Source organism: Flavobacteriaceae bacterium (assembly GCA_003443635.1).
Classification (GTDB): domain Bacteria; phylum Bacteroidota; class Bacteroidia; order Flavobacteriales; family Flavobacteriaceae; genus AU392.
On the sequence record CP031964.1, the window covers coordinates 1268772 to 1326442 of the forward strand.

Annotated in this window: 49 protein-coding genes and 5 tRNA genes (2 of these 54 cut by a window edge); 39 read left to right on the top strand and 15 right to left on the bottom strand. The window is 31.0% G+C overall.

Going from position 1 to position 57671, the window contains the following annotated elements:
• Both D1817_05745 and D1817_05750 read left to right on the top strand, forming a co-directional pair.
• A protein-coding gene (locus tag D1817_05745; GenBank protein ID AXT19390.1) for a YHS domain-containing protein crosses the window boundary here: on the top strand, window positions 1-106 show its end. It extends 344 nt beyond the left edge of the window; 106 of the gene's 450 nt are visible here — the last part of the coding sequence; its start codon lies off the left edge, out of view; its stop codon occupies window positions 104-106.
• A 125-nt stretch (window positions 107-231) separates the two neighbouring features.
• Window positions 232-1845 (top strand): amidohydrolase, encoded by a 1614-nt coding sequence (locus D1817_05750; protein ID AXT19391.1) that lies wholly within the window; start codon window positions 232-234, stop codon window positions 1843-1845.
• Between the two features lie 272 nt (window positions 1846-2117).
• Here the strand turns inward: D1817_05750 and D1817_05755 are convergent, their stop codons facing one another.
• A complete protein-coding gene (locus tag D1817_05755; protein AXT19392.1) occupies window positions 2118-4028 on the bottom strand; it encodes a hypothetical protein in 1911 nt (636 codons plus the stop codon).
• An 83-nt stretch (window positions 4029-4111) separates the two neighbouring features.
• Window positions 4112-4807, bottom strand: a complete 696-nt coding sequence (locus tag D1817_05760; GenBank protein AXT19393.1) for a class I SAM-dependent methyltransferase — start codon at window positions 4805-4807, stop codon at window positions 4112-4114.
• A gap of 56 nt (window positions 4808-4863) precedes the next feature.
• Between D1817_05760 and D1817_05765 the strand changes: the two genes are divergently transcribed.
• From D1817_05765 to D1817_05775, 3 genes are all read left to right on the top strand, one after another.
• A complete protein-coding gene (locus tag D1817_05765) occupies window positions 4864-5358 on the top strand; it encodes a YkgJ family cysteine cluster protein (protein ID AXT19394.1) in 495 nt (164 codons plus the stop codon).
• A gap of 36 nt (window positions 5359-5394) precedes the next feature.
• Entirely contained in the window at window positions 5395-6228 is an 834-nt protein-coding gene (locus D1817_05770; GenBank protein ID AXT21237.1) for a sterol desaturase family protein, read from the top strand.
• Window positions 6229-6483: 255 nt separating this feature from the next.
• A complete protein-coding gene (locus D1817_05775; GenBank protein AXT19395.1) occupies window positions 6484-6870 on the top strand; it encodes a hypothetical protein in 387 nt (128 codons plus the stop codon).
• Here D1817_05775 and D1817_05780 read toward each other — a convergent pair whose 3' ends face one another.
• The gene (locus D1817_05780; GenBank protein ID AXT19396.1) at window positions 6871-8106 is read right to left on the bottom strand and encodes a DUF1343 domain-containing protein; all 1236 of its coding nucleotides are present in this window, start codon (window positions 8104-8106) and stop codon (window positions 6871-6873) included.
• Window positions 8107-8115: 9 nt separating this feature from the next.
• Between D1817_05780 and D1817_05785 the strand changes: the two genes are divergently transcribed.
• From D1817_05785 to D1817_05910, 26 genes are all read left to right on the top strand, one after another.
• Window positions 8116-9351: an ABC transporter permease gene (locus tag D1817_05785; GenBank protein ID AXT19397.1), complete on the top strand. Its 1236-nt coding sequence runs from the start codon at window positions 8116-8118 to the stop codon at window positions 9349-9351.
• Between the two features lie 243 nt (window positions 9352-9594).
• Window positions 9595-10953: a pyridoxal-phosphate dependent enzyme gene (locus tag D1817_05790; protein AXT19398.1), complete on the top strand. Its 1359-nt coding sequence runs from the start codon at window positions 9595-9597 to the stop codon at window positions 10951-10953.
• 61 nt (window positions 10954-11014) lie between these two features.
• A complete protein-coding gene (locus D1817_05795; GenBank protein AXT19399.1) occupies window positions 11015-12289 on the top strand; it encodes a DUF2851 family protein in 1275 nt (424 codons plus the stop codon).
• A 12-nt stretch (window positions 12290-12301) separates the two neighbouring features.
• Window positions 12302-12529, top strand: a complete 228-nt coding sequence (locus tag D1817_05800; GenBank protein ID AXT19400.1) for a PspC domain-containing protein — start codon at window positions 12302-12304, stop codon at window positions 12527-12529.
• A gap of 3 nt (window positions 12530-12532) precedes the next feature.
• Window positions 12533-13549, top strand: coding sequence for a potassium channel protein (locus D1817_05805; protein AXT19401.1), 1017 nt, complete (start codon window positions 12533-12535; stop codon window positions 13547-13549).
• Between the two features lie 101 nt (window positions 13550-13650).
• Entirely contained in the window at window positions 13651-15273 is a 1623-nt protein-coding gene (locus D1817_05810; GenBank protein ID AXT19402.1) for an alanine:cation symporter family protein, read from the top strand.
• Between the two features lie 36 nt (window positions 15274-15309).
• The gene (locus D1817_05815; GenBank protein ID AXT19403.1) at window positions 15310-16182 is read left to right on the top strand and encodes a helix-hairpin-helix domain-containing protein; all 873 of its coding nucleotides are present in this window, start codon (window positions 15310-15312) and stop codon (window positions 16180-16182) included.
• Window positions 16183-16201: 19 nt separating this feature from the next.
• Window positions 16202-17368: an acyl-CoA dehydrogenase gene (locus tag D1817_05820; protein AXT19404.1), complete on the top strand. Its 1167-nt coding sequence runs from the start codon at window positions 16202-16204 to the stop codon at window positions 17366-17368.
• Between the two features lie 168 nt (window positions 17369-17536).
• The gene (locus D1817_05825) at window positions 17537-17731 is read left to right on the top strand and encodes a 30S ribosomal protein S21 (protein ID AXT19405.1); all 195 of its coding nucleotides are present in this window, start codon (window positions 17537-17539) and stop codon (window positions 17729-17731) included.
• A gap of 109 nt (window positions 17732-17840) precedes the next feature.
• Window positions 17841-18731 (top strand): integrase, encoded by an 891-nt coding sequence (locus D1817_05830; protein ID AXT19406.1) that lies wholly within the window; start codon window positions 17841-17843, stop codon window positions 18729-18731.
• A gap of 36 nt (window positions 18732-18767) precedes the next feature.
• A complete protein-coding gene (gene raiA / locus D1817_05835) occupies window positions 18768-19070 on the top strand; it encodes a ribosome-associated translation inhibitor RaiA (GenBank protein ID AXT19407.1) in 303 nt (100 codons plus the stop codon).
• Between the two features lie 114 nt (window positions 19071-19184).
• Window positions 19185-19258 (top strand) — tRNA-Thr (locus D1817_05840).
• Between the two features lie 142 nt (window positions 19259-19400).
• Window positions 19401-19485, top strand: a tRNA-Tyr gene (locus tag D1817_05845).
• Window positions 19486-19516: 31 nt separating this feature from the next.
• Window positions 19517-19592 (top strand) — tRNA-Gly (locus D1817_05850).
• A 7-nt stretch (window positions 19593-19599) separates the two neighbouring features.
• Window positions 19600-19671, top strand: a tRNA-Thr gene (locus D1817_05855).
• Between the two features lie 62 nt (window positions 19672-19733).
• Entirely contained in the window at window positions 19734-20921 is a 1188-nt protein-coding gene (tuf, locus tag D1817_05860) for an elongation factor Tu (protein AXT19408.1), read from the top strand.
• Between the two features lie 63 nt (window positions 20922-20984).
• Window positions 20985-21057: transfer RNA gene (locus tag D1817_05865), tRNA-Trp, on the top strand.
• Window positions 21058-21176: 119 nt separating this feature from the next.
• On the top strand, window positions 21177-21371 hold the full coding sequence (secE, locus tag D1817_05870; GenBank protein ID AXT19409.1) for a preprotein translocase subunit SecE: 195 nt from the start codon (window positions 21177-21179) through the stop codon (window positions 21369-21371).
• Between the two features lie 11 nt (window positions 21372-21382).
• Complete coding sequence (gene nusG, locus D1817_05875; protein AXT19410.1) at window positions 21383-21940, top strand: transcription termination/antitermination factor NusG; 558 nt, start codon at window positions 21383-21385, stop codon at window positions 21938-21940.
• A 77-nt stretch (window positions 21941-22017) separates the two neighbouring features.
• Window positions 22018-22458 (top strand): 50S ribosomal protein L11, encoded by a 441-nt coding sequence (rplK, locus tag D1817_05880; GenBank protein ID AXT19411.1) that lies wholly within the window; start codon window positions 22018-22020, stop codon window positions 22456-22458.
• 17 nt (window positions 22459-22475) lie between these two features.
• The gene (locus tag D1817_05885; protein ID AXT19412.1) at window positions 22476-23165 is read left to right on the top strand and encodes a 50S ribosomal protein L1; all 690 of its coding nucleotides are present in this window, start codon (window positions 22476-22478) and stop codon (window positions 23163-23165) included.
• Between the two features lie 22 nt (window positions 23166-23187).
• Window positions 23188-23709, top strand: coding sequence for a 50S ribosomal protein L10 (locus D1817_05890; GenBank protein ID AXT19413.1), 522 nt, complete (start codon window positions 23188-23190; stop codon window positions 23707-23709).
• 64 nt (window positions 23710-23773) lie between these two features.
• Window positions 23774-24151: a 50S ribosomal protein L7/L12 gene (locus D1817_05895; protein AXT19414.1), complete on the top strand. Its 378-nt coding sequence runs from the start codon at window positions 23774-23776 to the stop codon at window positions 24149-24151.
• A 123-nt stretch (window positions 24152-24274) separates the two neighbouring features.
• Window positions 24275-28087, top strand: a complete 3813-nt coding sequence (rpoB, locus tag D1817_05900) for a DNA-directed RNA polymerase subunit beta (GenBank protein AXT19415.1) — start codon at window positions 24275-24277, stop codon at window positions 28085-28087.
• A 94-nt stretch (window positions 28088-28181) separates the two neighbouring features.
• Complete coding sequence (rpoC, locus tag D1817_05905) at window positions 28182-32486, top strand: DNA-directed RNA polymerase subunit beta' (protein ID AXT19416.1); 4305 nt, start codon at window positions 28182-28184, stop codon at window positions 32484-32486.
• 177 nt (window positions 32487-32663) lie between these two features.
• On the top strand, window positions 32664-32981 hold the full coding sequence (locus D1817_05910; protein AXT19417.1) for a DUF3467 domain-containing protein: 318 nt from the start codon (window positions 32664-32666) through the stop codon (window positions 32979-32981).
• Between the two features lie 22 nt (window positions 32982-33003).
• Here the strand turns inward: D1817_05910 and D1817_05915 are convergent, their stop codons facing one another.
• Window positions 33004-33234: a (4Fe-4S)-binding protein gene (locus D1817_05915; GenBank protein AXT19418.1), complete on the bottom strand. Its 231-nt coding sequence runs from the start codon at window positions 33232-33234 to the stop codon at window positions 33004-33006.
• Between the two features lie 177 nt (window positions 33235-33411).
• Complete coding sequence (locus D1817_05920) at window positions 33412-35001, bottom strand: peptide chain release factor 3 (protein AXT19419.1); 1590 nt, start codon at window positions 34999-35001, stop codon at window positions 33412-33414.
• A 366-nt stretch (window positions 35002-35367) separates the two neighbouring features.
• On the opposite strand from D1817_05920, the gene D1817_05925 reads away from it, so the two are divergent.
• The 7 genes from D1817_05925 (at window position 35368) to D1817_05955 (ending at window position 46274) form a co-directional block, all read left to right on the top strand.
• On the top strand, window positions 35368-40977 hold the full coding sequence (locus D1817_05925; GenBank protein ID AXT19420.1) for a DUF11 domain-containing protein: 5610 nt from the start codon (window positions 35368-35370) through the stop codon (window positions 40975-40977).
• Window positions 40978-41034: 57 nt separating this feature from the next.
• A complete protein-coding gene (locus tag D1817_05930; protein AXT19421.1) occupies window positions 41035-41970 on the top strand; it encodes a type IX secretion system membrane protein PorP/SprF in 936 nt (311 codons plus the stop codon).
• Between the two features lie 27 nt (window positions 41971-41997).
• The gene (locus D1817_05935; GenBank protein AXT19422.1) at window positions 41998-43962 is read left to right on the top strand and encodes a flagellar motor protein MotB; all 1965 of its coding nucleotides are present in this window, start codon (window positions 41998-42000) and stop codon (window positions 43960-43962) included.
• Window positions 43963-44069: 107 nt separating this feature from the next.
• Complete coding sequence (locus D1817_05940) at window positions 44070-44588, top strand: isopentenyl-diphosphate Delta-isomerase (GenBank protein AXT19423.1); 519 nt, start codon at window positions 44070-44072, stop codon at window positions 44586-44588.
• On the top strand, window positions 44589-44999 hold the full coding sequence (locus D1817_05945; protein AXT19424.1) for a 6-carboxytetrahydropterin synthase: 411 nt from the start codon (window positions 44589-44591) through the stop codon (window positions 44997-44999).
• Complete coding sequence (locus D1817_05950) at window positions 44999-45970, top strand: mannose-6-phosphate isomerase (protein ID AXT19425.1); 972 nt, start codon at window positions 44999-45001, stop codon at window positions 45968-45970. Before D1817_05945 ends, D1817_05950 begins: the two co-directional genes overlap by 1 nt.
• 37 nt (window positions 45971-46007) lie before the next feature.
• Window positions 46008-46274: a hypothetical protein gene (locus D1817_05955; protein AXT19426.1), complete on the top strand. Its 267-nt coding sequence runs from the start codon at window positions 46008-46010 to the stop codon at window positions 46272-46274.
• 59 nt (window positions 46275-46333) lie between these two features.
• Here the strand turns inward: D1817_05955 and D1817_05960 are convergent, their stop codons facing one another.
• The 9 genes from D1817_05960 to D1817_06000 all read right to left on the bottom strand — a co-directional run bounded on the left by D1817_05960 (window position 46334) and on the right by D1817_06000 (window position 55945).
• Window positions 46334-47044, bottom strand: a complete 711-nt coding sequence (locus D1817_05960) for a DUF4369 domain-containing protein (GenBank protein ID AXT19427.1) — start codon at window positions 47042-47044, stop codon at window positions 46334-46336.
• 48 nt (window positions 47045-47092) lie between these two features.
• Complete coding sequence (locus D1817_05965; protein AXT19428.1) at window positions 47093-48355, bottom strand: DUF819 family protein; 1263 nt, start codon at window positions 48353-48355, stop codon at window positions 47093-47095.
• A 7-nt stretch (window positions 48356-48362) separates the two neighbouring features.
• Window positions 48363-50582, bottom strand: coding sequence for a hydrolase (locus D1817_05970; GenBank protein AXT19429.1), 2220 nt, complete (start codon window positions 50580-50582; stop codon window positions 48363-48365).
• A gap of 39 nt (window positions 50583-50621) precedes the next feature.
• Window positions 50622-50798, bottom strand: a complete 177-nt coding sequence (locus tag D1817_05975) for an Arc family DNA-binding protein (GenBank protein AXT19430.1) — start codon at window positions 50796-50798, stop codon at window positions 50622-50624.
• 1 nt (window position 50799) lies between these two features.
• The gene (locus D1817_05980) at window positions 50800-51735 is read right to left on the bottom strand and encodes an alpha/beta hydrolase (GenBank protein ID AXT19431.1); all 936 of its coding nucleotides are present in this window, start codon (window positions 51733-51735) and stop codon (window positions 50800-50802) included.
• Window positions 51732-52238, bottom strand: coding sequence for a DUF1648 domain-containing protein (locus D1817_05985; protein ID AXT19432.1), 507 nt, complete (start codon window positions 52236-52238; stop codon window positions 51732-51734). The genes D1817_05980 and D1817_05985 overlap by 4 nt, the downstream gene beginning before the upstream one ends.
• A 351-nt stretch (window positions 52239-52589) precedes the next feature.
• Window positions 52590-53450, bottom strand: a complete 861-nt coding sequence (locus D1817_05990; protein AXT19433.1) for an SPFH domain-containing protein — start codon at window positions 53448-53450, stop codon at window positions 52590-52592.
• A gap of 262 nt (window positions 53451-53712) precedes the next feature.
• Window positions 53713-54639 carry an alpha/beta hydrolase gene (locus D1817_05995; GenBank protein AXT19434.1) on the bottom strand — a complete coding sequence of 309 codons (927 nt, stop codon included), beginning with the start codon at window positions 54637-54639 and terminating at the stop codon, window positions 53713-53715.
• A 703-nt stretch (window positions 54640-55342) separates the two neighbouring features.
• The gene (locus D1817_06000) at window positions 55343-55945 is read right to left on the bottom strand and encodes an alpha-ketoglutarate-dependent dioxygenase AlkB (protein AXT19435.1); all 603 of its coding nucleotides are present in this window, start codon (window positions 55943-55945) and stop codon (window positions 55343-55345) included.
• Window positions 55946-55989: 44 nt separating this feature from the next.
• Between D1817_06000 and D1817_06005 the strand changes: the two genes are divergently transcribed.
• Entirely contained in the window at window positions 55990-56664 is a 675-nt protein-coding gene (locus D1817_06005; GenBank protein ID AXT21238.1) for a peptidase M15, read from the top strand.
• Between the two features lie 118 nt (window positions 56665-56782).
• On the opposite strand, the gene D1817_06010 is transcribed toward D1817_06005, so the two are convergent.
• Window positions 56783-57671, bottom strand: partial view of an acetamidase gene (locus D1817_06010; GenBank protein ID AXT19436.1) — the 3' portion only. It continues 140 nt past the right edge of the window; only the last 889 of its 1029 coding nucleotides appear in the window; its start codon lies beyond the right edge, outside the window — the gene reads right to left on this strand; it ends in the stop codon at window positions 56783-56785.

The window sequence follows — 57671 nt, forward strand, 5'->3', positions numbered from 1 at the left end:
TAATTCTTGGGGAACGAATACTTTTAAAAAATGGAAAAATGAAGGCCCTGAAAAATTGCGTCCTAAAGCTGATATTAATTGGGAAAAAGTGAAATTTAAAAGCTAATATAATTTCCTTTTTTAATTATATGAAACGGTATACTAATTTAGTTTACCGTTTTTTTTACGCCTTATTTTTTCATTAAAAGTAAATTACTTTTTCAGTATTTTTACGTCTTAAACTTTTTTATGATGAAAAAAATAACGTTCCTTTTACTTGTTATGATTATTGTTAGTTGTTCTACAAAAGAACAAGTAGATTTAATTGTAACTAATGCTAATGTTTATACTGTAAATTCTAATTTTGATAGCGCAGAAGCTTTTGCTGTTGTTGACGGCAGATTTGTTGCTGTTGGATCAACAACAGATATTCAATCAAAGTATCAATCTGAAAATACAGTTGATGCTGAAGGACAAACTATTGTACCAGGACTTATCGATGCGCATTGCCACTTTTTAAGATTAGGGCAAGGGCAACAAGCCGTGGATTTGGTAGGGACTAAAAGCTTTGAAGAAGTAGTACAGCGTGTTATCGATTTTCAGAATGAAAATAAATTAAATTTTATAACTGGTGGAGGTTGGGATCAAAACGATTGGGAAAATAAAACTTACCCCAATAAAAAATTATTAGACGGCTTATTTCCTAATACGCCTATTGCATTAACTCGTGTAGATGGTCATGCAATACTTTGTAATCAAGCGGCCTTAGATTTAGGTAATGTAACAGCTAATAGTAAGATTGATGGTGGAGAGGTTATTGTCGAAGATGGAATCCCTACTGGAGTTTTAATTGATAATGCTGGGGATTTAGTTCAAAACTATTGGCCTAAACCAACACGAGATGAAACTGTAAAAGCTTTGCTAGCAGCACAAGATATTTGTTTCGATATGGGTTTAACAACGGTAGATGATGCAGGTTTAGGAATTGAAGAAATTGAAATTATTGATAGCCTTCAACAAGCAGGGGCTTTGAATATGAGAGTTTACGCCATGGTGTCGACCACTAAAGAAAATTTAGATTACTATTTAAATAAAGGTATTGTAAAAACTGAAAAATTAAATGTGCGTTCGTTTAAGTTTTATGCAGATGGAGCTTTAGGGTCAAGAGGAGCTATGCTAAGATCAGAATATAGTGATCAACCAGGACATTTAGGTTTAATGGTAAACAGCTTAGAAAATTTTCAAGAAACGGCTGCACGTATTGCAAAATCTAATTACCAAATGAATACACATGCGATTGGAGATTCTGCTAACCGATCGGTATTACAAACCTATCATAAATTATTAAAAGATACGCCAGGTCGTCGTTGGCGTGTAGAGCATGCGCAAGTAGTGTCTCCGGAAGATTTTGATTTATATAAAGATATTGTGCCGTCTATCCAACCAACACATGCAACGAGTGATATGTATTGGGTAGAAGAACGTTTAGGTGCAGAACGTATGAAAAGTGCTTATGCGTTTAAAGATTTGTTAAATAAACATGGTAAAATCGCATTAGGGACAGATTTCCCTGTAGAACATGTAAGTCCGTTTTACACATTTCATGCAGCAGTAGCTAGGCAAGATCACGAACAATATCCTGAAGGAGGGTTTCAAATAGAAAATGCATTAAGCCGTGAAGAAGCTTTAAGAGGTATGACCGATTGGGCAGCTTATTCTAATTTTGAAGAAACTGAAAAAGGAAGTATAGAGCTTGGGAAATTTGCTGATTTTATTATTTTAGATAAAAATATAATGGAAGTACCGCTAAAAGAAATTCCAAATATAAAAGTAAACCATACATATGTAGATGGAAAAGAACAATAAAATTGTTTTATACTTTATAAAAATCTAATAAATGAAACCTGATATGCTTATCATATATCAGGTTTTATTGTTAAAATGATCTTGCTAAATAATCGTAATGTTCACCCCCTAATACAAGTTCTCATTGTAAACCAACGCTACTACAAACTGCTTTTTAAAAGTGTTAAAATCGAGATATAACCATTTTAAAGGTATTTCTTTCCTATCTTCATATTTTTTAAACCTAAAGACTTTTATAATTACTTTAGTAGGATTTCTAAATAATTTATTAATTATATACAATTAGCAGTTATTTCATTTACATCATTACACCCTATAGCATTATTACTGATAGCGGTAGATTTTCCTTGTTCAATATGATTACATATTAAAGGCAAAGAACACGTGCTTAGTATTGGATTTCTAACTAATGTGATAAATTGATTGACACCAGCTATATTTCTTAACCCATCGATATTAGTTAAGGAATTGTTGTCATCTCTAATTGTGATATTTTCTAAGCTAGATGTTAAATTAACTAATGCATCTAAATTTTGTAAAGAAGAATTTCGTATTAATGATAATGATCCACCGATAAAAGTTAAATTTTGAAAATTGTTTAAATTAACTATATCGCTACCAGTTATATTAAGACTTTCTTCAATTCTATTAAGATTGTTAAAACCTGAAATATTAGATGGTCTTGGGTTAAAACTTAAAGAAAGCCCTCCTCTTATTACTTCTAAATTTTCAAATCCACTTATTGTGATTTGAGAATCTGTTTGAAAAGCAGTGTCGAAAAAAATCAAATTTTGATTGATTTCTATCAAATTTTCAAATCCAGATATGCTTGTTAATGATCCATTGTTTATTATTGATAACTCTCCTAAATTTGCTAATGAATTAAATCCTGATATTTCTTCTAAATTATTATTTTGATTAAACTCTAAGGTTCCACCAATAGATATTAAATTCTCCAACCCAGATGTGTTTATAAGCCCTGGATTATTTAATACTCTAAAATCTCCAATAACAGTTTCTAGGGAACTTAAACCATTAAAATTTGTTAGAGAGCTATTGCTAATATTATTGCCTCCAGCATTATTACTAGAAAAAATATTTATTCTATTGATAATTTTAACATTGGATAGAAAATTTAAATTAATTATATTTTCCATTCCAATAATTGATAGTAATCCGTTAATAGATTCTAAATTCATAAATGCATTATCCATAGAAACTATAGGTATATCAGCTAAAGACAGTAAATTTAAAAAAGGTAATGAGTTGAAACCTGTAATATTTGTTAAAGATATATTACTGCTGATATCTATTCCTTCAATAGTACTCAATGAATTAAACCCTTCAATTGATATCAAGGATGGGTTGACATTAACTTGTAATAATCCATTTACTTGTTCTAAAGAATTAAATTCAGGTATTGCTGTCAGATTATCATTCGCAGTAAAAGATAAAGATATAGTTTCATTCTCTATACGCTTCAAGTTCTCAAATCCTTCTACTTCAGTAAGTAAAGGATTGTTAGATATATTAATTGCTCCTTGAACTGTGTTTAATTGATTAAATCCATTGATTATATTTAAGTCATTTCTATCAAAATTAATATCTCCTAAAACAGCATTTAAATTGTTAAAACCGTTTAAGCTACTATAATTATTTCTTTCAAATATGAAATCTCCATTTATATTAATTAAATTGTTAAATCCAGTTAACCCTTGATTATTTTCATTATTGTTTAAAATAAAGTTACCGCCTACATCTTCTAACAATTCAAATGAATTTGAAATATCAATAGTTGAACGACTAACCTCTAAATCTCCACCAATAGAGATTAAATTATTAAATCCACTTAATAGACCTAATTGATTTTCCTCTAAAGAAATAAATAAATTTCCAGTTATTTCATTTACATTCTGAAATATAGTATTTGTATAATTTACGTTTGAAGTTAAATCAATAATAATAGATCCGTTAATAGTAGAACAGCCACCAAACATCCTAATGAAATTAGTCACATCGTTATCACTAGATATTCTAAGAGTTTGATTATTAAAATCATTGCAGCTTAAAACAGGTACTGGAGGTTCTTCAATGATAGAGTCATCAATAGAGTCATCTGAAGAAGAGCAACTATAAAGAAATATTAAAATTATTGAGATTAAAAAGAGTTTTTTATAATTCATAATTGATTCAAATAATTTGTCATTGTAAATAACTTAAATTAATAATTAAAATCCTACAAAAAGTTAATAATGAAAATCTTTAATTAGCATAACCTCGCCAAATAGTCGTAATGCTCACCCTCTAATACAAGTTCACATTGTAAACCAACGCTACTACAAGCTGCTTTTAATGTGTTAAAATCGAGATATAACCACTTTAAAGGTATTTCTTTTTCACTTTTATAACTCAAAAAATAATCAAGCTCACCATAATAATTAGAATTAGCATCAAACCAGTATCCACCATCTTCATCTTCATACATATATTTAATATCGCTAGAATCTATTAAAATTTGCCCATTAGGTTTGAGTAAACTTTTTAAATGTTTTAAATAGTTTGGAACTAAAAACAATTCTTGAAAAATACCAGTGCCGTTCATAAGTAATAAGATGGTGTCAAAAGTTTCAACTTCCTTTAATACATTTTTTACTTCAGTATTAATAACTCCTCTTTGTTTACAGACATCAATAGCGCCTTTAGAAATATCGATTGCTTTAACTAATAGCTTTTTGCTTTGTAAATAGAGACTATGGCTCCCGCTTCCACAGCCTACATCTAACACAGCTCCTTTGGATAATTGAAGTGCTTTTTGTTCTAATTTAGGCATTTCATCATAGCTTCTAAATAGATAAGGAATAGGTAATACATCATCATCAGAAATGTTAGTAGAAGTGATGAGGTCTTCTGTATAGTTTTTGTTCTGATAATCTAATAAAGCTTGTCCAAATAAATCTTTCATCGATTTTGTTATTCTGCATTAGATACAGAATCTATTTTAATTAGTAGTTTTACAACATGCAAGACATTATAAATAATCTGCCAAAGCTCGCCAAAGATAAGCATAAGGAAAACAAAACTTTTTTTACAAAGCTTAAAAAAAAGCCACCAAAGCAATTGGATTATATAATGCAAGAATTGCACGAAACTGAGTTTGAAAACACAGATTGTTTGCAATGTGCTAATTGTTGTAAAACCACTGGACCATTATTTACTGATAAAGATATTGATCGTATTTCTAAACACTTTAAGCAAAAACCACAACAGTTTATTGAGCAATATTTACGTATAGATGAAGATAACGATTATGTATTGCAAAATGTGCCTTGTACATTTTTGGGAACAGATAATTATTGCTCTATTTATGAAGTACGCCCTAAAGCATGTCGTGAGTTTCCGCATACGGACAGAAAGAAATTTCAGCAAATATCTCATCTTACTTTAAAAAATGTTGAGATGTGCCCAGCGGCTTATAATATCGTTGAGGAGATGAAGAAAAGAATTAAAATCTAAATTCTTTTTATCTTTAACTAAACAAATTTATTAATGTTGGAAAGCTTACTGAACTATTTTGAAACCATTCCTTCGCTGCATCGAAGTCTTATTTTAATTGGCGGAATCACATTATTTTGGATTTTAGAAGGCATATTACCACTATTTAGGTTTAAGTATAAAAAATGGAAACATGCCATTCCTAATATATTCTTTACGTTAACAACTATAATAGTGAACTTTGCTTTAGCTTTCTTGCTATTAAGTTCAGCAGATTGGGTAAATGCAAACGATTTTGGAATTATTAATTGGCTTCCAGAAATGCCTTTGTGGTTGTATATTATTATTGGTCTACTATTAATAGATTTTATTGGTGCTTATTTGCCACATTATGTAGAGCATAAAGTAAAATATCTATGGATGATACATTTAGTACACCATAGTGATCATCATGTAGATACCACTACAGCTAATAGACATCATCCTTTAGAAAGTATAATTCGTTTTATATTTACGTTAGCTGGAGTATTTATTATTGGAACTCCGATAGCAATTGTAATGTTATATCAATCACTGTCTGTTGTGGCGACTCAATTTAATCACGCAAATATCAAATTGCCAAAAAAAGTGGATCATATGTTGAGTTATGTCATTGTATCACCAGATATGCATAAAGTACATCATCATTATGTATTACCGTATACAGACTCAAATTATGGTAATATTTTCTCTATATGGGATCGTTTATTAGGAACGTTTATGATATTAGATACTGGTAAAATTGTGTATGGTGTAGATGTATTCCCAGATGAAAAGACAAATAGTAATATTAAAGATCTACTCAAACAACCATTTCAAGAATATAAAAAGCCAACTACTGGAATTGATTGAATTAAATTTTGCAAATTAAAATTTATTAACTCTCTAAGTATTAAGCCTAATAGGTTTTTGCAACTAATTTGTTAATGATTTTTTTGCTTAAAAAAAAGTTTTCAACAACTTATTAACATAAAATGTTCGTTCCTCTAATTTTTTATACACTTCATAGAGTATTTTTTATTCTAAAATTAAAAACAACTTAGTTTACATCGAGGGTTAATTAATTACTGTGATGTTATTTTTATAAATTATAACACATCAGATCATTTGAAAAAAAATACACTACTACTGCGTTTAGCAGTACTTTTTGGCTTTTTATCACACAAAAGTTTTTCTCAACAAAGTTATGCGACTATAGAGAAAAATGTAAATAAACGTGCTAGTAGCTTACATCACGATTTAAATAAAACAGGAGATACATTATTACTAAAAAGTGATAAGAAAATTAATTATGTATATTCTATTAATAAAGATTCTAAGCGTGAAGTTTACAATTTTATAAATGGAAACTGCCATGAAATTCCATTAACTCATTTAACAGAAGGGAAACATACTTTTGTGGTGGGACAATCTTCTTTAAAAATTGTTTTTGTGGTAAGGATAAATAAAAATACTGAAATATCGTCTACACTTACAGCTTCTAAAAATCAATAGCTATTTATAAATTAAATACTTTGACCTTTTAATTTCAAATGCTTTAAGCCCATCTTGCCAAGTTGCTTTTATTTGAGATTCAGTAAATTCATTTTCAATTTGCTGTTGAAGTTTTTTAGTGCCAGCAAGCTTAGTGAAGAAACCATTTTCAATAAAGAATTTACTTTTATCTGAAGTAGAATTGTATGCATTGATGATGTATTGTAGGTTGATTTCGTTTAAATTTCTTTCATTACTTAAATCAAATCCAATAGATTTTTCGCCTTGATGTTTTGGGTATTTTGCACCTTCGTTTGGCTGAGGTGTAAATGAATATTTTGCAGTTTCATTTTTTAAAAATGGAGACCCGTAAATTTGAAACTGCTTATTTGTACCACGACCAACACTTATATTTGTACCTTCAAAAAAACATAAACTAGGGTATAGATTAATGGCTTTATCGTTAGGTAAATTGGGGGATGGTTTTATAGGTAAACTGTATGACATATCCCTACTATAGTTTTGAATAGAAATTATAGTAAGATCAGCCTGTACTTGATTTTTTAGCCAACCCTCTCCATTAATCATCTTTGCATATTCCCCAATAGTCATTCCATGTACAACAGGCACTGGGTGCATCCCAACAAAACTTTGATGTTCCAGCTCTAAAATAGGGCCATCAATATAATGACCATTTGGGTTTGGGCGATCTAATATTATAATAGGAATGTTTGCTTCTGCACAAGCTTCCATTACGAAATGTAAAGATGATATATAAGTATAGAAACGAGCACCTACATCTTGAATATCAAAAACGATTATATCTATATTTTCCAGTTGCGTTTTTGTTGGTTTCTTATTGCTCCCGTAAAGAGATACGATAGGTAGCCCAGTTTTAGTATCAATACCATCTTTTATAACTTCACCGGCATCTGCTGTACCTCTAAAGCCATGCTCTGGAGCAAATACTTTAGAAATACTAATGTTAAGGGTAGATAGAGAATCAACTAAGTGAGTATAATGAGTATTAGTTTTAAAAATCACACTAGTTTGATTAGCAACAATTCCAACACGTTTTCCGTTAAGTAGAGGTATATATTTATTTAATTGATTGGAACCTACAATAATATTTTTTTTGCTTTGAACTTTTACATCTGCATCAACTAATGTATTTGTATTGGATTTAGCTTTAGAGCCACAAGAAATTCCTAATAAAACAAATAATAAAACTGTATTTTTGAGAAATTTTAAAATCATTAGCATAGATTGAATTACGAATATTTTATAGCAAAACGAATCACTGGTAGTAAATCGTATAAAAGTAGTATATCGGGGCCAATTATAAAAATCGGAATTGTTGCAATTGCTATTGGTCTTATTGTTATGTTAATTGCTATTTCCACAGGAACTGGTTTGCAGAAAAAAATTAGGGAAAAAGCAATAGCTTTCAATGGGCATGTGATACTTTCTAATTTTGATAATAATACCTCAGAAGAATCTCAATTCCCAATATCTATAAATCAAGAATTTTATCCTGAATTTAAAGAGATTGAGGATATAAAACACATACAAGGAGTTGCATCTAAATCGGGAGTTATCCGTACAGAGAACGATATTGAAGGAGTGATATTAAAAGGCGTAGGTAAGGATTATGATTGGCATTATTTTGAAGAATATTTAATTGAAGGCAAGCTACCAGAATATTCAGAACGAACGAGTAACGATATTATAATGTCAAGTTATACTGCGAATCGTTTAGGGTTACAATTAAATGATAGTTTTGAAATGGTATTTCTTCGTGCGAATACAGGCAGACACGCACAAAGAAGATTCAATATTGTTGGAATTTTTAGTTCTGGGTTTCAAGATTTAGATAAAACATTTTTATTAGGAGATATACGTCATATTCAAAGATTAAACAGTTGGAAAGATAATGAAATAGGTAGTTTTGAGATTTTTATAGACAATTTTGATGATTTAGATGTTATTGGAACAGAAATTTATCAAAAAACACCATCCACATTAAAAACAGAAAAAGTCTCAGAGCGTTATGCTGTGATTTTTGAATGGGTGAAAATTTTCGATAAAAATATTTATGGTATTATCGTTATAATGATTATTGTGGCAGGCATTAATATGATTACTGCATTATTGGTACTTATACTCGAACGTACACAGATGATAGGAATTCTAAAAGCTTTAGGAAGTAATAATTGGAGTGTGCGAAAAATGTTTCTATACAATGCTTCATATCTAGTATTACGAGGATTATTTTGGGGAAATATTATTGGATTAAGTTTTTTGTTTATACAAAAACAATTTAAATTAATAAAGTTTCCAAACCCTGAAGAGTATAATATGACTTACGTTCCGGTGTATCTAAATCTAGATTATATTCTTTTATTAAATATTGGTACATTTATAATGTGTTTTATAATGCTTTTGGTGCCATCCTACATCATTACAAAAATTTCTCCAGTAAAAGCAATTAGGTTCGAGTAAATTTAAATTTTTATTAAACTTCTTTATGTATATCGATTAAGAGAGAATTGAAAATGTTTAAGTAGATTGCTTGATCGCTAATACAATAAAAACTTACTTTTTAACTTACGACTTATAACTTTTAACTTAAATTTGCACCGTAATTTATACTTATGAAATAGTCATGAGAATTAGACTTATAATGATTTGATATACTAATTTGACTATTGCATCTGACCAATTTTAAAAAATAAGATATAACAGATGAAATACGCTAAAAATATACTTGAAACTATTGGTAATACACCTTTAGTAAAATTAAATAAATTAACACAAGAACTACCTTGCTTAGTGTTAGCGAAATATGAAACTTTTAATCCAGGGAATTCGGTAAAAGATCGTATGGCACTTAAAATGATTGAAGATGCAGAAGCAGACGGTCGCTTAAAACCAGGAGGGACTATTATAGAAGGAACTTCAGGGAATACAGGAATGGGTTTAGCCTTAGCTGCTATAGTGAAAGGCTATAAAATGGTTTGTGTTATTAGCGATAAGCAAAGTAAAGAAAAGATGGATATTTTGCGTGCTGTAGGCAGTAAGGTTGTAGTATGCCCAACAAATGTAGAACCTGAAGATCCACGTTCATATTATTCAACTTCAAAACGTTTGGCAGAAGAAACACCGAACAGTTGGTATGTAAATCAATATGACAATCCAAGTAATGCTGCTGCACATTACGAAAGTACTGGCCCGGAAATTTGGAAACAAACAGAAGGAAGGGTTACACATTTTGTTGTAGGTGTAGGCACAGGCGGAACAATTTCTGGAGTAGGGAACTATTTAAAAGAACAAAATCCTAATGTAAAAGTTTGGGGAGTAGATACCTATGGAAGTGTGTTTAAAAAATATCACGAAACAGGTATTTTCGACGAAAATGAAATTTATCCATATATCACCGAAGGTATTGGAGAAGATATTTTACCAAAAAATGTTGATTTTGATGTTATTGATGGATTTACCAAGGTAACCGATAAAGATGCTGCAATTTACACTCAAAAACTAGCAAAAGAAGAAGGGATGTTCTTGGGTAATTCTGCCGGATCAGCAATAAAAGGATTACTTCAATTAAAAGAACACTTTACAAAAGACGATGTAGTCGTATTGCTATTTCATGATCACGGAAGTCGTTATGTAGGTAAAATGTTTAATGATGAATGGATGAGAGATCGTGGGTTTATAGAAGATGAAATTACAATTGCTGCAGATCTTATTAAAGAGCATATAGATAAACCTTTAGTAACTGTAAAGACTGAAGAATTAGTATCTCATGCTATCGAGAGAATGAAGAAATTTAAAATTTCTCAAATTCCAGTAGAAGATACTTCTGGGTTTGTAGGTGCATTAGATGAAACGGATGTGTTACGTAAGTTTATGGAAAATAAAAATATTTCTGATTTACCGATTAAAGATGTAATGCATAAACCATTTCCAATTGTAAATAAAAATACACCTATTGAAGAAGTCTCAAAATTAATAGATAAAGATAACAATGCTGTTCTGGTAGACCTTGAAGATGGTAAATACCACATTATTACCAAGCATGATATTATTAGTGCTTTGTAGTGTTAATTTTTATGTACAAATAATATTTGGAATTTATTTTTTGTAGTCCTATTTTTAGAGAATGCAAGAAGATTTCTTACAGTATATATGGAAGTATAAAAAATTTAATCCGTTCAATTTAAAAACTACTCAAAATGAACAGATTTCAATTGTTTCTGTAGGGCTGCATAATCATGATTCTGGACCAGATTTTTTTAATGCTCAACTAAAAATTGGAGAACAATTATGGGCAGGAAATGTTGAGGTTCATATTAATTCTAATGATTGGTATCTTCATAATCATGAAAAGGATAAAACGTACGATAATGTAATCCTTCACATTGTATGGGAATACGATAATGATATTTATAGAAAAGATAATACATGTATTCCAACTTTAGAATTAAAAAATTATACCTCACCTGAAACTTTAAATAATTATCATAAATTATTTTCTAAAACTCCAAAATGGATTAATTGCGAGAAAGATTTTAAAAATGTTGATAGTTTTATAGTCGAAAATTGGATAGAACGCTTGTATTTTGAGCGCTTAGAACGAACATCTCAAGATATAAAAATACTTTTAGAGAACTCAAAAAATAATTGGGAAGCTGTTTTATTTAAAATGTTAGCGAGGAGTTTTGGACTTAAAGTGAATGGAGATGCATTTTTTAGTATGGCAAATTCCTTTGATTTTTCAATACTAAGAAAAGTGCAATCAAAACAATTGAGTGTTGAAGCTTTATTGTATGGACAATCTAATTTATTAGAAGACGATTTTCAAGAACCTTATTTTACAGAACTTAAAACAGAATATGAGTTTTTAAAACAAAAATTTCAACTTTCAAATTCTGCAATAATACCAATTCAGTTTTTTAGATTAAGACCCCTTAATTTCCCAACTATAAGAATATCTCAATTAGCGAGTTTATATCATAGATCACAAAATTTATTTTCTAAAATAATAACAACCATTTCTATAAAAGAAATATATGACATATTTTCTGTTGAAGCTTCAGAGTTTTGGGATACACATTATACATTTCACACTGCTTCAAAGCAGAGAAAGAAAAAACTAACCAAATCGTTTATAGATTTACTATTGATAAATACGATTATTCCGCTTAAATTTAGTTATGCAAAATATCAAGGAATAGAAATTAACGATACTATAATTACTTTAATTCAAAGTATTGCCTCAGAAAATAATACGATTATTAATAAATTTAATTCATTTAAAAAGATATCGAAAACTGCTTTAGATTCACAAGCATTACTTCAACTAAAAAATAATTATTGTGATAAGAATAAGTGCTTACAATGTGTTATAGGAAATACACTTTTAAATAGGAATTGATTAACTTGCGATATGAATATTTTCTATAAACTATTACTCTATTTTCAAAAACATGGTTATTATGTTTGTCAACGTATTGCAGATCGTTTGGGTATTAGAGCAAAAGTGGTTAGAACATCTTTTATGTATTTAACTTTTGTAACAGTTGGTTTTGGTTTTGCGCTTTATTTGTTTCTCGCATTTTGGATGCGTATTAAAGATTTACTCTATACAAAACGCACTTCAGTTTTTGATTTATAATCTATGCTTAGACTCAAACTATTTAGATCTAAAACTAAAATAGCAATACTATTGTTATTGTTACTGGCGTGCATTGGTATTTTTGGATTTAAACTATTATCAGGATATAGTTGGGTAGATGCATTATATATGACAGTAATTACAGTCACTACTGTTGGTTTTGGTGAAGTACGACCGTTAGACGATACATCAAAAGTGTTTACTGTATTTTTAATTATAGCAAGTGTAGTTATTGTTGGTTACGCCATTAAAGTGATCTCAGAATATATTTTAAGTAAAAATGATATAGAAGAATTAAAACAAAAGAAGATGCAAAAGAAAATTGATGCTTTAAAAAATCATATTATTATTTGTGGTTATGGTAGAAATGGGAGGCAAGCGGCTATAAAATTATTAGCGCATAATAAACCTTTTGTTGTTATTGAAAAAGATAAAGACCTTATAGATAAACTCGAAAATGATCTAGTGCCATTTGTTTCAGGAAATGCAAATGAAGATGAAGTATTAATTCAAGCAGGAGTAGAGCGTGCCGCTTGTTTAATTTCAGCGTTACCTAATGATGCAGATAACCTATTTGTAGTATTGTCTGCGAGGCAGATTAATCAGAAAATGAATATTATAAGTCGTGCATCTCAAGAAACATCCTATAATAAACTTAAACTTGCTGGAGCAAATAATGTAATTCTCCCAGACAAAATAGGAGGAGATCATATGGCTTCTTTAGTGGTAGTTCCCGATTTAATGGAATTTATAGATAACCTATCGATTGTTGGAAAAACAAATATAAATATTGAAGAAATTGAAGTTGAAAAATTGTACAATACATCTCAAATAAAAACCATTAAAGATTTAGATTTACGAAACAAAACTGGATGCAACGTTATTGGATATAAGAACGAAAATGGTGAATATATTGTTAATCCAGAAGCAACACTAAAACTAATGCCTAAATCTAAGATCATTGTTTTAGGGCGCCCAGAACAAATACATACACTTAATTCTCTATACAATATAGATTGATTTTCTTTTTAACAGCTTATGTTTTAAAAACTCATTTTTTTTTAGCATCTTGCTGTCCTTATATTAAAAACTAAATAATATACTAACTAATATTTTTTATTATGAAGAAATATCTTCTTTCAATTTTTACATTATTACCATTTTTAACATTTGCACAAGATAAAGGGCTAGACGAAAGGATAAACGACTGGTTTTTTCCAATTGCAGTATGGTGGGAAAATCTAGTGTTAACGACTGTTCCTATTGGTGAATATAATGTTCCGGTAGTTGTACTTTTATTAGTAGCAGGAGCAAGTTTTTTTACTATTTATTTTAAATTCCCAAGCATCACTAAGTTTGGATTAGCAATAAACACAGTTCGTGGTAAATACGATGAAATTGAAGGACATGGAGTAGAAGAAAAAGTAGCAGTTAATATTGTAGATGGTGATTTGCCTGATACTATAAGAGATGAAAGTGAAGAAGGAGAAGTATCTCATTTCCAGGCTTTAGCAACAGCAGTTTCTGGAACCGTTGGTTTAGGTAATATTGCAGGGGTAGCCGTGGCAATTGCACTTGGTGGACCAGGAGCAACCTTTTGGATGATTGTTTGTGGATTAATAGGTATGGCTACAAAATTTGTAGAATGTACTTTAGGTGTAAAATATAGAGATGTAGGTCCAGACGGAACAGTATATGGTGGTCCGATGTACTATTTATCAAAAGGATTAAAAGAAAGAGGGTTTGGAGGTATTGGTAAAGTATTAGGTGTACTTTTTGCAATTTTATGTATTGGCGCTTCATTTGGAGGAGGTAATGCATTTCAATCTAATCAAGCAGCAGTACAGTTAAGCTCATTATTTAATTTACAAGGAGGCTCTACTGGAGTTGTAATTGGAATTATATTAGCTATTCTTGTTGGAATAGTAATTATTGGAGGAATAAAACGTATCGCTAAAATTACTGAAAAAATAGTGCCATTTATGGCAGGTATTTATGTGTTGGCAGCTTTAGTAATCATATTTGCTAACTTTAGTTATATAGATGATGCATTTGGACTAATCTTTAAAGGAGCATTTACACCATTTGCTGCAGTTGGAGGTTTTGTTGGAGTATTAATAGTAGGATTTCAACGAGCAGCATTTTCTAATGAAGCAGGAGCTGGTAGTGCTGCAATTGCACATTCTGCAGTAAAAACAAAATACCCTGCATCAGAAGGAGTAGTAGCATTACTAGAGCCATTTATTGATACAGTTGTAATTTGTACAATGACAGCTTTAGTAATTATTTTCTTTAATATAGATGGTGCTAATATGCAAAGTATATTTGAATATGGATCAGTTCAAGGAAGTAATGTTATATTAAATGGTACTGGAGAACAATTAGGAGGAGTAGATTTAACTTCTAAAGCATTTGATTCTGTAATACCAGGATTCTCATATATTTTAACAATAGCGATTGTGTTATTTGCATTCTCTACAATGATTTCTTGGTCTTATTATGGCTTACAATCATGGAAGTATTTATTTGGAAGAGGTAAAAGAGCAGATATGGCTTATAAAATCTTATTCTTAGTATTTGTTGTTATTGGAGCTGCTGCGACATTAGACGCTGTTATTAAATTCTCTGATGCAATGATATTAGCATTGGTATTCCCTAATATGATAGGATTATTTTTCTTATTCCCTAAAGTTAAAGAAGAAGTTGCTAGATATATGAAAGCAATTAGAACATCTAAAGAATAAAAATAATTCCTTAAATTCGTCTTTAAATCTTTAAAGATGAATAAATTAAAATCCCACTTCCAGTTTTCTAAAAAACAACGAAGTGGGATTTTTATATTACTACTACTTATTATAATATGTCAATGTATTTACTTTTTTATAGAAATACCTCCAGAAGATATTGCAATTGATGATAACGAATTACAACGATTTCAAAAAGAAATAGATTCACTTCGTTTAGTTCGACTTGAAAATAATAAACCTAAAATTTATCCATTTAATCCAAATTTTATTACAGATTATAAAGGCTATACTTTAGGAATGACTAATGAAGAAATTGATAGACTCTTGAAGTTTAGAAGTAAAGATCGATGGATTAATTCCTCAAAACAATTTCAAGAAATAACCAAAATTTCAGATTCTTTATTGAGAGCTATTTCTCCATATTTTAAATTCCCTAATTGGATAAAAACCCCTAAGCCAATAGCTTTAAACGCAAGTAATACTATTATTAAAACATATACTCAAAAACGAGATTTAAATACCGCTACAACATTACAACTTCAAAGAGTTTATGGGATAGGTAAAACATTATCTAAACGTATTGTTGATTATAGAAACAAATTTAAAGGCGGTTTTATTTCAGATATTGAGCTTCAAGATATCTATGGTTTATCTTTAGAAACTATACGGCAATTAACAAATGAATTTACAGTTAAAACACCTAGAAAAGTTAGAAAGGTAAATTTAAATACTGCGACTAAAAATGAGCTGGTGACCATTCAATATATTGATTACGAATTAGCTGATGAAATTATTGAACAAAGAGTATTGAGGGAAGGATTTAAAACCTTAGATGAATTAACAAAAGTTAAAGGTTTTCCAGGAAATAAGATTGATATAATTAAATTATATTTGACCCTCAATTAAAAAAAACAAGAAATTAGAGATGAGTAATATGTACTTCACAGAAGAGCATCAATTATTTAGAGAAAGTCTTCAAGACTTTTTAAAAAAAGAAGTAGTTCCTCATATTGAGAAATGGGAAGAAACGGGTCATATAGAACGTTTTATTTGGGAGAAATTTGGAGAAATGGGTTATTTTGGACTTTCGTATCCAGAAGAATATGGAGGATTAGATTTAGATTTATTCTATACTGTAATATGGTTAGAAGAATTACAAAAAATAAATTCTGGTGGTTTTGCTGCAGCTATGTGGGCACACGCTTATTTAGCAATGACACACCTTAATAAAGAAGGAAATCATGATATAAAACAACGCTATTTAGCACCGAGTATTACTGGAGAAAAAATAGGATGCCTTTGTATTACAGAGCCTTTTGGAGGGAGCGATGTGGCAGGAATGCGAACTACTGCTGTGAAACAAGGTGATACATATGTGATTAATGGATCTAAAACATTTATTACAAACGGAGTATACAGTGATTATTTGGTTGTTGCCGCTAAAACATCTCCAGATTTAGGAAATAAAGGACTTAGTATTTTTGTCATGGATAGAGATACCCCTGGCATCTCTGCTACTAAGTTAGATAAACTAGGATGGAGAGCATCAGATACAGGTGAGATTGCATTTGATAATGTTGTGGTATCTGTATCCAATTTAATGGGAGAAGAAGGCAAAGGATTTCCTTATATAATGCAGCATTTCGCTTTAGAACGTTTAATAATGGGTATAAATGCTCATGCAAGATCAGAGTATGCTTTAGAATATGCTATTCAATACATGAAAGAACGTCAAGCATTTGGTAAGACTATAGATAAATTTCAAGCATTACGTCATTCCGTTGCAGATATGGCAGCAGAGATTGAAGTAAGTAAAGAGTTTAATTACTCAGTTGCAAAACGTCTTAATGATGGTGAATATGTTGTTAAAGAAGCAACGATGTCTAAATTAGTATCTACTAAAATGGCAGACAGAGTAGCTTATGATTGCCTGCAGTTATTAGGAGGATATGGTTATATGGAAGATTATCCATTAGCTAGAATTTTAAGAGATAGTCGTTTAGGTCCAATAGGTGGAGGAACTTCAGAAATCTTAAAGGAGATTATTGCTAAAATGATAATAGATAATAAAGATTATAAGCCGGCAACATAATATATTGAATGTCATTTTAGCAAAAATCATTTTTAATTATTGCTAAAATGATAATAGACAATAAAGATTATGAGCTAACGATATAATTTAATGATTATTAATTGTACATTATAAATTAGTTTATATATTTGCATCCACAAAATCTAAAAGAGAGGAGGTTAAGACACTATGTTAATAATACCAATTAAAGAAGGAGAAAATATAGATAGAGCGTTAAAACGTTTTAAGAGAAAGTTTGATAAAACTGGAACAAAACGTCAACTACAAACACGTAAGCAGTTTATAAAGCCTTCAGTGAAACGTAGAGCGCAAATTCAAAAAGCACAATACATCCAACACTTAAGAGATGCAGAAGAAATCTAGTAAGTAGTTGTAAATAATATTTAAGATCCCACAATGTAAATTGTGGGATTTTTTTATACTTAAATTTTTAAAGTTTTGTATTTTTATAAAAACCTTATTGATAATATTTATGTCTTTTCAAACTTTTATAGATTACCTTCAACTTGAAAAGAATTATTCTTCACATACCATAAATGCTTATCAAAAAGATTTAGAAAGTTTTCAGCAATTTTTAAAAGAAGAGTTTGATGTTTCAAATATCTCTAAAGTTCATTATAATGAAATTAGAAATTGGATTGTAAAATTAGTAGAAAGTGGTTTATCTAATCGAACAATTAATAGGAAAATATCATCTTTAAATGCTTATTATAAATATCTAATGAAAATTAAAGATTTAAAAATAAATCCTTTAACAAAACACAAATCATTAAAAGTGAGTAAGAAGGTGCAAATACCTTTTTCTGAAACAGAAATTACAGAAGTATTAGAGAATTTAGACTTTGATAATTCATTTGAAGGTGTTCGTGATAAATTAATTATAGAACTCTTTTATACTACAGGCATCCGACGAATAGAATTAATCCAATTAAAATTGAAAGACATAGATTTATCTAATAATACAATTAAAGTGTTGGGGAAAAGAAATAAGGAGCGTTTTTTGCCGTTATTAGATACATTAATAAGCACAATAAACGCTTATTATAAAAAGCGACAAGAACTAGAAATTATAAAAGATTATGAGTTTGTTTTTTTAACTAAAAAAGGATTAAAAATTTATGAAACACTTGTTTATCGAATAATAAATGATTATTTTAGTAAAGCATCTACAAAAGTAAAAAAGAGTCCACATATCCTACGGCATTCATTCGCGACTCATTTGCTAAATCAAGGTGCTGATTTAAATGGTGTAAAAGAACTTCTTGGTCATTCTAGTTTAGCTGCAACACAAATTTATACTCATAATAGTATTGCAGAATTAAAAAAAGTGTATTCTAAAGCACATCCAAGAAATAAAAATTAGAACCTACAAATATTGTCTAACTAAAAAAACAAAAAGATGAAAGTAAACACACAATCCGTTAACTTCAATGCAGATCAAAAATTAATAGATTTTATTCAAAAACGAATGAATAAATTAGATCAATATTACGATAAAGTTATAAAATCAGATGTTTTTTTAAAAGTTGAAAATACAAGTGATAAAGAAAATAAAATTTTTGAAGCAAAAATTAGCGTCCCTGGAGATAGTTTTATCGTAAAAAAACAATGTAAGTCATTTGAAGAAGGTACAGATTCGGCAGTAAATTCACTTGAAAGGCAGTTAAAAAAGCGTAAAGAAAAATTAAGATCACATTTATAGATAAAATTTTTCAAAAAATGTTTTGAATAAATAAATAAATATATACATTTGCAGTCCGTTAGAAATAGCGGACTTTTTTATGCTAAACTTTTAGACTAAAAAAGAACAAAAAAAGCCGATGTAGCTCAGCTGGCTAGAGCAGCTGATTTGTAATCAGCAGGTCGTGGGTTCGAGTCCCTCCATCGGCTCTTTTATTACAGAACACTAAAGAGTTAAATCTTTAATTTAAATTAAAGATTTAATACAGGGAAACAAAATCTAAAGTGTAGTCAACATAATTCCCTTTATATTGACTTAAGTTCTTTAAAAGAGTGATTAAAATATAATATAGGGGAGATACTCAAGCGGCCAACGAGGGCAGACTGTAAATCTGCTGACTATGTCTTCGCAGGTTCGAATCCTGCTCTCCCCACTATATTTTGACTAATGGATTTTTAAAAATTAATGCGAGAGTAGCTCAGTTGGTAGAGCGTCAGCCTTCCAAGCTGAATGTCGCCGGTTCGAACCCGGTCTCTCGCTCTAGTTTTTAGCCGGTGTAGCTCAGGGGTAGAGCGTTTCCTTGGTAAGGAAGAGGTCACGGGTTCAAATCCCGTCATTGGCTCTTTTAAAATTTATAAAATTGAACACTAATATTATTATATAACTAAGATTAAATTTTAAATCATGGCAAAGGAAACTTTCGATCGTTCCAAACCACACCTTAACATAGGTACTATTGGACACGTTGATCACGGTAAAACAACTTTAACTGCTGCTATTACAAAAGTATTAGCTGATGCAGGTTTATCTGAAGCTAAAGCATTCGATCAAATCGATAACGCTCCAGAAGAAAAAGAAAGAGGAATCACAATTAATACATCTCACGTAGAATACGCAACAGCTAATCGTCATTACGCTCACGTTGACTGTCCAGGTCACGCAGATTACGTAAAGAATATGGTAACTGGTGCTGCTCAAATGGATGGTGCTATTTTAGTGGTTGCTGCTACAGATGGACCTATGCCACAAACTCGTGAGCATATCTTGCTTGGTCGTCAAGTAGGTATTCCTCGTATCGTTGTTTTCTTAAACAAAGTTGATATGGTTGATGATGAGGAGTTATTAGAGTTAGTTGATATGGAAGTTAGAGATCTTCTTTCTTTCTATGAATATGATGGTGATAATGGGCCAGTAATTTCAGGTTCTGCTTTAGGTGCACTTAACGGTGAGCAAAAATGGGTAGATACTGTTATGGAATTAATGGAAGCTGTAGATAACTGGATTGAAGAGCCGACTCGTGAAGTAGATAAAGATTTCTTAATGCCAATTGAAGATGTATTCTCAATTACTGGACGTGGTACTGTTGCAACTGGTCGTATAGAGACTGGAATTGCTAACACTGGAGATCCAGTTGAGATTATTGGTATGGGTGCTGAAAAATTAACTTCTACTATTACAGGAATTGAAATGTTCCGTCAAATATTAGATAGAGGAGAAGCTGGAGATAATGCAGGTATCTTATTAAGAGGTATTGAGAAAACTCAAATCTCTAGAGGTATGGTAATCTGTAAGCCAGGATCTGTAACACCACATGCTAAATTTAAAGCAGAGGTTTATATCCTTAAGAAAGAAGAAGGTGGACGTCATACTCCATTCCATAATAACTACCGTCCACAGTTTTATGTACGTACAACTGATGTAACTGGAAACATTGCGCTTCCTGATGGAGTAGAAATGGTAATGCCTGGAGATAACTTAACTATAAAAGTTGAGTTAATTAATACAATTGCAATGAATGTTGGACTACGTTTCGCAATCCGTGAAGGTGGTAGAACAGTAGGTGCAGGTCAGGTAACTGAGATTTTAGACTAAACAAAGTTTATAATTATAAAAGTTAAGGTGTTTCGATTTTTCGGAATGCCTTGACTTATATTTACGGGTTTAGCTCAGTTGGTAGAGCACTGGTCTCCAAAACCAGGTGTCGTGAGTTCGAGTCTCTCAACCCGTGCTGATTAAACAAGATTAGAAAGTTTTTAAATAACTTCTAAAATTGTGAATGAAAAAGTTTTGAGTATTTAATAATTGTTAAGTCGATGATAATACTCAATACTTATAAATAAAAACATAATGGCAGGAATTGTAAATTATATAAAAGAATCATTTGGAGAGTTAAAGAATAATGTGACTTGGCCAGTATGGGCTGAAGCACAACGATTAACAGTTGTAGTAGCTGTTTTTTCAATTATTTTTTCACTAGCTATTTGGGGTGTAGATACTGTGTTCAGTAAAGTTGTAAGTGTATATTTTGATTGGATTAAATAAAACAATTTGCAATGGCAGAAAATAGTATTGATAAAAAGTGGTATGTGGTTAGAGCTGTAAGCGGGCAAGAAAACAAAATCAAAGCTTATATAGAAACTGAGATCTCTAGATTAGGTTTAGGGGATTATGTAAATCAGGTATTAGTACCTACAGAAAAAGTGATTCAGATTCGCAATGGGAAAAAAATAAATAAAGAAAAAGTATATTTTCCTGGGTATATAATGATTCAAGCCAATTTAAGCGGTGAGATTCCTCATATTATAAAATCTATTACTAACGTTATAGGTTTTTTAGGAGAAACTAAAGGTGGAGATCCAGTACCATTACGACAATCTGAAGTAAACAGAATGTTAGGTAAAGTTGATGAACTATCTGTTGAAGCAGATGCAAATGTTGCAATACCATTTGTAATTGGCGAAACTGTAAAAGTAGTTGATGGTCCATTTAATGGATTTGATGGTACTATTGAAAAAATAAATGAAGAAAAGCGTAAACTAGAAGTAATGGTTAAGATTTTTGGAAGAAAAACACCATTAGAGTTAAGTTATATGCAAGTAGAGAAAGTATAATAATTGTTACACATATATTATAGATGTGTTTTTTAAGGCTTCCAATTTTAAAAAACATATTAAATTAAATTAAAAAAATGGCAAAAGAGTTAAGTAAAGTAGTTAAGCTACAAGTTAGGGGAGGTGCAGCGAATCCGTCGCCACCGGTTGGACCCGCTTTAGGTGCCGCTGGAGTTAATATCATGGAGTTCTGTAAGCAGTTTAATGCTAGAACACAAGATAAACCAGGTAAAGTTTTACCGGTAGTAATATCGGTTTACAAAGACAAATCATTTGACTTTGTAATTAAAACACCACCAGCAGCAGTACAATTATTAGAAGCGGCCAAAGTAAAAAAAGGTTCAGGAGAACCAAATAGAAAAAAAGTAGCGAAAGTTACTTGGGATCAAGTTAAAGCTATTGCAGAAGATAAAATGCAAGATTTAAATGCATTTACTGTTGATTCAGCTATGAAAATGGTTGCAGGTACAGCTAGATCTATGGGAATAACTGTTAAAGGAGGAGAAGCTCCTAACTAATCTAAAAAATTTTTGAAATGGCAAGATTAACAAAAAAACAGAAAGAAGCTGTAGCTAAAATCGATAAGAACAAAGTATACAGCCTACAAGAAGCGTCACAATTAGTAAAAGATATTACTACTACAAAATTTGATGCCTCTATAGATTTAGCAATTCGTTTAGGAGTAGATCCTAGAAAAGCTAACCAAATGGTAAGAGGTGTAGTATCTCTTCCTCATGGTACAGGAAAAGACGTTAAAGTTTTAGCATTAGTAACACCAGATAAAGAAGCAGATGCAAAAGCTGCTGGAGCTGATTATGTTGGTTTAGATGAGTACTTAGATAAAATTAAAAGCGGATGGACTGATGTAGATGTAATTATTACAATGCCAAGTGTAATGGGTAAATTAGGACCTTTAGGACGTGTTTTAGGACCAAGAGGATTAATGCCTAACCCAAAAACTGGTACGGTAACTATGGATATAGCTAAAGCAGTAACAGAAGTAAAAGCTGGTAAAATAGATTTTAAAGTTGATAAAACTGGAATTGTTCATGCAGCTATAGGAAAAGCATCATTTAGTGCAGAGAAAATTGAAGGTAATGCACAAGAATTACTTTCAACTATAATGAAATTAAAACCAACTGCTGCTAAGGGAACTTATGTAAAAAGTATTTTTATGTCAAGTACAATGAGCCCTAGTATTGCTGTTGATTCTAAAATAGGTTAATTAGTAGTTAAAGATTTTTATAATGACAAGAGAAGAAAAATCACAAGTAATCGAAGAGTTAACTGCTCAATTATCAGAAAATGCTAATATTTATTTAGCAGATATTTCAGGATTAAACGCAGGGACTACTTCAGATTTACGTCGTGCTTGTTTTAAAGCAGATGTAAAATTAGCAGTTGTTAAGAACACATTGCTTGAAAAAGCAATGGAAGCTTCAGAAAAAGATTTTGGAGAATTACCTACAACATTAAAAGGTAATACTTCAGTAATGTATTCTGAAACTGGAAATGCTCCAGCTAAAGTAATTAAAGCGTTTCGTAAAAAATCAGATAAACCACTTTTAAAAGGTGCATTTATTGAGGAAGCGGTTTATTTAGGCGATGAGCAATTGGATATGTTAGTAGATATCAAATCTAGAGAAGAACTTATCGGAGATATTATTGGATTATTACAATCTCCTGCTAAGAATGTTGTTTCGGCACTTAAATCTAGTGGAGGTAAATTATCAGGTATCCTAAAAACATTATCTCAAAAAGAGGGATAATTTAAATAGTACGCACTTTTTACAAAATAAATTAAATTAAAAAAATTATTAAAACGATAGAAAAATGGCAGATTTAAAAGATTTCGCAGAACAGTTAGTAAACTTAACAGTAAAAGAAGTTAACGAATTAGCTGGAATATTAAAAGAAGAATATGGTATCGAACCTGCTGCTGCTGCAGTAGCTGTTGCTGCTGGTGGTGGAGCTGCTGGTGGAGAAGCTGCTGAAGAGCAAACAGAATTTGATGTAATCCTTAAAGCCGCTGGTGGTTCTAAATTAGCAGTTGTGAAATTAGTTAAAGAATTAACTGGTTTAGGATTAAAAGATGCTAAAGAATTAGTTGATGGAGCGCCTAAAGCAATCAAAGAAGGTGTATCTAAAGACGAAGCTGAAGGTCTTAAAACTTCTTTAGAAGAAGCTGGAGCAGAAGTTGAGCTTAAGTAAGCTTAACTAATCTACTACATATGGTTTAGGTCTGGAGTACAAGCTCTAAGACCTAAACCCTTTTGTGTATATAAAAGTAATGTACACGTAAAACTATTATTTTAATCAAAATTTCGTTCGTCGATGTTAGCAAAACAAGCTGAAAGATTAAATTTCTCATCTATTAAAAATAGAACAGAATATCCTGACTTTTTGGATATTCAGATTAAATCCTTCCAGGATTTTTTCCAGTTAGAGACTAAATCAGAAGAAAGAGGTGATGAAGGGTTATATAATACCTTCATGGAGAACTTCCCGATTACAGATACTCGTAATCAATTTGTCTTAGAGTTTTTAGATTATTTTATCGATCCACCAAGATATACAATAGAAGAATGTATAGAAAGAGGATTAACATACAGTGTCCCACTTAAGGCAAGGCTTAAGTTGTACTGTACAGACCCTGAACATGAGGATTTCGAGACCATTGTCCAGGATGTGTATTTAGGTACAATACCTTATATGACTCCAAGTGGTACATTTTGCATAAATGGTGCAGAACGTGTAGTAGTTTCTCAGTTACATCGTTCGCCAGGGGTTTTCTTTGGACAATCTTTTCATGCTAATGGAACAAAATTATACTCAGCAAGAGTAATTCCTTTTAAAGGATCTTGGATAGAGTTTGCTACCGATATTAATAGTGTAATGTATGCTTATATCGATAGAAAAAAGAAACTACCAGTAACAACACTTTTTAGAGCTATTGGTTTTGAAAGAGATAAAGATATTCTTGAAATATTTGATCTTGCAGAAGAAGTAAAAGTATCTAAATCTGGATTAAAAAAGGTAATCGATCGTAAATTAGCGGCACGTGTACTTAATACATGGCATGAAGATTTCGTAGATGAAGATACTGGAGAAGTTGTATCTATCGAACGTAATGAAATTGTTTTAGATAGAGATACTATATTAGATAAAGAAAATATAGAAGAAATAATTGAAGCTGGAGTAAAAACAATTCTTTTACATAAAGAAGATGGACAATCTGGTGATTATGCAATTATTCATAATACATTACAAAAAGACCCTACAAACTCAGAAAAAGAAGCTGTAGAACACATTTATCGTCAATTACGTAATGCTGAGCCGCCAGATGAGGAAACAGCACGTGGTATTATAGATAAATTATTCTTTAGTGATCAACGTTATAACTTAGGTGAAGTTGGTCGTTATAGAATGAATAAAAAATTAGGATTGGATATCGGAATGGATAAGCAAGTGCTTACTAAAGAAGATATCATAACTATTATAAAGTATTTAATAGAACTTATTAACTCTAAAGCAGAGATTGATGATATTGATCATTTATCTAACCGTCGTGTACGTACAGTAGGAGAACAATTATCATCTCAATTTGGAGTTGGTTTAGCACGTATGGCTCGTACTATTCGTGAGCGTATGAATGTTCGTGATAATGAAGTATTTACACCTATCGATTTAATTAATGCTAAAACATTATCATCTGTAATTAATTCGTTCTTTGGTACAAATCAGTTATCTCAATTTATGGATCAAACGAATCCATTAGCAGAGATTACACATAAGCGTCGTTTATCGGCATTAGGACCTGGAGGTTTATCTCGTGAAAGAGCTGGTTTTGAGGTGCGTGATGTACACTATACACATTACGGACGTCTTTGCCCAATTGAAACACCAGAAGGACCAAATATTGGATTAATATCCTCTTTAAGTGTATACGCTAAAGTAAATAACTTAGGGTTTATCGAAACGCCATATCGTAAAGTAGATAACGCCGTAGTAGATATAAAAGGAGCTCCAATATATTTAAGTGCAGAAGAAGAAGAAGAACAATTAATTGCTCAAGCTAATATTCCTGTTGATGAAAATGGTAAAATATTACAAGAGAAAGTAATTGCTCGTATGGAAGGTGATTTCCCTGTAGTTGAACCAACAGATGTACATTATACAGATGTTGCGCCAAACCAAATATCATCTATATCAGCATCTTTAATACCTTTCTTAGAGCACGATGATGCCAATCGTGCTTTAATGGGGTCTAATATGATGCGTCAAGCTGTACCATTATTACGTCCTGAAGCACCAATTGTTGGAACAGGATTGGAGCGCCAGGTAGCATCAGACTCAAGAGTATTAGTAAATGCAGAAGGAGTAGGTGTAGTTGAATATGTTGATGCTAACGAAATTACTATTAAATATGAACGAACAGATGAAGAAGCTATGGTTAGCTTTGATTCTGATACGAAAACATATCCGTTAACAAAATTCAGAAAAACCAATCAAGGAACTTCTGTTAGCCTTAAAGCAATTGTTAGAAAAGGAGATAAAGTAACTAAAGGACAAGTATTGTGTGAAGGTTATGCAACTCAAAATGGTGAATTAGCTTTAGGTAGAAATATGAAAGTAGCCTTTATGCCATGGAAAGGGTATAATTTTGAGGATGCAATTGTAATTTCTGAAAAAGTAGTACGTAACGATGTTTTCACATCTATCCATATTGATGAATATTCATTAGAGGTAAGAGATACAAAACTTGGTAATGAAGAATTAACAAACGATATTCCTAACGTTTCAGAAGAAGCTACAAAAGATCTTGATGAAAACGGGATGATTCGTGTTGGTGCAGAAATTAAACCAGGAGATATTCTTATTGGTAAAATAACACCAAAAGGAGAAAGTGACCCTACACCAGAAGAAAAATTATTAAGAGCAATTTTTGGAGATAAAGCTGGAGATGTTAAAGATGCTTCATTAAAAGCATCCCCTTCTTTACATGGTGTTGTAATTGATAAAAAATTGTTTGCAAGAGCAATTAAAGATAAACGTAAAAGAGCTAAGGACAAAGAAGATATTACTCAATTAGAGGATATTTATGATAATAAATTTGACGATTTAAAAGCAATTTTAATTGATAAGTTATTTGTAATCGTAGGAGGGAAAACTGCTCAAGGTGTATCTAACGATTTAGGTGAAGAAGTATTTCCTAAAGGAAAGAAATTTACACTTAAAATGTTAAATGCTGTAGATGATTATGCACATTTAGTTTCTGGTAAATGGACAACAGATGATCATACAAATAAACTTGTAGCTGACTTAATTCATAACTATAAAATTAAAGAAAACGATTTACAAGGATCTTTAAGAAGAGAGAAATTTACGATTTCTGTTGGAGATGAATTACCTGCAGGTATTATAAAACTTGCTAAAGTTTATATCGCTAAAAAACGTAAACTTAAAGTAGGAGATAAAATGGCAGGACGTCATGGTAACAAAGGTATTGTTGCTCGTATCGTTCGTCATGAAGATATGCCATTCTTAGAAGATGGGACACCAGTAGATATTGTATTAAATCCATTAGGTGTACCTTCTCGTATGAATATTGGTCAGATATACGAAACTGTATTAGGATGGGCTGGACAAAAATTAGATCGTAAATATGCGACACCTATTTTTGATGGGGCTACCTTAGATCAAATTAATGGATTTACAGATGAAGCTGGAATCCCAAGGTTTGGACATACCTATCTTTATGATGGAGGTACAGGAGATCGTTTTGATCAACCAGCAACAGTAGGAATTATCTATATGCTTAAACTAGGGCATATGGTAGACGATAAAATGCACGCACGTTCTATAGGACCATACTCTTTAATTACACAGCAACCTTTAGGTGGTAAAGCACAATTTGGAGGACAACGTTTTGGAGAGATGGAAGTATGGGCACTTGAAGCTTATGGAGCTTCTGCGACATTAAGAGAAATCTTAACAGTAAAATCTGATGATGTTATTGGTAGAGCTAAAACTTACGAAGCTATCGTAAAAGGAGAGCCAATGCCAGAACCTGGTTTACCAGAATCTTTCAACGTATTAATGCACGAATTGAAAGGACTTGGATTAGACATAAGATTAGAAGAATAACCAAACCCCTGTGTAAACAGGGGGCATATTGGTTTTTCAGAGGTTACCAAATAAAGACCTCTGCTATAAAAAAACAAAGATTATTATCAGCATTATGGCAAGAAAGCAAGATAAGAATACAGTACAACAGAGATTTAATAAAATTTCAATAGGTTTAGCATCTCCAGAGTCAATTTTGGCTGCATCTCGTGGAGAGGTATTAAAACCAGAAACTATAAACTATAGAACGCATAAACCAGAACGTGATGGTTTATTTTGTGAGCGTATTTTTGGCCCTGTAAAGGATTATGAATGTGCTTGTGGAAAATATAAACGTATTCGATACAAAGGTATTGTATGTGACCGTTGTGGAGTAGAAGTTACTGAAAAGAAAGTACGTCGTGATCGTGTAGGACACATTAATCTAGTCGTACCTGTAGCTCATATATGGTATTTCCGTTCATTACCAAATAAAATAGGATACCTTCTTGGATTACCATCTAAGAAATTAGATATGATTATTTATTATGAGCGTTATGTGGTAATTCAACCAGGAAATGCTAAAAATGAAGAAGGAGAACCATTACAAAAAATGGATTTCTTAACAGAGGAAGAATATTTAAATATCCTTGAAGCTCTTCCGCAAGAAAATCAATATTTAGACGATACAGACCCGGAGAAATTTATTGCTAAAATGGGTGCAGAATGTTTAATTGAATTATTATCTCGTATAGATTTAGATTCATTATCATTCGAATTACGTCATAAAGCAAATACAGAGACATCTAAACAACGTAAAACTGAAGCGTTAAAGCGTTTACAAGTAGTTGAAGCATTAAGAGATGCTAATAAGAATAGAGAGAATAATCCAGAGTGGATGATTATGAAAGCTATTCCAGTAATTCCACCAGAATTACGCCCGTTAGTACCATTAGATGGAGGTCGTTTTGCAACATCAGATTTAAACGATTTATATCGTCGTGTAATTATTCGTAACAATCGTCTTAAGAGATTGGTTGAAATAAAAGCACCAGAAGTGATTTTACGTAATGAAAAGCGTATGCTACAAGAGTCTGTAGATTCATTATTTGATAACACACGAAAATCATCTGCAGTAAAAACAGATTCTAATAGACCATTAAAATCATTATCAGATTCACTTAAAGGTAAACAAGGACGTTTTCGTCAAAACTTACTTGGTAAACGTGTAGATTATTCAGCACGTTCGGTAATTGTTGTTGGACCAGAATTAAAATTATTTGAATGTGGATTGCCTAAAAACATGGCAGCAGAATTATATAAACCTTTCGTGATTCGTAAGTTGATCGAAAGAGGAATTGTAAAAACTGTAAAATCTGCAAAGAAAATTATAGATAAAAAAGAACCTGTAGTTTGGGATATTTTAGAAAACGTTTTAAAAGGACATCCAGTACTTTTAAATCGTGCTCCTACACTTCACAGACTTGGTATACAGGCATTTCAGCCTAAATTAATTGAAGGTAAAGCAATACAGCTACATCCATTAGTTTGTACTGCCTTTAATGCCGATTTTGATGGAGATCAAATGGCTGTACATTTACCATTAGGACCAGAAGCTATTCTTGAAGCACAATTATTAATGTTGGCGTCTCATAATATCTTAAATCCTGCTAATGGATCACCAGTTACTGTACCTTCTCAGGATATGGTACTTGGTTTATACTATATGACAAAATTACGTAAGTCTACTCCAGAATTAAATATTAAAGGAGAAGGCTTAACATTTTACTCTCCTGAAGAAGTTACTATTGCTTATAATGAGAAAAGAGTAGATTTAAATGCATCTATTAAAGTTAGAACGATAGATTTTAATGAAGAAGGAACTTTATCAAATCAAATAATTGAAACTACTGTTGGCCGTGTATTATTTAATGAAAAAGTACCAGCAGCTGCAGGATATATTAATGAGGTATTAACCAAAAAATCTCTTAGAGATATTATTGGTAATATCTTAAAAGTAACTAGTGTACCAGAAACGGCAGCTTTCCTTGATGAAATTAAATCTTTAGGATATAATTTTGCATTTAAAGGAGGTTTATCGTTTAGTTTAGGAGATATTATTATTCCACCAGAAAAGCATACAATGATCGATTCTGCTAATAAACAAGTAGATGGTATTATGGGTAACTATAATATGGGATTAATAACTAATAACGAACGTTATAATCAAGTTATTGATATTTGGACATCTACAAATGCAGAATTAACAGAATTATCCATGAAACGAATTCGAGAGGATCAACAAGGATTTAATTCGGTATTTATGATGCTTGATTCTGGAGCTAGGGGATCTAAAGAACAGATTCGTCAGCTTACAGGTATGCGTGGATTAATGGCAAAACCTAAAAAATCTAATGCAGGAGGTGGAGAGATTATTGAAAATCCAATTCTTTCTAACTTTAAAGAAGGATTATCAATCTTAGAATATTTTATCTCTACACACGGTGCTCGTAAAGGACTTGCAGATACTGCTTTAAAAACAGCAGATGCAGGATACTTAACACGTCGTTTAGTAGATGTATCTCAAGATGTTATTGTAAACATTGAAGATTGTGGTACTTTAAGAGGAATTACAGTAGAACCACTTAAGAAAAATGAAGAAGTTGTCGAAACTTTAGAAGAAAGAATTGTTGGCCGTACATCTTTACATAATGTATATAATCCATTAACAGAAGAACTATTAGTAAGTTCTGGTGAGCACATTAATGATGTGATTGCAAAACGTATTGAAGATTCTCCAATAGAGGCAATCGAAGTGCGTTCTGCATTAACTTGCGAAGCTAAAAAAGGTATCTGTAGCAAATGTTATGGACGTAATTTAGCAACTGGTAAAATGGTACAGCGAGGAGAAGCAGTTGGAGTAGTAGCTGCACAATCTATTGGTGAACCAGGAACACAATTAACACTTCGTACATTCCACGTAGGTGGTATTGCAGGTAACATTTCTGAAGAGAATAGATTAACAGTTAAGTTTAATGGAATTGCTGAAATCGAAGATCTTAAAACTGTTAAAGGTGAAGATAATGAAGGTAATGAAGTAGATGTTGTTATTTCTAGAACATCAGAAGTAAAACTTATCGATGAGAAAACAGGAATTGTATTGAGTACCAATATCATTCCTTATGGATCATATATTTACGTTAAAAACAAACAAAAGTTAAAAGCTGGAGATGTTGTTTGCCAATGGGATCCATATAATGGTGTGATTATTTCAGAATTTGCTGGTAAAGTAAGATATGAAAATATTGAGCAAGGTGTAACATACCAAGTTGAGATTGATGAGCAAACCGGTTTCCAAGAAAAAGTAATTTCTGAATCTAGAAACAAAAAATTAATTCCAACTTTATTAATTGAAGATACAAATGGAGATGTGATACGTTCGTATAACTTACCAGTTGGAGCTCACTTAATGACTGACGATGGAGATAAAATTAATGTAGGTAAGATTTTAGTTAAAATACCTCGTAAATCTGCAAAAGCAGGAGATATTACAGGAGGTTTACCTCGTGTAACTGAATTATTTGAAGCACGTAATCCATCTAATCCAGCTATTGTAAGTGAAATCGATGGTGTAGTATCTTTCGGTAAAATTAAGCGTGGTAATCGTGAGATTATTGTTGAATCTAAACTGGGAGATATTAAGAAATACTTGGTAAAATTATCAAATCAAATTTTAGTACAAGAAAATGATTTTGTAAAAGCAGGTATGCCATTATCAGATGGTTCAATAACACCTAACGATATTTTAAATATTAAAGGCCCTTCTGCTGTACAACAATACTTAGTTAATGAAGTACAAGAAGTATATCGATTACAAGGTGTGAAAATTAATGATAAGCATTTTGAAGTTGTTGTAAGACAAATGATGCGTAAAGTTAGAATTAACGATTCTGGTGATACGATCTTCTTAGAAGACCAATTAGTTCATAAAGCTGATTTTATTGAAGAGAATGATGATATCTTTGGTAAGAAAGTTGTTGAAGAATCTGGAGATTCAGAAAACCTTAAAGCTGGACAAATTGTAACAGTTAGAGAGCTGAGAGATGAGAATTCTATCTTACGTCGTGAAGATAAGAAACTTGTTGAAGCTAGAGATGCTCAACCAGCAACTGCAACACCTATATTACAAGGTATTACTAGGGCTTCATTACAAACGAAATCATTTATCTCAGCAGCATCGTTCCAGGAAACAACTAAAGTTCTTAATGAAGCTGCGGTAAGTGGTAAAGTTGATGCTTTAGAAGGATTAAAAGAGAATGTGATTGTTGGACATAAAATCCCTGCAGGAACAGGACTTAGACATTATGATGATATCATCGTAGGATCTAAAGAGGAGTTTGATGAAATGATGCAAGCAAAACAAGAAATGAATTATAATTAAATAAGAAATCCATAAATGGATAAGCTTATGAATGTTCACGAAAGTGAAATCTTATAAATCAGATCTTTAATATAAAAAAGAGTCCCTTAATAAGTTTTATTATAGGGACTCTTTCATAAAATAAAACTTGAATAATTGAAGCTTTTATTAAGCTAAAATTGAAAAAATAATACAATAATGGCAGACGAAAAAAATACACCTAAACAAGGGCAAATAAATATAGAATTAGATGAAAAGGTTGCAGAAGGAACATATTCTAATTTAGCAATTATTAACCACTCAGTATCTGAATTTGTTTTAGACTTTATAAGTGTAATGCCAGGAATACCAAAAAGTAAGGTGAAATCTAGAATTATTTTAACACCACAACATGCTAAGCGTTTAGCAAAAGCTATAAGTGATAATGTAAAACGTTTTGAAAAAGCTCATGGTGAAATTAAAGATTACGAACAACCACCTATGCCCCTTAATTTTGGGCCAACAGGTCAAGCATAAAAAGAAATTAAAAACCCCTTTTTTATGCCTTGTTATTGTTTAGTTGATACTGTAAAGCACCAGAAGGGCATCGTTTTACTTGTTTGATAATACGCTTATAATTAGCTCCTTCGAGATTGATCCAAGGAATTACAGAACTTCTAAATACATCTGATAACTCATTTGCGCATATTTCTGCGTGAATACATTTACAGGGTTCGAAACTAACAGTAATTTTTTTATTACTATAAGTAGTGTTTACTTTTGTTTCCATTTTAGTTCATATTTGGGGTTATGAATCTTAATTGTAATTAATAATTTAGATGAATATTTTAAATAAATAATCGATTAAATGTATAAAAAATACGATAAAAAACAAATTTTTAACGATAAAAAGTAATTTTAATAAGTTTTATTCTAACTTTTTATATCAAGAATTTATATTAAAAAACTACTTGAATTCAGAAGTAAGATGAAATTTTATTGTTGGGTATTTTTGCTCAGTCATTTGTAAAGAAAATAAAGAATCTGCTAAAAACACCAATTGATTTTGTTTGTCATTAGCTAAAAAACGTTGCTTTACACGTTTAAACTCCTTGTATTCGTCATTATTTTCATCTTCAGGTTCAACCCAACAAGCTTTATGTACATTTAAATTTTCATAAGTGCATTTTGCACCATATTCATGTTCTAATCTATATTGTATAACTTCGTATTGTAAAGCTCCAACAGTGCCTATTACTTTACGACCATTAAGTTTTAAAGTAAATAGTTGTGCAACACCTTCATCCATTAATTGATCAATTCCCTTAGCTAATTGTTTTGATTTTAATGGATCTGCATTATTAATATATCTAAAATGCTCTGGTGAGAAACTAGGAATTCCTTTATAATTAATAATCTCTCCTTCTGTTAAACAATCTCCAATTTTAAAATTACCTGTATCGTGTAATCCAACTATATCTCCAGGATATGAGATATCTACTATCTCTTTCTTTTCTGCAAAAAATGCATTTGGACTTGAAAACTTTAATTTCTTATTATGACGTACATGAAGATAAGGTGCATTACGTTTAAATTCTCCAGACACTATTTTTATAAAAGCTAAACGATTTCTATGATTTGGATCCATGTTGGCATGTATTTTAAATACAAAACCAGTAAATTTATTTTCATCGGGAGCCACTAATCGTTCTTCACTTTGTTTAGAGCGAGGTTTAGGAGCAATTTCAACAAAACAATCTAATAACTCTCGTACTCCAAAATTATTTAGAGCAGAACCAAAAAATACAGGTTGTAACTCACCGTTAAGGTATGTTTTATTATCAAACTTAGGATAAATACCTTCTACAAGTTCAATTTCATCTCGTAATGTTTGTGCAGCATTTTCACCAATTAAGTGTTCTAATTTTGAAGAGGCTAAATCTTTAATTTCGATTGTTTCTTCAATATTTTTTCGACTATCTCCACTAAAAAGATTTACATTCTTTTCCCAAATATTATAAATACCTTTAAAATCATATCCCATACCTATGGGAAAACTTAAAGGGGTTACTTTTAATTTTAATTTTTGCTCAATCTCATCTAATAAATCAAATGCATCTTTTCCTTCTCTATCTAATTTATTAATAAATACAATTATAGGGATATTACGCATTCTACAAACCTCTACTAATTTTTCAGTTTGCTCTTCGACACCCTTAGCAACATCTATAACAACAATAACACTATCTACAGCTGTAAGCGTTCTAAAAGTATCTTCAGCAAAATCTTTATGACCAGGAGTATCTAGTATATTAACTTTTATGCCGTTATACTCAAATGCCAAAACAGAAGTAGCTACAGAAATACCACGTTGTCGTTCTATTTCCATAAAATCACTAGTAGCTCCTTTTTTTACCTTATTACTTTTTACTGCTCCAGCTTCCTGTATAGCGCCTCCAAAAAGTAATAATTTTTCAGTAAGTGTAGTCTTTCCAGCATCTGGGTGGGATATAATACCAAATGTTCGCCTTCTATTAATTTCTTCAATAAAACTCATAAATATATTCCAAATGGCTGCAAAGATAGTATTAATAAAGAGAATGATAAATTTATTTACAAACTGCAAACTTTAATAAAGAAGATAATAAGAGATCTAAAGTTTAAAACTTTACTTTTTAAATAATTTTATTAAGTGTTTATAAACAAATTATCGATTAAACGACATTAAATATCGATGTAATGTTGAATTTTGTAGGAATTCAGTCAAGAAATTATGTTAAATTTTTAAATTTTGTAAGATTTTTGTTGTGAGAGTAAAAAATTACATTACATTTGTCGTTAATCGATAAAAATGAACACTTTATCGATTTTTGATTAAAAATATAAAACTAAGCTATTAAGTAAAACTATACCCAACAATATCATGAAAATTATTAATCAAATAATTACTCAAAAACTGAAAGTACTTATCACTATAAGTTTAATATTTAGTTCTTTTAATATTTTTTCACAATCAACTCCAATTTTTCCAAATCCGGCAGGAGTGCCTGAATTAATATCTGGCACTGACCTTCAAGTTGGAGCAAGATACCTTTATAGAGATGTTCAGATTAATGTTAATGGTACAGGAAGTAATGCAGATGCTTTATTAACAATTATTGATATTAATAATATAACTGTTAATAATGTTGATTCAACATTAGGAGTTGAGAATCGTTTTGAACCTTCTACAACAACAACCGCAGCAGGTGGTTTTGTTGAATGGGAATTAATATTTGTTCAATCAGGTACTGCAACAGCTATTAGTGATGGAACTTCTATTCCTTTAGATTCTTTTACATTAGAAGCTATAGATGTAGATGGAGATGAGTTTTTTGAAGTAGTAGTTCCAGATAGTTATACTTTAGAGACTACTCCAGCTTCTGAATTAGTAGTTTCTACCAATGGAAACTTTACACGTTTTCAAAGTGATGCAGATTTTGCAGCAGGTATTGATGTAGCAAATACTGAATTTGTAGTGGCTGTTACTTATACTAATGTAAGTACTGTAAGATTTAAAAATGGAAGATCAATAAGTGGAGGATTAAGACAGAATTCAGTAAGCTTTTTAGGAGAAGTTAATTTCGCTAATCCTAATACTGTAACTGTAAATAATGCACCAATAGTGATTAATAATATCGGAAATACAGTTTTAGAAAATTCAACAGGCAATTCTGCCATTAATGTATTAATTGGATCTTCAGATATCGAAGGAAATATAGATTCAGCAACTGTAGCATTAATAGATCCAAATGATCCCACTAATGTAGGTGTAGTTGGAACGCCATTAATAATTGTGGGGGTTGGAACTTATACTATTGATAATTTAGGGAACGTAATTTTTACGCCAGCTACTAGTTATATTGGAAATGCGAATGTTAATTTTAGAGTAGAAGATGCATTAGGAGCAACTTCTAATACAGCTGTTTTAGAAATTACAGTTTTAGGAGATGCAGATGCTGATGGTATTGATGATGTTACAGATTTAGATGATGATAATGATGGCATAACTGATTTAGTTGAAAGCGGAGGAAATGATCCCGATGGAGATGAAGATAATGATGGTATTCCTAATTATAGAGATAATAGTGATGATGGAAATGGTGGTCTGGGAGGAACAACAGATTATACAGATACAAATAATGATGGTATTCCAGATGTTTATGACCTTGATGGAGATGGAGTTCCAAATCATTTAGATTTAGATAGCGATAATGATGGCATTTACGATGTTGTAGAAATAGGTAATGATATCTTAGATGGAAATGATGATGGTCAAATAGATGGAGTAGTTGGAGCTAACGGTATTCCAGATGCAGCAGAAGATAGTGGTATAGATGGTAATGGTGTAAGTGGAAATCCGATAGATACTGATGGAGATGCAATACCAAACCATTTAGATGTAGATTCAGATAATGATAATTGTCCAGATGCTAACGAAGCTTATAATATTGCAAATGCAGATACAAATGGAGATGGTACATTTGGCGGAGTTATTGGAGCTGGACAAGTAAACCCAAATGGAACTGTTAATGTAACTGGAATAGATTATACGATAGGAACAAATGTTAATGTAGTAACAGCAGTACAAGTGACTATAGATGTAGCTCCCGTTAATCAAGTTGTTATTGCAGGAAATAATGTAACATTTAGTGTTGTAGCAAGTGCGATAAGTACAACAACATTTAGTGGAGGTGTTCCAAATTTTAATATTCCACCAGCATCTGATGTATCTACGAGTATAACATATCAATGGCAAGTAGACTCAGGCTCTGGTTTTACAGATATACCAGGAGAAACGAACCCTACATTAGTTCTTACTGCAGTTCCGTCAACAGATAATGGAAATGTATATAGAGTTATTGTAAATCACCCAGATAATATTTGTGTTAATGAACAACCAAGCGCTATTTTAACAGTAGAATCGCCAGCTTTAGATGCACAAAAAACAGCAGCTATTACAGACGATGGAGATGGTATATTAGGCGCAAATGATATAATTACTTACACAATCACTGTAGAGAATACAGGTAATGTAGTATTAAACAATATAATTTTATCAGATTTCTTTCAAAGATTGGGAGGAGGATTATTAGCTTTAGATTCTGGACCAACATTTGTGAGTGCTGATCAAGGAAGTGCTGAAGGAGATTTATTAATTGGAGAAATAGCAAATTATACGGCAACTTATACAATAACACAAGCTGATGTAAATGCAGGAGGAGTTATTAATAGAGTAACAGCAATGGGAGATACTCCAGCCGGAGTTATGGTAAATGATACTGCTGATGATGGAGATGATGCAGATGGAGATACAGATGATGATCCAACAGTAACAATAATTCCTCCAGTTCCAGAATTAACTTTAACAAAAACAGGAGTTATAGGTGGAACAGGAATTTTGGGAGACGTAATTACTTATACATTTAGTGTAGAGAATACAGGAAATGTAACGATTAATAATGTTATAATAGATGATCCGTTAACGGGCTCTGTAGGGTTGGTAATAACACCGAGTACGCTAGCTCCAGGAGAAACAGGTACAGCAACAGCGACTTATACAATAATACAAGCAAATATAGATGCAGGTTTTGTAGAGAATAGTGCAACAGTAACTGGTCAAGATGGTGCAGGAATTGATGTAACAGATATTTCTGATGCAGGAGATGAAACAGTAGAAACACCAGATGGTAATGGAGGCACAGATGGAGATACAACTAATGATCCAACGGTAATCATACTACAACAAAATCCAGAATTAACTTTAACAAAAACAGGAGTTTTGTTAGGAGGAGTAATTGTAGGAGATGAGATAGAGTATACGTTTAGTGTAGAAAACACTGGAGATGTAACTATCGATAATATAATAATAGATGATCCATTAACAGGTTCTGTAGGGTTGCCAGTAGCACCAAGTACATTAGCTCCAGGAGAAACAGGCACAGTAACTGCTCGTTATACAATAACACAAGCAAATATAGATGCAAGTTTTGTAGAGAATAGTGCTACAGTAACTGGGCAAGATCCTGATGGGATAGATGTAACAGATATATCTGATGCAGGAGATGAAGCAGTAGAAACACCAGATGGAAATGGAGGTACAGATGGAGATACAACCAATGATCCAACGGTTATTTTATTGTCAGCCCCAGAATTAACCTTGACAAAAACAGGAGTTTTATTAGGAGGTGTAATTGCAGGAGACGAAATAGAATATACATTTAATGTAGAGAATACAGGAAATGTAACGATTAATAATGTAACAATAGACGATCCACTAACAGGTTCTGTAGGATTGCTAGTAACACCTAGTACATTAGCTCCAGGAGAAACAGGTACAGTAACTGCTCGTTATACAATAACACAAGCAGATATAAATGCAGGTTTTGTAGAGAATAGTGCAACAGTAACTGGTCAAGATGATGCAGGAATTGATGTAACAGATGTATCTGATGCAGGAGATGAAGCAGTAGAAACACCAGATGGAAATGGAGGTACAGATGGAGATACAACCAATGATCCAACGGTTATTTTACTACCTTCAAATCCAGGGTTAACTTTAACTAAAACAGCGCAAATAAGTAGATCTGGAGCAATAGGAGATGATATTATTTACACATTTACAGTACAGAATACAGGAAATATAGCTATAAATAATATTACTGTTGAAGATGTACTAACAGGATCAGTAGGTGTAAATACATTAGTGATAAATCCTAGTACATTAGCTCCAGGAGAAATAGGAACAGCAACAGCTACATATATAATAACACAAGCAGATTTAGATCGAGGTTTTATTGAGAATAGTGCAACAGTTACTGGTCAAGATCCTGATGGAATTAATGTAACAGATATATCTGATGCAGGAGATGAAACAATAGAAACACCAGATGGTAATGATAATACAAATGGAGATCCGACTGATGATCCAACTGTAGTAATTTTAAATCAAAATTCTGATCTCACTCTAACAAAAACGGGTGTGGTTACTGGAGCAGGGTTAGTTGGTGATGAAATAACATATACATTTAGGGTAGAAAACACAGGAAATCAAACTATTACAAATGTAACAATAGACGATGTATTAACAGGATCTACAGGTGTAAATGTTATTGTTTTGAATCCAAGTACTTTATTTCCTAATGATGTTGGAATAGCTACAGCTACATATATAATAACACAAACAGATATAGATGCAGGATTTGTGCAAAATAGTGCAACGGTAACTGGTCAGAATCCAGCAGGTAATGATATAACAGATGTGTCTGATGCTGGTGATGAAAACATTGAAACTCCAGATGGAAATGGTAATACTAATAGTGACCCAACTGATGATCCAACAGTAATTAGAGTGCCTCTTACTGCAAGTATTGAAGCAGAAAAAACTGCTGTAGTTACTGATAATGGAAATGGAGAACTAGGAGCAGGAGATTTAATTACTTATACAATAACAATAACTAATACAGGTGATCTAACTTTAAATAATGTGGCACTAATAGATACATTATTAGATGTTGATGGAAATACATTGAATTTAGATTCAGGCCCAAGTTTTGTAAATGCAGATTTAGGAAGTTTAGAAGGCAATTTGTTAGCAGGAGAAGTTGCAACTTATACAGCAACTTACACAATTACTCAAAGTGATGTTCAAGCTGGCGGAGTTACAAATAGTGTACTAGTTAGTGGTGATGAACCATTTACAAATGTTACAGTGAATGATGTAAGTGATGACGGAGATGATACAGATGGTAACACAGATGATGATACTACAGATGTTTTAATTACTGCAAATCCAGAATTAACTTTAACAAAAACAGCAAATGTTGCAGGCACAGGTACTGTAGGTGATGTGATTACCTATACATTTAGTGTTTTAAATTCAGGAAATGTTACGATAACTAATATTACAATTGATGATGCATTAACAAACTCAACAGCATTGATAATTACTCCAAATTCACTAGAACCTGGAGAAGTAGGAGTTGCTACTGCTACTTATACAATTACTCAATTAGATGTAGATCAAAGATTTGTAGAAAATAGTGCGATAGTAAATGGAGAAGATTTAGAGGCGAATACTATTTCAGATATATCTGATGCAGGAAATGAAACGGTAGAAACCCCTGATAGTAACGGAAATACAAATGGAGACCCAACTGACGACCCGACAGTAACAATACTAACACCTCAATCTAGTGGCATAGTAGTTTTTGATGGAATTTCTCCAAATGGAGATGGTGTAAACGATGTATTTAGAGTAGAAGGCTTACAAAATTTCCCTAATAATAATGTAAAAATCTTTAATAGATGGGGAGTTGAAGTATTTAGTCAAGGTAGATACCATTTAGGTCCATTTTTTAGTGGAAGATCAGATGGAAGAGCTACAATTAGAACAAATGAAGAATTACCTGCAGGAGTGTATTACTATGTAGTAACTTATGAAATAGATGGTAGAACAGAAAGTCAGGCAGGGCCATTATATATAACACGATAAATACAATTAAAAATATTTTTAGAAAAGAAATCCCCTTTGAATTAAAATTATAAAAAAATGAAAAAATCTTCAATTATAATACTGTTCTTACTGACACTTGTGTCGGTATCTTATGCGCAACAAGATGCTCAGTATACTCAATATATTTATAATACATCAACTATAAATCCAGCTTATGCAGGGTCTAGAGGAGCATTGAGTTTAAATAGTTTATATAGAACCCAGTGGGTTGGTTTAGAAGGCGCACCTCGTACATTTACACTTGCAGGTCATACTCCATTACGAAATGAAAAATTAGGATTAGGAGTGTCTATTGTAAGAGATGATATTTTTATTGTAGATGAAACTTTTGTTGATATTGATTTCTCATATACTATTAATACATCAGCCCATGCAAAATTAGCCTTTGGACTTAAAGGAGGAGTGAGATTACTGAATATTGATTTTAGTAGATTAAATCCAGAAAGTAGTTTTGATAATAATTTTGCCAATGGAAGTAATGTTGATAATCAATTTTCACCTAATATCGGCGTAGGAGTATACTATAGTACAGATAAGTTTTATGTAGGGTATTCGGCGCCATCATTACTTCAAACAGAATACTTTGATGAATCATCTAATACAAACAGATCATTTTTAGCTAAAGATAGAGTAAATCATTATTTAATTGCAGGTTATGTGTTTGATATCCATAGATATATAAAATTTAAGCCAGCAACATTATTTAAAGCTGTAAGCGGAGCTCCACTACAAGCTGATTTTTCTGCTAACTTTTTATATAACGAAAAATTTACCGCTGGTGTAGCTTATAGGTGGGGAGCATCAGTAAGTGCTTTAGCAGGGTTTCAAGTTTCTGACGAACTTATGATTGGTTATGCTTATGATAGAACAGTTACTACATTAAATAATTTTAATAGTGGATCGCATGAAATCTTTTTACGATTTGAATTTAAATCACGTAAGAGTGGTGTTGTTTCACCGAGATTCTTTTAAAAATACTAACTATTACCCCATTTAATTATGAAAGCCATAAAAAATACATTCCTATTAAGCCTACTTATACTGGTATCTGTATTTACAGATGCACAGAATAGTAAAGCAATAGAAAAAGGAAATACACTGTTTAAGAAGTATGCTTATGATGAAGCAATCAAAGTTTATCTTGAAGCACTTGATAATGATGAAAGATCAACAGACTTATTTGCTAATCTGGCAGATTCATATTATGAAAATGCAGATATGCAAAATGCTGTAAAATGGTATGATACATTATTTATGCAAGACAGATCTTTAATAAAAGGAGAATATTATTTTAGATACTCTCAAGCCCTAAAAGCTAAAGGAGAGTATGATAAAGCAGATTTATGGCTAGAGCGTCTAGCAGAGCTAAATTCAGACGATTCTAGAGCAGCTTCTCTTAAATATGATATTGACTATTTGAAAAAAATAGAAAAACAATCGGGACGCTATGAAACAAATCTAGCATCAATTAATACACCATATTCAGATTTCGCAGCTAATTATGGAGACAAAAATATTTTATTTTCATCAGCAAGAGATAAAGGAGTTCATGTTAAAAGAAGTCATACTTGGACAGGATTACCTTTTTTAGAATTATTTTCTGCTCAAGTAGATGAAAATGGAAATCTGATTGATGCAAAAAAACTAAAAGGAGATTTTAATAGTAAATACAACGAATCTACAGCTATCGTAACTAGAGATGGAAATACAATGTATTTTACTCGTAATAGTTATGATGAAGGGTATCAAAAAGATAGAACAGGAATTATTAGACTAAAGTTGTATAAGTCTACAAAAGTAGATAGCACCTGGGGTAACATTATAGAATTACCATTTAACAATACGGAATATTCTGTAGCTCATCCTTCATTATCTTCAGATGAGAAGAAATTGTATTTTGCTTCAGATATGCCTGGAGGAGTTGGATTAAGTGATATATATGTTGTTGATATTAATGATGATGGCACATATGGTGCTCCCAAAAACTTGGGCAATAAAATTAATACAGAAGGAAGAGATACGTTTCCGTTTATAAGTAAAAAAGGTGATTTATACTTTTCATCAGATGGTCACTTAGGCCTAGGAGGTTTAGATGTATTTGTAATGCTAAACCCTGAAAACCCTGAATATCCAGCCAGTGCGACAGATAAGATTTTTAACGTAGGAAGACCAATTAATGGAGAGAAAGACGACTTTGCTTTTGTAATAAACAATGATACAGATTTAGGCTATTTTACATCTAATAGAGATGGAGGTGTTGGAAGTGATGATATTTATACTTTAAAAGAATTAGAGTCATTACGATTTGAATGTACTACAGAAGTAACAGGAAAAGTTGTTAATGAAAAAACAGGTAAAGCCGTTTCAAATGCAACGATAGTTGTTTCAAATACAACAAATTCTAATACAGTTTTTAACCTAACTTCTGACGCTAATGGAGATTTTACTTTTGAAATAGACTGTTTAAAAGAAAACACATATAAAATAACTGTCGAAAAAGAAAGATTTATCGGTAATGAAGACACATTTACAGTTAATCCAAAATCAGGATCAACATTACCAGTAAACTTAAAATTAACACCAATCTTAGGAGCAGATCTTTTTAAATTATTAAACTTAGATCAAATCTATTTTGATTATAACGATGATGCAATTCGCCCTGATGCTGAGATTGAATTAACTAAAATTATCGAATTTTTAAGAGAAAACCCTAGTGTTAAAATAGATGTTAGATCTCATACAGATAGTAGAGGGTCTGAAAAATTTAACCTTAGATTATCTAAAAGAAGAAATGCATCTACAATAGAGTATATTATAAATAAAGGTGAGATTTCTTCAGATAGAATTACAGGAAATGGTTATGGAGAAACTCAATTATTAAATAAATGTGCTGATGATATTGAATGTAGCGATGAAGAGCATGATATAAATAGAAGAAGTGAGTTTATTGTAATAAAAGATTAAATAGTGGCTATTAATCAGTAAAAAAAGAGCGCCTTTAAGGCGCTCTTTTTTTATTTTATGAAATGATTATTATTATTTTATGGTTTAACGTGGTATTTTTGTTATCTATGGAAGAACAAGTAATCCTTGTAAATGAAAATAATGAGCAAATTGGTTTAATGCCAAAACTTGAAGCTCATGAAAAAGCAGTGTTGCACAGGGCATTTTCAGTATTTATTTTTAACGATAATAATGAGTTAATGTTACAGCAACGTGCATTAAGTAAATATCACTCACCTGCTCTATGGACAAATACATGTTGTAGCCATCAGCGTGATGGAGAGAGTAATATCGAAGCAGGAAAACGTAGGTTACAGGAAGAAATGGGTTTTGTAACTGAATTAAAAGAATCTATTTCATTTATTTATAAAGCACCTTTTGATAATGGTTTAACTGAGCACGAGTATGATCATGTATTAATAGGACATTATAATAATGAACCTGTTATTAATAGTGTAGAGGTTGCAGATTGGAAATGGATGCCGTTAGAAGCCGTTAAAAATGATATAGAGATATCTCCAGAAATATATACTGAATGGTTTAAAATTATATTCGATAAATTTTATGAATACATTAATATAAAATAAATGAGGGTTACAGTTAGTAGAAGAGCTCATTTTAACGCAGCTCATAGATTATATCGTAAAGACTGGAGTGATGATAAAAACGAAGCTGTATTTGATAAATGTAGTAATCCAAATTTTCATGGGCATAATTATGAACTTATAGCCAGTGTAACAGGAGAGATAGATAAAGAAACAGGATATGTTATAGATATTAAAGTTTTAAAAGATCTTATTAAATCTGAGGTTGAAGATGCTTTTGATCATAAAAACTTAAATATAGAAGTTCCTGAATTTCAAAATTTAAATCCAACTGCAGAAAATATTGTAGTTGTTATTTATGATAAGCTCAAATCTAAGTTGGCATCTCATTTAGATTTAGAAATCACACTTTACGAAACTCCTCGTAATTTTGTAAAATACTCAGGAGAATAATGTCAGAGCTACTTTACCCTATAAAATTTACACCTATTTTAAAGAATAAGATTTGGGGAGGTAGAAAGTTAAATAGTTTGCTAAATAAAGTTAGCGACTCCCCAAATGTTGGAGAAAGCTGGGAAATAAGCGATGTAAAAGGAGATATTTCAATAGTTAGTAATGGTCATTTAAGAGGACAATCTTTGAAAGATCTTTTAGGAACTTATAAAGAAAATTTAATAGGTAAAAAAAATTATAAAATATTTGGCGAAAGATTTCCACTTTTAATCAAATTTATAGACGCAAAAGAAAATTTATCTATACAATTACATCCTGATAATAAATTGGCAGCGGAACGTCATAATTCTTTCGGTAAAACTGAAATGTGGTATGTGATGCAGGCTGATACAAATTCAAATTTAATAGTAGGGTTTAATCAAAAAATAACTTCAGAAACATATTTAAGGCATTTAAAAGAAAAATCACTAACTAAGATTTTAAATTTTGATAAAGTTACTTCAGGAGATGCATATTTTATAGAAACAGGTTGTGTACATGCCATTGGGGCTGGAGTATTGTTAGCAGAAATTCAACAAACTAGCGATGTCACATATAGAATCTATGATTGGGATAGAGTGGATGATAAAGGAAATTCTAGAGAATTGCATAATGATTTAGCGATTGATGCTATTGATTTTAGCATGAAAGATAACTGTAGAGTACAATATTCAAAAACTAAAAATGAATTTAATAAAATGGTAAGCTGTAATTATTTTACAACTAATTACCTTGATTTAGATTCAAAAATTGAAAAACAAAACAATCAAGATTCGTTTTTAATTTATATGTGTGTTGCTGGAGAAGCTAAAATCCATACATCAAATGGTATGGAAACAATATGTGAAGGAGAAACAATATTATTACCAGCGGCACTTAAAACGTTTAGTTTAAGTGGAAAGAATACAAAACTTTTAGAAGTATATGTTTAAAATTACGTAGTTTTGCGCAAATTAAATTTAATAAAAAATGGGAAACATAAGAAACCTAAAAAAAGATATTAATTATGTACTTGGAGACATAATTGAAGCTGTTTATATCTGGGAGTATTCTAACACAGATAAGGATACTAAAAAAAGCGAAGCAATTATTGATGAAGCCATAGCTACATTTGATGATTTAATTGAAAAGGTTAATGATAGAACTGTGGAAAATAAGAAATCACATTTTAAAGCTATTAATCAAGAACTTGAAAATAGAGGACGTGCATTAATTGAAAAAATCAATAAACTATAATTTATAGAGTTTATATATTATAAAAAAAGCCAACTTAATAAAAAGTTGGCTTTTTTTATTTATTGATTTTGAGTTTCAAACTCTTTTCGTTCTTTAATAAATTTGTTTAATGCTTTGCCATATTTAGATCCAGAAATTGAATCAGGTAAAACATTATAAATAGTGTCTAAATATTTAATGTTAGCATCATAAATTTCAGATAATGCAATGTATGGGGCAACTTGATTATTCTTATTGTTTATAGCAAAATTTACAGCATATAAATATTTTCGTTTTAATATAGATCTGGACTTTATATTTATAGAATCAAGAGTAATAGTGTCGCCATCTCTCTCTGCTTCAAAACGCTTTTTTATTAACTCTAAATTTTGATTGTTGTATCTTGTAATTACATTATAAAACTCTTCTAGTTTCTGTTGCTGTGTAGAACCTTTAATAGTGGCATTAACAAAACGTTTAAGAGAAGTGTTTATTTCTGTAATTCCTTTATTAGCAAAAAAAGAAATGCTTTCTTGTTCTTTACTATTGTCATCTAAAACTAAATATAAAACTTCAGGTTCTTCTATATTTGTATGTAATTCAAAATTTGAATTATTACCGTTAATAGAAATAGAATCTAATTTAACTAATAAGGTGTCCTGTATTTTTTGAAGATATAAAGTTCCTTTTTTTAAACCATCAATAGATCCTTTTACAGTTACATTTGAAGTATCCTTTGTACAAGAGTATATAAGAAGTGTAAATAATAATAAACTAAAAATCCTTTTCATTTAATAAAAAATTATGCGAGCAAATATCTTATAATTATTTTTTAAATACTAACCAGCAGCAGCTATTTTCATAACTTCTGCACATATTATTGCACCATAAGTACCTACAACATATCCAAAAACAGCTAAAAGAGCGCCTACAGTTGCTAAAGATGGGTGAAATGCAGCTGCGACTACTGGTGCAGATGCGGCACCACCTACATTGGCTTGACTGCCTACTGCTAAAAAGAAGTAAGGCGCTTTTATGAGTTTCGCAATTACAATTAATAGTACTGCATGGATGGTCATCCAAACTATTCCTATGAAAATTAGTCCAGGGTTATCAAATATTTGGCCCAAATCCATTTTCATCCCTATAGTTGCTACCAATATGTAAATAAAAACACTCCCTATTTTACTAGCACCAACTCCTTCATAATTTTTAGCTTTAGTAAAGGATAGTAAAATACCAATTAAAGTGGCAATTGTGATTAACCAAAAGAAACCACTTCCAAAAGAAGATAAAGCGCTTTTAGGATTGCTTATAATATCAAAACTCTTTAAATAATTAGAAATAACATCAGATCCAAAATGAGCCACGCCAACAGTACCAAAAGCAATGGCTAAAATTATTATTAAATCGGTTAAGCTTGGATTACGAGTAATTTTTTCAGTAAAAGTTTGTACTTTGTTTTGTAAATTGTCAATAGCAGTATTATCTGCTTTTAGCCATTTATCAATCTTCTTGCGTTTGCCAATACCTAATAAAATAATTGCCATCCATATGTTAGCAACTACAATATCTACTAACACCATACCTCCATATTTCTCAGGATTAAACTCATATATTTCTAACATTGCTGCCTGATTTGCACCGCCACCAATCCAACTTCCAGCAATAGTAGATAATCCCCTCCATACAGCATCAGGCCCAACACCTCCAACTGTTTCAGGTGAAAATATTGAAATTAATAATATAGCTATTGGTCCACCAATTATAATCCCAATTGTGCCTGTAAAAAACATTACTAAAGCTCTCCACCCCAAATTAAAAATGGCTTTTAAATCTATACTAAGTGTTAAAAGCACTAGAGATGCTGGTAATAAATAACGACTGGCTATAAAATAAGTTTGCGAGATTCCGTCAGAGATAAGCCCTACAGAATTAAATATAGCAGGAATTAAATAACACATTAATAAACCTGGCACATATTTATAAAATTTAGACCAAAATCCTTCTTTTTTTGATTCTGTATAAAAAACAAAACCCAATGCTAGCATTAGGATTCCAAAAACAATTGCATCGTTTGTAATAATAGGCTGATTTTCCATAATTAATTTAAATATTTAACCAATACGTGAGCTTTAAATTTAGTGATCTAAATCTAGGTGCAAAAATATCTCCAGTAAAATAATTATCGTTATAAACAATAAACAGATCAGACAAAGGTGCAAAACGCCATTGTAAGCGTGTGTTTACGCTAAAATTGTCACGTTGATTACTATATTGAATAAAGGTGGCCCAAAACAAATTTTTAGTAAATGTAAAATCTAACCTTGGACCAATTAATATAATTGAAGCATTTGGAAAAGGATCTGGTAAATTAATCTCATCAAAATTTATTTGAGCAGATCCTGAAAAATAAGGTTGAATACGCCAAGTTAAATCAGCTCGAACTGAAAATCGTGTGCCATTAAAAAATTCGCCATAAGAGGGGCTTATATTATAAGAAAAAGCTTGGCGTCTGTCTGAACGATAACTAATTTCAAAATTGGAGTATGTGTACCCTTCGTTTCCAGGTAATGGTATAGCACCCGGTGTTCCAGTAGGGTCAAAGTCATCAAATAAAAATGTAAACCGATTAGATAACGTAAATTCAATTTCAGAATTATTTTGATAAGTCGTTTGCCAACGAGTCATAATATTATAATCGGAGTTTTGAAAATCCAATTCGGGTCGCCATATAAACTGTGGCGTTACTGATAAACGATGCCGTTGTGCTTTACCAGATTTAGGCCAGAAAGATCTCTGTATTTGTGGATCTATACGTAAAATATCTCTTCGTCTAATAAAACCTAATTCAGATCTAAAATTATCACCCACATAAAGACCACTTAACCTAATATTATAATATCTATTATTATATTCTGTGGATATTCCAGAAGAGAAATCATTAGTACTTACATTTGGGGAAAACGATTTATGAAAAAAATATTTACCGACCCATGTATTATCTGCAGAGGCTAAATTATAATCCAATCCGATAAGACGATTAAAACGATCTTCTTCAGCAATGAAACTATCATCTTTCGTTGGTTGTTTATTTATAAATATAAAACTGACATTTGAACGACTAAATACTTTTTGTTGTAAAGCAATTACGGCATTATTTGTTGTAGGAATTTCGTTAGTTCGATCTTCGGCAGTCTGAACATTTAAAACACCAATACGAAGATTGTTGGTTAGCTTTCCACTTAATCGCGCTCCTGCAATAATATCATTTTCTATATTATTACCATTAATATCGTTAGCAATTCCAATACGTCTGGAAAAAAAAGGATTTGCATCTCTATTATCTCCAAAATCTCCAAATAAATCACTATTCTCAATAAAAAATTGCCTTCGTTCTGGAAGAGATACTTCAAAACGTGTGAGATTAGTAACTTGTTGGTCTACTTCTACTTGTGAAAAGTCAGGATTTACTGTGAGATCTAAGTTTAAACTATTACCAACTGTAAACTTCGCGTCTCCACCAATTTTAAAGTCGGAAGAAGATATATCTGTTTCAAAATCTTTCCCAACATTTCCACTCACAAAAGGGATTAAAGAAATGGGAGATTTAGATTTTCCTAAAGGACGCTCAAAAATCATATCTCCCATAAATGCTAAACTGAATATAGATTGATTTTGAGGAATATTAATCCAAGTATTTTGTTCGTTTGATTGAGTGTCGAAATGATAACTGTTAAAACGCCACTTGGTTTCACCTTCTTTATATTTAAAAGCAGAAAGCGGGATTCGCAATTCGGAGATGTAATACCCATCATAAATTTTAGTGTCACCAATCCATTTAGTATCCCAAGCGGTATTAAATCCTCCACCTCTTCCGCCCCCACCAGAAATTAAAGCTTCTCGGCGAACACCATATGGATTGGTGCCAAAAAAGAATGCATTAGTACCATCGTTAAATGTATCAAAAAGCAAATTAATATTATCATTGCCTCGAGCTCTAAAATCACGCCTTAGAGAAGGAATAATATAATCTTTACCAGCCGCATTCACTTTTATTCCTACATATAAGTAACGATCATCAAAAAGCATACGGATCTCTACTTGTTGTTGTGCTTGTAAAGAGTCTGTTGGAAAATACTGCCAAAAATTTGTAGCAGGCTCAGTTTGAGACCAGACTTTTTCATTTAAATCTGCATCTATGGTAATAGATTGTGTAATATATTTTACTTGAACTGTTTTATTTTTTGATTGAGAAAAACTAAAACAAACTGTAAATAATATTATTAGTGATAAAAAGTGTTTCAATGACGTGTTGGTTATTGCCATTAAAAGTAAAGCGAATAATCTATAAGTTATTAAATAATACTAAATTTTAGGATTTTTTTTAGAATCTTTAGGAGCTCTATTCTCTTTTTTTAAGTATTGCATTAGCATCCACTCAATCTGACCATTAGTGCTACGAAATTCATCTGCAGCCCATTTTTCGATGGCTTTGAGCATCTCTTCATTTATTCGCAAAGCGAAAGCTTTCTTTTTTGCCATTTTATTGTTTTATAAATGCCTCAATAATAGTAATTAATTCTTCTGATAATGGAAAATCTGGAGATGTATAAGATTTTAAATTATCTTCTTCTTTAGTAATTGTTTTTAATACGTGATTCATATCTTTTATCATTACTAATTTAGATTTTGGATTTGCATTATGTAAATTATAAGCATCTTTTTCTTTAACCTGGAGATCTTTAGTCCCATTTAAAATTAAAATAGGGAGTGTTAATTTTTTTATTTCCTCTTGAGGGTCTAATTTAAAATAACTACTTAAAAATTGATGGTTTTGTGCTGCAAATAATGATATAAGTGCTGGATTTACCTCTTTTATAGTTCCTGTTAATTTTAACTCGTCTATATGAGCTTTAGCAATCTTTCCAAAACTTGAATCTTGAGCCGTAATTTGCCTCACAATAGTTTTGTCTGCAGATTCTCCTAACCCAGCTAAAGAAATATACTTATCAATAACATTATTTATAGCCATCATGGCAACTAAAGAACCTTGACTATGGCCAATTAATGTAATATTATTAAATCGTTTGTCATTTTTAAAGTTATTGATGATTGTACTCACATCGCTAACTAAATCTGAAAACTCATAAGATTTAAGAAGATATTTTACATTGTCTTGTGTAACGTTTCTTTTGTCATATCTAAAAAATGCAAAACCTTTACTATTTAATATGGAAGAAAGTTGTTTTATATAACTGCCTTTAACTCCTAGTTGGGGTTGATTCCCATTTCTATTTGGATTTCCAGACCCTGGAACAAAAATAATTAAAGATTGTTTTTCAAGGTCTTCATTATAAGTTAATGTACCTGGAAGTTTAATACTATCATTCGTTATAAGAATATCTTCTGACGTAATGGTATTTTGTGCAAATGAAAAACTAATTGTCAGAAATAGTAGTGTAAAAATATTGTGTTTCATAACTTATTAATTTTACGTTGATATATTATTAGAATAATAGGAAGTATAATACTTACTCCTATAACAATAGGAAGGAACCAAGACCCTAACGATTCTACCTTTCCTTTTGAAAATTGAATTTCTGAATACACTAAATAAGTAAATAATGAAGCACTTAAAAAATTAGTAATCCGTAAAACTTTTGTGCTAAACCTATAATTATTAAGAGCATTATCTTCAGTAATATTTACCATATAATTATGAATGTGAGGAAATTTATTTAAAATAAACAAACCTATATAAATTATTGTCGAAATTATAGGTAATAACCATAGTGTTAGTTTATTTGAAAAACCATCTGCTTTTCCATTAGCATTAAAATGTGATGCGATAATCTCTGGTAAACTTTGATATTCTAAAATAAGATAAATCCACATTAATAGAAGTAGTGTAATAGAAAGTAATTCTATTAGAATATCTATAGATTGAAAAGGAACATTTATTTTAGGTCTATTAGCATTCATTACCTGTTTTTATCTCGTTCAAGTATAATTAAGTTTTGTGCTTGATTCATATATTTAAATATCCAACCTTCTCTTGCATGAATATTAAGCAATTCTTCAAGATTCTGAACTCTATTTCTAAAACCTAGCTTAGGTGTTATAGTTTTATATTCTTTCATTGATTATTATTTTTTTGTTGATTTAAAAAAGATAGAAATAAGCATTCCAATTCCACTACCTAAAGAAGTTCCTAATGCAATACCTAGACCAATATTATCAAAAACCACTCCCAAAATCACTCCAAAACTTGAACCTAACGCAGTTCCAATTGCTATTCAAACTCCTAACCCCATGCTTTTATCTTTTTTCATATTATTGATTTAAAGTACCAGTATTTAAAACTGGTGAAGCATCTTTATCCCCACAAAGAATTACCATAAGGTTACTTACCATTGCTGCTTTACGCTCTTCATCTAAATCAACAATTTCTTTTTTACCAAGCTCTTCTAAAGCCATTTCTACCATACTTACTGCACCTTCAACAATTTTATGTCGTGCAGCAACAATAGCAGTAGCCTGTTGACGTTTTAACATAGCATTTGCGATTTCCTGAGCATAAGCTAAATAACCTATACGAGCTTCCAGAACTTCAATACCTGCTATAGAAAGGCGTTCGTCAATTTCTTTTTCTAATGCTTCACTTACCTCATTTACACTAGAGCGAAGCGTAATATCTTCTGCATGACCTTCATCAGCAAAATTATCGTAAGGATACATGCTTGCTAATTTTCGTACTGCTGCATCTGTTTGTACACGAACAAAGTTTTCGTAGTTATCTACATCAAAAGCAGCTTTGTAAGTATCTTGTACTCGCCAAACTAATATGGTGCTAATCATTATAGGGTTACCAAGTTTATCATTTACTTTTAAGCGTTCGCTATCAAAATTACTTGCCCTTAACGAAATCTTCTTTTTGCTATAGAATGGATTTACCCAATAAAACCCATTTTTATTAATAGTGCCTACATATTTTCCAAATAACAAGAGAACTCTAGAATTGTTTGGTTGTACCATTACAAAACCTGGAGCTATTAAAATTGGAATAGGCAGAAATAAAACAAATTCAGGATTCTTTGTGAAAATAGCAGCTGCAATAGTTCCAAAAAATAATACAAGGAACACAAATAGCATTAAGTAACCGTTTGCTGGAATAATAATCTTCTCTTCTTTCATAAGTTTAAATTTATAATGATATTAAATTGATATCATAAAGATATATAAAAATAAATGATATTACAAAATTTTACATTAAATATTTTTTTGGCATAGTACTTGTATATTATATATTATAATTTTCATACTTATTTTTCTTAAATAAGATAGAGATTATATTTTTGGTTGGTTAGTTAGTAAAAAAAGCATCTCCTTTTGGAAGATGCTTTTTTTTAGTTACTAAAAAAATTAATTTAAATTTTTAATGATATTACATAATTGCTTATTTAACGAATTTTATAATCCCTTCTATAAGTTCTGGAGAAAGAGCTCTTAGTGGTTCATTATAAGATTTTGAATTTTCTAGATTATCATTACCTTTTATGGGTACAAGAACATGATTCATATTTTCAATAATTAAAAACTCAGAATCAGGATTGGCATTTTTTAATAAATTTGCTTCCTCTATAGGGACTTGTAAATCTTTAGTTCCATTAATTATTAAAATTGGCATATTTAACTTTTTTATTTCTTCTTGCGGATTATACTGCATCCAATTTGCCATAAATAATTGAATATCTTTATTAAATATAGAAGCTAACGGAGGAGGATAATCATCAGTAGTTTTTCCTTCTTTTAAAATGGAGAATATACGCTTGCTATCTTTTGTGAAAACTGGGGCACTTGAGCTAATTTGATCTAAAATAATCATATCTATTGTATTTCCAGCACCAGCTATTGAGATATAGCCATCTGCACCTTCTTTGGCAGATAACATACCAATTAAACTACCTTGACTATGTCCAGCTATATAAATTTTGTTATACTTATTTTCGGTTTTAAAATATTTTAATACTGAAATTGCATCGGTTACAAAATCATCAAAAAGTATGTTTGGATCGACATTTCTTTTTTTAATTTGTTTAACCACACGTTTATCATATCTAAAAGTAGCAATGCCAGAATTTGATAGCCCTTGAGCCAGTTTTTTTAAAGAATTATTTTTTGCAAAGTTTTGATTTCCATTTCTATCTGTAGGTCCAGAGCCTGCAATAATAATAACAAGATTTGGTTTTTCTATAGCGTTAGGAATTAATAATGTACCATCTATGTATACGTTTATAGGTACTTCTTGAGTAGTAAAATTTAATTCTTGAGAAAATAATGTTATACTAAATAAAAATAGTAAAAACTGTATTTTAAATTTCATTTTAATTTATGTTTAATGAAAGTTATTTTTTTATACTAAATACAAATGTTATAATTTATAACGTAATATATTAACCAATTCGTCTTTAATTTATAGTTAATAATAGATTTAATTTAACTCAAAAATTGTAATACACTAATTATTTAGAAAAATAAAAATGAATATTCAATAATAATTCTTGAGTGTTTTTGAATAATATTTAAAATTTTAACACTTATTTTTTAACATTTTATTTGTAAGTGTATTCATATAATTTTATATTTAGAACTTCAAGGAGTTTATAGATAAGTATCTTAGTAATGCGTTGTCTACCCTGTAGGCAGCTAAGATACTTTAACCCCTTTTTATTTAGAAAAAGAGAGAGCCTAAACCTCTCTCTTTTTTGTAAATTCTCTAGATTTCCCTCTCTCTTTTTTTTTCAAAACTATTTAGTATAAATGAAAATACAGATGCATTTCATCGATGATTTGCTTATTTACGTCGTTAAATGTTAAAAAAAAGTGTATTTCGTCGAATAAATAATGTTTTTTAACGATACATTGAATTTATCTTTTACATTTGAAGTGTACTAAAAAAATAGTTTTTAGTTCAATGGATTAATTAATTAATATTTGCTTATGTTGTTGATCTTAGTAACCCTAAATCTTTAAACATAAAAAATAAAGCAAATTAAGAAAAGTCGAGATTGAGGGATCTCGACTTTTTATTTTATATACCTGAACGTTAAATTAATTCGTGGTTTAACCTCTTTTTTTGTTTTTGGTATTTGATGTTTCCAAAATTCTTGAGTTGTCCCTTTCATAATTAATAAGCTTCCATGTTTTAGAATGAGTTTGTGTTTTAAATTTTTATCAGTTTTATGCTTTAATTGAAATACGCGTTCTGCTCCAAAGCTTATGGATGCTATTGTCGGATTCATCCCTAATTCTTTTTCATCATCAGAATGCCAACCATTACTATCATTACCATTTCTGTAAAGGTTTAATAAGCAAGTTGTAAAATTATGTTGTGTTATTTTTTCAATTTCAGTTTTAATAATCTTCAATTCTTTGGTAAATATATGAGGCTGCATTGTAATGTTAGAATAACTGTAAGATTTATTGTTATCCCCATATAGAGCTGTTAACCTAGGTTGTTTATACGTTTTTCCAAAAATAGTGATATTATCTTGCTGCCATTTTATGGTTTCAAAAAGTGTTTTAAAATATGAATTGGAGACTTCTAAATTGAAAAAATTAGGATAATATATAAGAGAAGCGTTACGTATATCGATATTTATGGGTTCTGAAAGAGAAAATAATTCCATTTTGTAAATTTATTATAATTTAGCCAATCGCTATTAATATGAAAATGAAAGGGTTAATATTTTTTTTACTGATCTCATATCTTGGGTTTTCTCAATCTGAAAACACATTGCCAGCTGGTTTTGTTTATGTTAAAGAAGTTATTCCAACGGCAAGGGTAGAACTACGCTACGCTACTTCAGAAAATTTTGTAGGTAAACCTATAGATGGTTACCATTCTGGTAAAGGGATATTGTCTAGAGAAGCTACTAAAGCTTTAAAGAAGGTACAACAAGAATTGTTAAGCTATGGTTATTCGATAAAAATATATGATGCATATCGCCCTCAACAAGCTGTAAATCATTTTGTACGCTGGGCTTCGGATTTAAATGATACTTTAATGAAGCATAATTACTACCCTAATGTGGAAAAAGAAAACTTGTTTAAAGAAGGGTATATTGCATCACATTCTGGTCATACAAAAGGAAGTACGTTGGATCTAACGTTAATAAGAATAGATACTGAAGAAGAAGTAGATATGGGGAGTTCTTATGACTTTTTTGGAAAAGAATCATGGGTATACCACGAACATGTTACTAAGAAGCAACGTGAAAATAGATTATTACTTAAATCTGTAATGAATAAACACGGATTTAAAAGTTATTCAAAAGAATGGTGGCATTTTACTTTAATAAATGAGCCCTTTCCAGATACATATTTTGATTTTATAGTTGAAGAATAACTTAATAAGAGTTAATTTTTCCTATTATGTATTCTCTTAAAATTTGTGTTTGAAGATTTAGTTTATATTTCTGCCTAATTCATATAATAAGAAAATTAAACTCTAGAATATATAAAGATTACTCTAAATTCAATACAGATTTTGATATATGCATCGTAACAAGCATATTAGGTAAATCGACCACTTCGGCAATTTGTAAATCCCCTGCTAATGAGCATAGCGCATAAGCTTCGTCAGTAGCTAATCCGTGTTCGTTTTCTAAATAGTTAACCATATATAAGGTTGCTTTTTTAGCAGCTTCATCAAGTGTAGGAGCGAAACCTGTTGTGGCATAATACTCTTCGGTTTCGTATTGTGGTTCTTTAATAGACTTATCTTTTAGTAATTCAATTTCATAGACGATTCGTAGTGGTGTTTCAATAGCAGTGCCACAGACTTCCCCTAAGCCTTGTACTGCGTGTCCATCTCCAATTGAGAATAAACCGCCTTCAACAAATACGGGAAAATACATTACAGTACCTTCATTCATGTTAGGATCATCCATATTGCCACCATTGGCACGTGGTGGAATAGTACTTAATAATTCATTAGTATCTGGTGCCACTCCCATAACTCCTGGAAATGGATTTAACTGCAATTTGATGTCATCTTTAAAAGTTACTGAAGTTTTATCTTTCCCTAATTCGTATAGCTTTAAATATTTGACATCGATATCATCTACTAAAAATCCAAAACCTGGTAAAATAGCATTCCAACCCCAATCCCCTAATTCTATTTTATGAAGTGTCACTTTAAGTACATCACCGGGTTGTGCATCTTCAACATATACAGGTCCAGTTAGTGGATGAATAGGCTCAAAATCTAAAGAGTCTAGAGCTTCGATAGTAGAATTTAAATTAAATTGTCCATCACTAGCTTCCTCAGTAAACGCTTCAATTACTGCACCCGATTGTACTGTTAATACAGGTTCAATAGTATTACTAAATTTGTTATGCGTTTGCTCTGTA

What these genes read in the sequence shown, in the direction of transcription:
- D1817_05750 (AXT19391.1), top strand. Translation starts at nt 232, where the DNA reads ATGAAAAAAATAACGTTCCTTTTACTTGTTATGATTATTGTTAGTTGT.
- D1817_05755 (AXT19392.1), bottom strand. Translation starts at nt 4,028, where the DNA reads ATGAATTATAAAAAACTCTTTTTAATCTCAATAATTTTAATATTTCTT.
- D1817_05760 (AXT19393.1), bottom strand. Translation starts at nt 4,807, where the DNA reads ATGAAAGATTTATTTGGACAAGCTTTATTAGATTATCAGAACAAAAAC.
- D1817_05765 (AXT19394.1), top strand. Translation starts at nt 4,864, where the DNA reads ATGCAAGACATTATAAATAATCTGCCAAAGCTCGCCAAAGATAAGCAT.
- D1817_05780 (AXT19396.1), bottom strand. Translation starts at nt 8,106, where the DNA reads ATGATTTTAAAATTTCTCAAAAATACAGTTTTATTATTTGTTTTATTA.
- D1817_05790 (AXT19398.1), top strand. Translation starts at nt 9,595, where the DNA reads ATGAAATACGCTAAAAATATACTTGAAACTATTGGTAATACACCTTTA.
- D1817_05795 (AXT19399.1), top strand. Translation starts at nt 11,015, where the DNA reads ATGCAAGAAGATTTCTTACAGTATATATGGAAGTATAAAAAATTTAAT.
- D1817_05800 (AXT19400.1), top strand. Translation starts at nt 12,302, where the DNA reads ATGAATATTTTCTATAAACTATTACTCTATTTTCAAAAACATGGTTAT.
- D1817_05805 (AXT19401.1), top strand. Translation starts at nt 12,533, where the DNA reads ATGCTTAGACTCAAACTATTTAGATCTAAAACTAAAATAGCAATACTA.
- D1817_05810 (AXT19402.1), top strand. Translation starts at nt 13,651, where the DNA reads ATGAAGAAATATCTTCTTTCAATTTTTACATTATTACCATTTTTAACA.
- D1817_05815 (AXT19403.1), top strand. Translation starts at nt 15,310, where the DNA reads ATGAATAAATTAAAATCCCACTTCCAGTTTTCTAAAAAACAACGAAGT.
- D1817_05820 (AXT19404.1), top strand. Translation starts at nt 16,202, where the DNA reads ATGAGTAATATGTACTTCACAGAAGAGCATCAATTATTTAGAGAAAGT.
- D1817_05825 (AXT19405.1), top strand. Translation starts at nt 17,537, where the DNA reads ATGTTAATAATACCAATTAAAGAAGGAGAAAATATAGATAGAGCGTTA.
- D1817_05830 (AXT19406.1), top strand. Translation starts at nt 17,841, where the DNA reads ATGTCTTTTCAAACTTTTATAGATTACCTTCAACTTGAAAAGAATTAT.
- raiA (AXT19407.1), top strand. Translation starts at nt 18,768, where the DNA reads ATGAAAGTAAACACACAATCCGTTAACTTCAATGCAGATCAAAAATTA.
- tuf (AXT19408.1), top strand. Translation starts at nt 19,734, where the DNA reads ATGGCAAAGGAAACTTTCGATCGTTCCAAACCACACCTTAACATAGGT.
- secE (AXT19409.1), top strand. Translation starts at nt 21,177, where the DNA reads ATGGCAGGAATTGTAAATTATATAAAAGAATCATTTGGAGAGTTAAAG.
- nusG (AXT19410.1), top strand. Translation starts at nt 21,383, where the DNA reads ATGGCAGAAAATAGTATTGATAAAAAGTGGTATGTGGTTAGAGCTGTA.
- rplK (AXT19411.1), top strand. Translation starts at nt 22,018, where the DNA reads ATGGCAAAAGAGTTAAGTAAAGTAGTTAAGCTACAAGTTAGGGGAGGT.
- D1817_05885 (AXT19412.1), top strand. Translation starts at nt 22,476, where the DNA reads ATGGCAAGATTAACAAAAAAACAGAAAGAAGCTGTAGCTAAAATCGAT.
- D1817_05890 (AXT19413.1), top strand. Translation starts at nt 23,188, where the DNA reads ATGACAAGAGAAGAAAAATCACAAGTAATCGAAGAGTTAACTGCTCAA.
- D1817_05895 (AXT19414.1), top strand. Translation starts at nt 23,774, where the DNA reads ATGGCAGATTTAAAAGATTTCGCAGAACAGTTAGTAAACTTAACAGTA.
- rpoB (AXT19415.1), top strand. Translation starts at nt 24,275, where the DNA reads ATGTTAGCAAAACAAGCTGAAAGATTAAATTTCTCATCTATTAAAAAT.
- rpoC (AXT19416.1), top strand. Translation starts at nt 28,182, where the DNA reads ATGGCAAGAAAGCAAGATAAGAATACAGTACAACAGAGATTTAATAAA.
- D1817_05910 (AXT19417.1), top strand. Translation starts at nt 32,664, where the DNA reads ATGGCAGACGAAAAAAATACACCTAAACAAGGGCAAATAAATATAGAA.
- D1817_05915 (AXT19418.1), bottom strand. Translation starts at nt 33,234, where the DNA reads ATGGAAACAAAAGTAAACACTACTTATAGTAATAAAAAAATTACTGTT.
- D1817_05920 (AXT19419.1), bottom strand. Translation starts at nt 35,001, where the DNA reads ATGAGTTTTATTGAAGAAATTAATAGAAGGCGAACATTTGGTATTATA.
- D1817_05925 (AXT19420.1), top strand. Translation starts at nt 35,368, where the DNA reads ATGAAAATTATTAATCAAATAATTACTCAAAAACTGAAAGTACTTATC.
- D1817_05930 (AXT19421.1), top strand. Translation starts at nt 41,035, where the DNA reads ATGAAAAAATCTTCAATTATAATACTGTTCTTACTGACACTTGTGTCG.
- D1817_05935 (AXT19422.1), top strand. Translation starts at nt 41,998, where the DNA reads ATGAAAGCCATAAAAAATACATTCCTATTAAGCCTACTTATACTGGTA.
- D1817_05940 (AXT19423.1), top strand. Translation starts at nt 44,070, where the DNA reads ATGGAAGAACAAGTAATCCTTGTAAATGAAAATAATGAGCAAATTGGT.
- D1817_05945 (AXT19424.1), top strand. Translation starts at nt 44,589, where the DNA reads ATGAGGGTTACAGTTAGTAGAAGAGCTCATTTTAACGCAGCTCATAGA.
- D1817_05950 (AXT19425.1), top strand. Translation starts at nt 44,999, where the DNA reads ATGTCAGAGCTACTTTACCCTATAAAATTTACACCTATTTTAAAGAAT.
- D1817_05955 (AXT19426.1), top strand. Translation starts at nt 46,008, where the DNA reads ATGGGAAACATAAGAAACCTAAAAAAAGATATTAATTATGTACTTGGA.
- D1817_05960 (AXT19427.1), bottom strand. Translation starts at nt 47,044, where the DNA reads ATGAAAAGGATTTTTAGTTTATTATTATTTACACTTCTTATATACTCT.
- D1817_05965 (AXT19428.1), bottom strand. Translation starts at nt 48,355, where the DNA reads ATGGAAAATCAGCCTATTATTACAAACGATGCAATTGTTTTTGGAATC.
- D1817_05970 (AXT19429.1), bottom strand. Translation starts at nt 50,582, where the DNA reads ATGGCAATAACCAACACGTCATTGAAACACTTTTTATCACTAATAATA.
- D1817_05975 (AXT19430.1), bottom strand. Translation starts at nt 50,798, where the DNA reads ATGGCAAAAAAGAAAGCTTTCGCTTTGCGAATAAATGAAGAGATGCTC.
- D1817_05980 (AXT19431.1), bottom strand. Translation starts at nt 51,735, where the DNA reads ATGAAACACAATATTTTTACACTACTATTTCTGACAATTAGTTTTTCA.
- D1817_05985 (AXT19432.1), bottom strand. Translation starts at nt 52,238, where the DNA reads ATGAATGCTAATAGACCTAAAATAAATGTTCCTTTTCAATCTATAGAT.
- D1817_05990 (AXT19433.1), bottom strand. Translation starts at nt 53,450, where the DNA reads ATGAAAGAAGAGAAGATTATTATTCCAGCAAACGGTTACTTAATGCTA.
- D1817_05995 (AXT19434.1), bottom strand. Translation starts at nt 54,639, where the DNA reads ATGAAATTTAAAATACAGTTTTTACTATTTTTATTTAGTATAACATTA.
- D1817_06000 (AXT19435.1), bottom strand. Translation starts at nt 55,945, where the DNA reads ATGGAATTATTTTCTCTTTCAGAACCCATAAATATCGATATACGTAAC.
- D1817_06005 (AXT21238.1), top strand. Translation starts at nt 55,990, where the DNA reads ATGAAAGGGTTAATATTTTTTTTACTGATCTCATATCTTGGGTTTTCT.